This window comes from Arthrobacter phoenicis, from assembly GCF_047238215.1.
GTDB lineage: Bacteria > Actinomycetota > Actinomycetes > Actinomycetales > Micrococcaceae > Arthrobacter.
Genome location: NZ_JBDFMK010000001.1, coordinates 3,572,505 through 3,628,574, shown reverse-complemented (window position 1 = coordinate 3,628,574; position 56,070 = coordinate 3,572,505). Strand labels below are relative to the sequence as shown.

The following is a 56,070-nucleotide window of genomic DNA, read 5'->3' as shown; positions in this document are numbered from 1 at the left end:
CCCCGGGCGTCTTCAACAGCGCCTACTTCGAACACACCCTGCTGGCCGGCCTGATGGGCGTCGAACTGGTGGAGGGCCGCGACCTGATCTGCCGCGGCAACCGCGTCTACATGCGCACCACCGCCGGTGAGCAGCGTGTGGACGTCATCTACAAGCGCATCGACGACGAGTTCCTCGACCCGCTGCAGTTCCGCTCCGACTCCATGCTCGGCTGCCCCGGCCTGGTCAACGCCGCCCGCGCCGGCGGCGTCACTATCGCCAACGCCGTGGGCAACGGCGTCGCCGACGACAAGCTGGTCTACAGCTACGTCCCGGACCTGATCCGTTACTACCTCAACGAGGAACCGGTGATCGCGAACGTGGACACCTTCCGTCTGGAGGAGAAGGAAGCCCGCGAACACGTCCTCGACCGGCTGGATGAACTGGTGGTCAAGCCCGTGGACGGCTCAGGCGGCAAGGGCCTGGTGATCGGGCCCGACGCCTCCCGCGAGGAGCTGGACGCCCTGCGCAAGCGGATCATCAGCGACCCTCGCGGCTGGATCGCGCAGCCCGTGCTGCAGCTCTCCACCGTCCCCACCCTCAGCGGCGACAAGTTCGGCCCCCGGCACGTGGACCTGCGCCCCTTCGCGGTCAACGACGGCGACGACGTCTGGGTGCTCCCCGGCGGCCTGACCCGGGTGGCGCTGAAGGAAGGCTCACTGATTGTGAACTCCAGCCAGGGCGGCGGCTCCAAGGACACCTGGGTGCTGGCCGATTCGGCGCAGGTTCCCGTGGAAGTCATCCCGAAGCCGGCCATCGCCATCCGTGAACGGGTCTCCGTCTGGCCGGTCGAGAGCAACTGGCGCGACAGACAGAAAGAGCAGCAACAGCAGCAGATGTCCGAGCCGCAGGAGGTAGCCGCGAATGCTTAGCCGTATTGCCGAGTCCCTGTTCTGGATCGGCCGTTACGTCGAACGGGCCGACGGCACCGCCCGCATCCTGGACGTCCACCTCGAACGGCTGAACCACCTGCCGATGGAGGAGCAGCGCAGCGTCGCGCAGGAACTGCTCGCCGTCATGGGGGCGCGGCCGCAGTCCGAGGAGTTCGGCCTGGACGAGCTGCTGCACGCCCTGGCCTACGACAAGCACAGCGCCACCTCGATCGCCGGGTCCCTCGGCGCGGCCCGGGAGAACGCCCGGCGCGCCCGCGAGACCGTGTCCTCCGGGCTCTGGGAGAGCCTGAACACCACGTACTACGGGCTGAACCAGCACCGCAAGGACGTCGTGGGCACCTACCGGTTCTGCAACTGGGTGCTGGAGCGCACCGCCATGGTCAGCGGCCTGGCCGACACCACCGTCAGCCACGACGAGAGCTGGCTCTTCCTGGTCCTTGGCCGCTCGCTGGAACGCGCCGACATGACCGCGCGCATGCTCTCCACCCGCGACGTGCTCTCCGCCGGGATGTCCTGGGTGAACATGCTCCGCTGCGCCGGCGCCTACGAATCGTTCCTCCGGACCCGCCGTGCCGCCTTCGGCGACCAGCACGCAGCCGAGTTCCTGCTACTGGACCGGCTGTTCCCGCGCTCGATTGTGTACGCGCTGCGCGACGCGGACGACTGCCTGGCCAAGCTGGACCCCTCGGCCCAGCGCGTGGGCTTCATCAACGACGCCCGCCGGATCGTGGGCCAGGCCCGCACCTTCCTGGAGTTCCACCGGACCGATGACCTGATGTCCGAGCTGCCCGAGCACATGGAGCGCGTGCAGAAGGCCGTTTCACAGGCCTCGGACGCCATTTCCCGTAAGTACTTCAATCAGGCAGACGAACTGGCCTGGGTGGGAGAAGTTTCATGACCCGGCTGAGCATCACGCACCGGACCGCGTACAAGTACAACAAGCGCGTCACCCTCTCCTACAACGAGGCCCGGATGACGCCCCTGACGGACCCGCAGCAGGTGGTCCTGGAGTCCTCCATGAAGGTCTCACCCTCGCAGGCGGCGCTCAGCAGCTACCGGGACTACTGGGGCACCAGGGTCACGGCGTTCGACATGCAGATGCCGCACGAGCACCTTGAGGTCCTCTCCACCACCACCGTGGAAGTGCACCGGGTGGAGCGGATCCCTTCCGAGGCCGACATCGTGGGCTGGGACGTGCTCACCGCACCGGAGACGCTGGACCAGTTCAGCGATTGGATCCCGCAGTCGCAGCTGACCGGTCCCGGCGCCGAGGTCCTGGACATCGTCCCCGGCGTCGTCGCCGGCCGTAACCCGCACGAGGCGGCCATGGCCGTATTCGAGTGGATGCGCGGGGAAATGACCTACATGAAGGGCTCCACCGGCGTCACCACCAACGCTGAGCAGGCCTGGAACCAGCGCCAGGGCGTCTGCCAGGACCTGGCACACCTGGCCATCGGCTCGCTGCGCAGCTGCGGCATCCCCGCCCGCTACGTCTCGGGGTACCTGCACCCGCGCTCGACGGCGTCCATCGGCGAGACCGTTGCCGGCCAGTCGCATGCGTGGCTGGAGTGGTGGGACGGCGAGTGGCGCAGCTGGGACCCGACGAACCACAAGCCGGCCGGCGACTTCCACGTCACCGTGGCCCGCGGCCGGGACTACCGGGACGTGCCTCCGCTGAAGGGCATCCTCTCCGGCGGCGGCGGTTCGTCGCTGTCCGTGACGGTGGAGATCACCCGCCTGGCCTGAGCCGGCGTCCGGCTGCTGTGGTGGTCTCCTCGGCCTCCGGCTACTCCATGCCGGAGCGGGTGGCGTCGTCCAGCGGCGTCCACCAGGTCAGCGGTGGCACGATCTTGAAGCGGCGGCCGGTGACGGAGTCCGGGGTGATCCGGACGAAGTGCTCCTTCTTGCCGGCCTGCCACGGGAAGAGCAGCAGGCCCACGGTGTCCAGCACTTCCTCCTGGTTCTTCACCGGGGCCGCCTGGCCCTTGACCACCACGCTCCACGCGACCCCGGAGTCCGCGTCGACGCCGTCGGCCTCCACCGCCACCGGTGTGTCGCCCGTGGCGGCCTGAAGCTTCGTGCCGTCCGCGGTGCGGAACACCAGCGTGCCGTGGTCCACCTTGTAGTTGATTGGAAAGATGTCGGGGTGGTCATCCACCCAAACCGCCATCCGGCCGACGCTGACGCTGCGCAGCAGCCGCCAGCACTCGTGGTTGTCCAGGTTCTCGACGGCGTGCGGTCCTGAGGTGGTGTCTTTCTTGTCCACGGTGTGCCCTGTCTGCTGCGGGTCAGTGCTCATGGCGGCGAGCTTATGCCAGAACGCCCGCCGCAATCTAGGGACCAACGTCCCGGCGGAGTAACGATCGCCCTTCGGCTCTGGCCCCCGGCTCCCGAGGGTGGGAGTATTCTGACAGCAAACCATCAGCGCGGATGGTGGAGTCAGATTTTTGGCACAGTTTTTTGGGGGCACAATGCAGTCTCTCGACAAGGGACCGGACCCTTTAGCGTCCGGAAATGCCAAGGCCGAAGACGTACTCAGGGATCTCGTCACCCGGGGCGGGGAACTCATGCAGTCCAGGGAACGCATGGCCGGACTGCTGGAAGCGGTCGTGGCCCTCGCAGAGGACCTGAGCCTCGACGCCGTGCTGGAGAGGCTGGTGCAGTCGGCCTGCACCCTGTTGCACGCCCGCTACGGCGCCCTCGGCGTGATGGGCGAGGACAACACACTGAATCATTTCGTCACCGTCGGCATCGACGAAGCGGCCGCGGCCCGGATCGGCCGCCAACCCACCGGCCACGGCGTCATGGGCCTGCTGGTCAGCGACCCGAAGCCGCTGCGGCTCCATAACCTCGGCGCGCATCCAGTGGCAACGGGATTCCCGGCCAACCATCCGCCGATGAGCACCTTTCTGGGCGTGCCGATCCGGGTCCGGGACAGGGTGTTCGGCAACCTCTATCTGACCGAGAAGGCCGGTGGCGAGGACTTCAGCGACGAGGACGAAGCGCTGGCGGTGGCGCTGGCTGCAGCGGCCGCCGTCGCGATCGAGAACGCCAAGCTTTACGACGACGCCCGCCGCCGGGCGCGCTGGCTGGAAGCATCGATGGACGTCACGGGCACGATGCTCGCCGGCGACGGCGACCACCTCGAATCTGATCTCGACCCAATCGTCGAACGGGCCCGGCTCGAGTCCGGATCCCGGCTCGCGCTGATCGTCGCCCCGACGGAGACAGCCGCGGGTCACGTCGTCGTCGGCGCGGCGGGGGAGCAGGCCGCAGAGTTCACCGGTGCACCGCTTCTGCTGGACCACCCGGAACTGCAGGAGGTTCTGTCCGGCGGCGATCCGGTTCTCTTTCCCTCCGCCTCAGCGGTCCTGGAACTGTGCGATGACCACAGCACCGGACCGCTGCTGGCCGTGGGCCTGAGCGCCCGCGGCGCCCATCACGGCCTGCTGCTGCTCGCCCGGGAGACCGACGCCGCCCCGTACGACCGGACCGACCGGGAGATGGGGGCCGTCTTCGGCTCGCACGTGGCGCTGGCCCTGGAACTGGCCCGGGTGCACCGGCTCCGTGAGGAACTGCTGGTCTTCACCGACCGCGACCGGATCGCCCGCGACCTGCACGACCTCGTCATCCAGCGGCTCTTCGCCGCCGGCCTCAGCGTCCAGAGCCTGGCCCGGTTCACCAAGGACGACCTCGCCACGGAACGGATCCGGAACATCACCGGCGAGCTCGACGAGGCCATCCGCAGCCTCCGGGACACCATCTACTCGCTCCGGCACAGCCAGACCGACTCCGACCCGCTCAGCGGCCGGATCCGCCGCGTGGCCAGGAGCTCGGCGAAGTCGCTGCCGTTCACGCCGCGGCTGACGCTCACGGGGCCCATCGACACCGTCCCGGCGGAGAAGGCCGACAACGTGGTGGCCGTGGTGTCCGAGGGGCTGAGCAACGCCATCCGCCACTCGGGCGCGGACGCAATCTCCGTCTCGGTGGCGGTCATGAAGGGCCGGGTCACGGTGGTGGTGACGGACAACGGGTCGGGTTTCACCAACGCGGCGGCCCGCAACGGCCTGGCCAACTTGGAGGACAGGGCACGGATGCTCGACGGCGAGTGCGTGATCGTGTCCGCCCCGGACGCGGGCACCAGCGTGGAGTGGTCCGTCCCGCTCTCGAGCGGCTCAGGCGCCGTTGGCGTGCTGCGCGGCCGGGCTGGCGATGAAGACCGCGGCCTGGGTCCGCCGCTCGAAGCCGAGCTTGGCCAGCAGTGAGGAGACGTAGTTCTTCACCGTCTTCTCGGCGAGGAACATCTCGGCGGCGATCTGCCGGTTGGTCAGTCCCTCGCCAACGAGCTCTAGCACGCGGCGTTCCTGCGGTGTCAGCGCGGCGGTCCGCGGATCGACTTCCTCCGGTTCCACCAGGCTCTCCATGACGCCCTCGGCCACGCCCTTTTCGTAGAGCGACTCGCCGGCCGCGGCACGCCGGAGCGCCCCGATCAGGTCAGTCCCGCCGATCTCCTTGAGGATGTAGCCGGAGGCACCGGCGAGGACGGCGCCGCGCAGTGCCTGGTCGTCGTCGAAGCTCGTGAGGATGATGCAGCTCAGCGAGGGATCGATGGAGCGGACGTCGCGGCAGACCTCGATCCCGGTTCCGTCCGGCAGCCGGGCGTCCAGGACGCAGACGTCCGGGTGCAAGGCCGGGATGCGTCGGGTGGCCTCCACGGCGGAGCCGGAACTTCCGACGACGTGGAATCCCTCGCCCTCGAGGAGTTCCTGCAATCCGCGGCGGACCAGCTCGTGGTCGTCGAGGATGAAGACCCGGATCACCGCCGCGGTGCCCTCTGGTGCGGTGAGACCGGCATCTGCCCAGGCAATCATGTGTTTCCCATCCGGCCGCCGTCCGAAGCCGCCCGGGAGCCTGACGGACCCCGGCGCCCGGCCGGCGCCCTGTTCACGCGTCCTGCCGGCAGTGGACTGCGGCGGACTGACGATCCAACCTTCATGCAACTGTGGCTCCCCCCGAAACCACGGCGGCGGCGGTGCGCCCGGAACCGTGTCCCCGGGCGGGCTCTGCCGACGGGATCTCCGTTGGTAAACCGCTGCCACGGCCATTCTCATCCCCGGCGGTTACCGACGTAAAGGGCCGTTCGCCCCACGGCGCGGCGCACGGGGCAAAGGTGACCTTTGGCCCTAGCCGGGCTACGCCGTCGCCGTAGTGTTTGAAGCCATGCCCCACCGGCGCGACGGGTTCGGGCAGGGCTAAATGGCAACGCAGACGGGCAAGCGAAGGGAACACAGATGAACGAGGCGCAGGGCATCCGCAGCATCCTGGTGGGCGTCGACGGTTCGGACGCCTCGGTGGAGGCCCTCCGGCAGGCTCGGGTCCTGGCCGATCCCTTCCACGCCCGTGTTACCGCCCTGGCCTGCTGGGACTTCCCGCCGGTCTACGACGGGTATGTGGCGATGGGCATCAACGACTTCGACGTCCGGGCCGGGGAGATCCTGCAGGAGGCGCTGACCACGGCTTTCGGTGACACGCTCCCGGAGAACGTCGAATCCCGGCTGGTGCAGGGCAACCCGCGGCGGGTTCTCATTGACGAGTCCCGCAACGCGGACCTGATGGTGCTGGGCCGGCGCGGCCACGGCGGCTTCGGCGGACTGCTGCTCGGCTCGGTCAGTTCTGCCCTTGTGGCGCACGCGCACTGCCCGGTCCTCGTGGTGCATACGCCGGAGAAGCGGCACTAGGCTGAAGCGCTAATGGGGCACCCGCGGCGGCGCTGCCGGAACGCGCTACTCGAAGGAGGCGCGCCGCGGGTCCGCCAGCCGGGTCTTCCAGACGTCGGGCTGGGTGACCTTGAACCGGCGGCCGGTCAGCGCCTTGGGTGGCACCCGCACGTAGTAGCTCTTCTCGCCCGGCTGCCAGGGTTCCAGCAGCAGGGCATCCACCGCGTCCTTCTCGGCCTGGTCCTCGACCAGTTCTGCCTCGCCGCGGGCCATGACGCTCCAGGCCGTTTCCTCGTGCGCGTCATACCCGTCGATTTCAAACGCCACCGGCTTCGCGGTGATCGCACCCCAGAGCTTCGTGCCGCCGGCGGTGCGGAAAACGATCGAGCGGCGGTTTAGGACAAAGTTCACCGGGAAGACCTCCGGATGGCCGTCCACGATCAGCGCGACCCGGCCCACCACCTCGCTGTCGAGGAGGGCCCAGCACTGGTCCATGGACAGGTTGAAATCCGGCGGAGGCGTCGTCGTAGTCACAGGTCCACGGTACGGAGGCGCCCCCGCGCGGATTAGGGCCATTAGGCCCGTGGCGTCACCAGGGGCTGGGCTTGTAGTCCTTCAGGAACACGCCGTACTGGTCCTCGCCCGCCTCGCCCATGACGATCGGATCGTAGACCCGCGCGGCGCCGTCTACGAGGTCCAGCGGGGCGTGGAAACCTTCCTCCATCAGCCGGACCTTGGTGTAATGCGGGCGTTCGTCAGTGATCCAGCCGGTGTCGACGGCGGTCATCAGGATCCCGTCGGTCTCCAGCATCTCCTTGGCACTGGTGCGCGTCATCATGTTCAGCGCAGCCTTGGCCATGTTGGTGTGCGGGTGGCCGGGACCTTTGTAGGCCCGGGAGAACTGGCCCTCCATGGCGCTGACGTTCACGATGTACTTACGCCGGGCGTCCGAGCGACGCATCGCCGGCCGTAGCCGGCTGACCAGCAGGAACGGCGCGGTGACGTTGCACAGCTGGACCTCGAGCATCTCCAGCGGGTCCACCTCATCCACCACCTGGGTCCAGCTGTTGATGGTGGCCAGGTCCGGCACCAGGCCACCGGCGTCGATCGCGGTGCCCGAGGCGATGCGCTCCAGCGACGCCGAGCCGGTGGAGAGCGCCAGCGAGGTGAGGGCGTCCCCGGCCAGCACGGGGTGGTCCAGCACGGAGGAGGCCAGGGCCAGGGGGTGCTTGTCGTGGGCGTGGCCGAAGGTGACCAGCTCGGGTCCGCCGTTCGCGGCCTGCAGCTCGGCCGGCAGCGGCTCATCCTCGGCGTCGACCAGGGGCTTGTAGGCGTTGCCGGAGCGGCGCACGGTCTGGGCGGCGTTGTTGACGATGATGTCCAGCGGGCCGGCGGCGTCCAAGGAGTCGGTCAGGGCCATCACCTGGGAGGGGTCGCGCAGGTCGATGCCCACGATCCGCAGCCGGTGCAGCCAGTCGGCGCTGTCCTCCATGGCGGCGAACCGGCGGGCGGCGTCCTTGGGGAACCGGGTGGTGATGGTGGTGTGGGCGCCGTCGCGGAGCAGCCGGAGGGCGATGTACATGCCGATCTTTGCCCGGCCGCCGGTCAACAGGGCTCGGCGTCCTGTCAGGTCGGTGCGGGCGTCGCGCTTGCTGTGGCTGAAGAGTGCGCACTCCGGGCAGAGCTGGTGGTAGAAGGCGTCCACCTGGGTGTAGTGCTGCTTGCAGATGTAGCAGGGGCGGGACCGGATCAGGTGGCCGGCAACCTCTCCGGTGGCAGACGTGGCCAGCTTATTGCCGCGGGTCTCGTCGTCGATCCGGTCCGGGGCGGCGGTGGCGGTCTGGGCGATCACTGCCCGGTCCGCCTCGGCGATCAGGTCCCGTTTGGTGGTCCGCCGGTGCCGTTTGACCGCCTTGAACATCTTGCCGGTGGCACGCCGGACGGCGACGTAGTCCGGGTGCTCGTCGTCGTAGGCGTGAATGGTGTTCAGCACCTTGAGGCAGGCGGCGATCTCTTCGGGGCTGAGGTCGGCCACCGGCACGGCCTCAGCAGGGGTGTCGCTGGCCGGTTCGGAGGGCAGGTCGGGGGAGCTCATTGTGCCAATTTTACCGGCAGCGCAGGGCTCCTTCCGACGCCCCCCTTCGGTTACGGGGCCTGGGTGTGCGGCGCGGCGGGGGTTTCGACGCCGACGGCGGCGGCGTGCACCTCGCCCACCTTCTCCATCGACTCCCTGCCGGCCGGCCAGTTCTCGGTGGCCGTCCGGACGGCGTCCGGCACCTGGTAAAGGTTCGCTGCGGAGAGGGCTCGTTCGGCCTCGCCCGGCTCGGGGACCTCCTGGCCCTTGGCGAGGACGGTGATGCCGGAGTCCGTGACCTTGAAGCCGCGGGCACGGTCCAGTTCCGGGTCCAGGCCGATCGCCGCGCCGGCGGGGATCCGGACGTTCTTGTCCACGATTGCGCGCTTCACGACGGCACCCGGGCCCACCTGCACCTTGTCCATCAGGACCGAGTCGAGGACCCGGCTGGCGGTGCTGACGTAGACGTCGTTGGAGAGTACGGAGCCCTCCACGATGCCGCCGGAGATGACGACGCCGCTGGCGACGATGGAATCCAGGGCGGTGCCGACGGTCTTGCCCTCGCCGCGGACGAACTTCGCCGGCGGGGAGATGCTCTGCCGCGTGTAGATCGGCCACTCGGAGTTGTAGAGGTTGAACACGGGGACGGGGGAGATCAGGTCCATGTGCGCGTCATAGAACGAGTCGATGGTACCGACGTCACGCCAGTAGGTGCGGTCCCGTTCGGTGGAGCCCGGGATGTCGTTGGTGGTGAAGTCGTAGACGCCGGCCTCGCCCTTGTCCACGAAGTAGGGAATGATGTCCCCGCCCATGTCGTGCTTGGTGTCCAGCCGTTCCGCGTCGACGTGCAGGGCATCCACGAGGGCATCGGCGTCGAAGACGTAGTTGCCCATCGAGGCGAGGAACTGGCTGGGGTCGGCTGCGAGGCCCGGGGTGGAGGAGGGCTTCTCGACGAACGCGGCGATCTTCTGGTGGTCGTTCTGGTCCACCTCGATCACCCCGAACTGGTCCGCCATGTGCAGCGGCTGGCGGACCGCGGCCACGGTGGCCTTGGCGCCGCTGGCGACGTGCTGGGCCACCATCTGGGCGAAGTCCATGCGGTAGACGTGATCGGCGCCGACCACGACGACGATGTCCGGGTTGGCGTCGTGGATCAGGTTCAGGGACTGGTAGATGGCGTTGGCGCTGCCGAGGAACCAGCTCTTACCCACGCGCTGCTGGGCGGGGACGGAAGCGATGTAATTGCCGAGCTGGGTGGACATCCGCCAGGTTTCGGAAATATGACGGTCCAGGCTGTGGGATTTATATTGCGTGAGCACCACAATCTGCAAATAGCGGGAATTCACGAGGTTCGAAAGAGCGAAATCAATGAGCCGGTAACTGCCGGCGAAGGGGACGGCTGGCTTGGCCCTGTCCGCCGTCAACGGCATCAGTCGATTCCCCTCGCCGCCTGCAAGGACAATGGCCAAGACTTTTTTCTGCTGCGGCATGGTGATCGCTCCTGAACGCCTTCGTAACTCCCCAAAACAGCCCGGTGTGCCCGGACCTCTTCACACTAGAACAGATCAGCCCGAACGACTACCTTGGTGAATGTGCGAATAGACATAGTGACCAAGGAATTCCCGCCCGAAATCTACGGAGGCGCCGGCGTCCATGTGGCCGAACTGAGCCGCGTCCTGGCCAGCCACGTGGACCTGCAGGTGCGGGCCTTCGGCGCCCCCCGCGACCCCGACTACCACGGTGCCACCGTGACCTCCTATCCCGTCCCGGAGGACCTGGCCGGCGCCAACGCCGCCGTACAGACCCTCGGCGTCGACCTCCGGATTGTTCCCGATGTCGCCGGGGCGGACCTTGTGCACTCGCACACCTGGTACGCGAACATGGCGGGCCACATCGCCGCCCTGCTGCACGGCATCCCGCACGTGCTCAGCGCCCACAGCCTGGAACCGCTGCGGCCGTGGAAGGCCGAGCAACTCGGCGGCGGCTACGCCGTGTCCTCCTGGGTGGAGAAGACCGCCTACGAGTCCGCCGCCGCGATCATCGCCGTCTCCGAGGGCATGCGGCAGGACATCCTGCGCAGCTACCCGGACGTGGACCCCGCCAAGGTGCGGGTGGTGCACAACGGCATTGACGTCAGCCTGTGGAACCGCGACGAGAACGACGACGCCATCCGCGCCCTCGGCATCGACCCGGCCCGGCCCAGCGTGGTCTTCGTCGGCCGCAACACCCGGCAGAAGGGCGTCCCGTACCTGCTGCGGGCAGCCGCTGAACTCCCGGCAGACGTGCAGCTGGTGCTCTGCCTCGGCGCCGCGGACACGCCGGAACTGGCAGCCGAGACCGCGCGCCTCATCGAGGACCTGCAGGCCCGGCGCAGCGGCGTGGTGCTGATCGAGCGGATGCTGCCGCGGCACGAGCTCATCCAGGTCCTCAGCCACGCCACCGCGTTCGCCTGCCCCTCGATCTACGAGCCGCTCGGCATCGTCAACCTTGAGGCGATGGCCTGCGGAGCCGCCGTGGTGGCCAGTGCCACCGGTGGCATCCCCGAGGTGGTGCAGCACGGCGAGACCGGACTGCTCGTGGACCTCGAACAGGTCACCGACGGCACCGGCACCCCGCTGGATCCGGAGAAGTTCGTGCGCGAATTTGCCGCAGCCCTCACCGAGGTCGTGTCCGATCCGGAGCGTGCCCGCGCCATGGGCCAGGCCGGTCGGCGCCGGGCCGAGGAGCACTTCTCCTGGGAGTCGATCACGGAGACCACCCTCGAGGTCTACCGCTCGGTCCTGCCCCAGTAGCCCTCCGGCAGGAGTCCGGCCGGCAGTAATCCGGTAAATCGGCACGGCAGATTAACGACGGCGGCGCCGTCCCCATCCCCTGGGGGCGGCGCCGCCGTCGTTCTATCAGACGCAGGTGCGGTCTTAGCGCTTGGCCTTGGCCTTACCCGCCGCCTTGGCCGCCTTCTGCTCCCGTGCCTCGCGGGCAAGGAGGGTTTTCTCATCCACCGGAGCCTGGCCGCTGGCGCGCTGCTGCCGGAAGTACTCGCGCGCCTCGTCCTGCCGGGTCTTCTCGGCGCCGGTGGCGATCGCGGCCCGGAGGTGCTCGGGGCCGAAGCCGAAGGCATCCACCAGGTCCAGGGCGTGCGGGCGGATCTTCACCAGCAGGCGGTTGATGTACTCACCCACGGTGCGGGCGCGCTGCATCGAGAGGCGGCCGTTCATCAGGTACCAGGAGAGGTGCTTCTCGATCAGGGAGAGACCGAACAGGTCCCGCAGCCAGGTCAGAACGGTCTTGGTGCCGGGGTCGGTGACCCGGTGCAGGGCCTCGGTGAAGGCCTCCCACTGCAGCAGCTCGGCGTGCGCCAGGGCCGCCTCGATGAGTTCGTCCTGGTGGCTGTTGAACAGGGCGGCCGCCTTCTCCTGCGGCAGCTTGTTCGCCCCGCGCAGCGCGGACCCGACCTCGGCCACCATGGCCTGGACGCGTTCGGTGAGCAGCGCCCGCTGGTTGGCCTCGTCCTTGATGGCGGTGGCCGCCTTCTGGACCGAGCCGGTGTCCGCCACGAACTGGGCTACGCCGCGCAGGCCGGTGCGGTGGATCGCCGCGCCGCCGGCCTGGCCGACGACGTAGCGGGCCAGCACGCCGAAGTCGGCGCCGCGGAACTCCTTGGCGTAATCGGCCAGCAGCCGCTTGGCCACGAGCTGGAGCAGGACGGTGTTGTCGCCCTCGAAAGTGGCGTAGACGTCAAGGTCCGCATGCAGCGAGGCGAAGCGGTTCTCGATCAGGAAGCCGGCGCCGCCGCAGGCCTCGCGGCATTCCTGGATGGTGTCCAGGGCGTGCCAGGTGCTCAGCGGCTTCAGGGCCGCGGCCAGGGTTTCCAGGTCCTGGCGGTCCTCGTCCGTGTCGGCGCGGCCGGAGAAGACGTCGTCGAACTTCTCCAGCAGCTGCTCGCTGGCGAAGCCGGCCGCGTAGGTGGTGGCGAGGCGGGTGAACAGGCGGCGCTGGTGCCGCTGGTAGTCCAGCAGCACCTCCTCGTCGGTGTGCGAGGAGGCGTTGAACTGGCGGCGTTCGGTGGCGTACTGGATGGCGGTCTTGAGTGCCAGCTTGGACGCGGTCACGGCGGCGCCGTCCAGGGACACACGGCCCTGCACCAGGGTGCCCAGCATGGTGAAGAAACGCCGGCCCGGGCTGCCGATCGGCGAGGTGTAGGTGCCGTCGGCGTCGACGTTGCCGTAGCGGTTGAGCAGGTTGGTGCGGGGGACCCGGACCTGGGTGAAGTGCAGCCGGCCGTTGTCGATGCCGTTGAGGCCGCCCTTGACGCCGTCGTCCTCGCCGCCAACGCCGGGCAGGAACTCCTTGGTGTCCGGGTCGCGCAGCTCCACGTAGAAGGCGTGCACGCCGTGGTTGACGCCCCGGGTCACCAGTTGGGCGAACACGACGGCGGCCAGGCCGTCGTTGGCGGCGTTGCCGATGTAGTCCTTCCAGGCTGCGCGGAACGGCGTGTGCAGGACGAATTCCTCGGTGGCCGGGTCATAGGTGGCGGTGGTGGCGATGCTGGCGACGTCGGAGCCGTGGCCGGTCTCGGTCATGGCGAAGCAGCCGGGGATCTCCAGGCTCATGATGCCCGGGAGCCACTTCCTGTGGTGTTCCTCTGTGCCGAGATGGTTGACCGCGGAGCCGAACAGGCCCCACTGGACGCCGGCCTTGATCTGCAGCGACGGGTCGGCCACCACGAGTTCCTGGAAGCCGGCGATGTTGGCGCCATGTTCGTCCGCGCCGCCGAGTTCCTTGGGGAAGGCCCGGTGCACGGCGCCGTTGTCCACCAGGATGCCGAGCTGACCGAAGACGCGCTTGCGGTGCTCGGTGTGGGTCAGGCCCTCGATCTTGTGCAGTTCCTCGCGGCCGGCCAGTTCGCGGGCCTGACGGCGGACGTCGGCCCATTTGCCCAGCAGCTGCTCGCCGAGTGCGGCGACGTCGACGGCGGGGGCCGCGTCCCGGGAGGCACCCGACGCGGGACTGCCGGTGCCCTGCGGGCTGCCGGTGGCCTGGGTGGCGGGGCGGGTGGAGCTGGTGGTGGCCGCGGTGCGGTCGGCTAGTTCAGTCATGTCGATTCCTTCGTTGGCACTGACATCGTTCAGGTGGTGCGGTTCCGGCGCGGGGCCGGGGTGGATCGGGGGCTGGCGCTGGTGCTAGTGGTCCGGTTCAGGGGGAGGGCAGGTCGGAAAGTTCGGGGGCGATGCCGAAGCAGAGCCAGTCGGTGATCTGCCGCGCCATCGCCTCCTGCCCGGGTTTGGCGGGGGAGGCGGGGCTGGCCAGCCACTGTTCGCCGGCGTTGCGGACCAGGCCGATCGCGGCGTTGGGCCAGTAGCCGATCACGGCCTCCTTGCCCGGGGCCGCGCGCAGCTGCTGGCGCATGGGGGCGGCGATCATCTCGCTGATGGCATCGAAGAAGTGGCCCAGCGCGCCGGCGGCAGCGGGCCCGTTCTGGCTTTCGGGTTCGCCGGGCGCGGACCGGGTCACGAATGTGTAGACGTTGGGGCTGGTCTCGGCCATTTGCAGGTAGGCCGACACCATGGCGTAGAGGCCCTCCCGCGGGGTCTGGGCGGCCTGGGCTGCCTCGCCGATCCGGCGCTGCATCTGGTTCAGGACCACCTCGCCGACGGCCTGCTGCAGGCCGGCCTTGTCCCCGAAGTAGCGGTAGAAGACCGACTTGGAGGTCCCCGCGGCGGCGGCGATGTCCTCCATCGAGGCCTCGCTGCCCAGGGCATGCACGGCGCGACGGGCCGACTTGATCAGTTCGCGGCGGCGTTCCTCGCGGTGCGACTGCCAGCGGGAGGCGCGCCCGTCGACGGCGGCGCCGGGCGTGCCGGAGGACGTGCCGGGCGCGGCTGGGTCAGCTTCCAGGGTGTTCACGATACCCAGCGTATCAGGTACGCTGGGTATCAGTAACCGTTCAGATCCCTAGGAGACAGCCCATGCCTGAAAACGGAACGCCCGCACCCGGCCCCCAGGACTCCGCGGCGCGCCCGGCGGCGCCGGCGCAGCAGCTGCGCAAGGCCGTCGTCGTCGGCGGCAACCGCATCCCGTTCGCCCGCACCGGCGGCGCCTACGCAAAGTCCTCCAACCAGGACATGCTGACCGCGGCGCTGGACGGGCTTATCGCCCGCTTCGGTCTGCAGGACGAACGGATCGGCGAGGTGGCCGCCGGCGCCGTCCTGAAGCACTCGCGCGACTTCAACCTCACCCGCGAGGCCGTGCTGGGTTCGGCCCTCTCCGCCGAGACCCCCGCCTACGACCTGCAACAGGCCTGCGCCACCGGACTGGAGACCGTCCTGGGCCTGGCCAACAAGATCAAGCTCGGCCAGATCGACTCCGCCATCGCCGGCGGCGTCGACTCCGCCTCCGACGCACCGATCGCCGTCAGCGAGGGCCTGCGGGAAATCCTGCTGGACCTCAACCGCGCCAAGACCCTGCCGCAGCGGCTCCAGATCCTCAGCCGCATCCGGCCCAAGGACCTGGCCCCCGACGCGCCCAACACGGGCGAGCCGCGCACCGGCCTGTCCATGGGCGAACACCAGGCGCTGACCACCGCGCAGTGGAAGATCACACGCGAGGCACAGGACGAACTGGCCTACAACAGCCACCGCAACCTCGCCGCGGCCTACGATGACGGGTTCTTCGACGAGCTCATCACCCCGTACCGCGGCCTGAGCAAGGACTCCAACCTGCGCGCGGACACCACCTTGGAGAAGCTCGCCACGCTTAAGCCGGTCTTCGGCAAGAACCTCGGCGCTGAGGCCACCATGACTGCCGGCAACTCCACCCCGCTGACCGACGGTGCCGCCACGGTGCTGCTCGCTTCCGAGGAATGGGCCGACGCCCACGACCTGCCCAAGCTCGCCACCGTCCTCGACGGTGAGGCGGCCGCCGTCGACTTCGTCCACGGCAAGGACGGCCTGCTGATGGCCCCCGTCTTCGCCGTGCCGCGCCTGCTGGCCCGCCACGGACTGACCTTCGACGACATCGACTTCTTCGAAATCCACGAGGCCTTCGCCGGCACCGTGCTCAGCACGCTCGCGGCCTGGGAAGACGAGGAATTCTGCCGGACCCGGCTGGGACTCGACGGCGCGCTGGGCACCGTGGACCGGGCCAAGCTCAACGTCAAGGGCTCCTCGCTGGCGGCCGGCCACCCGTTCGCCGCCACCGGCGGACGGATCGTCGCCTCGCTGGCGACCATGCTGCACCGCAAGGGCACCGTGGGCGGCCGCCCCGCCCGCGGCCTGATCTCCGTCTGCGCCGCCGGCGGCCAGGGCGTCGTCGCCATTCTGGAAGCACACTAGGGGGAACCGGATGACTGACAAATACACCCAGTTCGTGAGCCGCGGCCTCGGCCGTGACATCGCGAAGAAACTCGGCCTGCCGCAGCCGGTGGAACTCCGCCGCTATCGGCCCGGCCAGCCGCTGATCGAGGGACCCATCCTGGTCCAGGGCGCCGGTACCGGTGCGGACGAGCTCGCCGCGGCGCTGCTGGCGTGGGACCTCGACGTCCGCCGCCACGCCGTGCCCCGGGAGAAGCTCGGCGCCATGATCCTGGTCCTCGACGAGGCCGCCCGGCCCGAGGACCTGGAACGGCCCGTCCTAACCGCCGCCGCCTCGCTGCGGGACCTCGCCGCCGGCGGCCGCGTCGTTACGGTCTCCCGTTCCGCCGCCGAAGCCCCTGATCCGGCCGCCGCGGCGGCCCGGCAGGGAGTCGACGGCCTGCTCCGGTCCCTCGCCAAGGAACTGCGCGCCGGGGCCACTGGCAACGGCATCGTCCTGGCCGACGGCGCCCGGACCACCAGCCCCGGTACGCTCGGCGCCCTGCGGTTCTTCCTCTCCGGCCGCTCAGCGTTCGTGGACGGCCAGTTCCTCACCGTCACCTCTGACGCCGGCGAACTGCCCGCGGACCCGGAGAAGCCGCTGGCCGGCAAGGTCGCCGCGGTCACCGGCGCCGCGAGAGGCATCGGCGCTGCGATCGCCCGCACCCTGCACCGCGACGGCGCCACCGTGATCGTGATCGACATCCCCGCCGCCGGGGACCATCTCGCGGCCGTCGCCAACGAGGTGCACGGCACCGCCCTGCAGCTGGACATCACCCGCAAGGATGCCGGCCAGCGGATCATCGACCACGCCGTGCAGCGCCACGGCCGGCTCGACATCGTGGTCCACAATGCCGGCATCACCCGCGACAAGCTGCTGGCCAACATGGACCAGTCCCGCTGGAGCTCGGTGATCGGGGTCAACATCGCCGCGCAGCTGCGCATCAACGAGGCCCTGCTCGCCTCCGAGCACTTCCGGACCTCGCCGCGGATCGTTTCCGTGGCCTCCACCAGCGGCATCGCCGGAAACCGCGGGCAGACCAACTACGCCGCCTCCAAGGGCGGCGTGATGGGCATGGTCCGCGCCACCGCACCGCTGCTCGCCGAGCACGGCGGTTCGATCAACGCCGTCGCCCCCGGCTTCATCGAAACCGAGATGACCGCCAAGATCCCCTTTGCCACCCGCGAGGTGGCGCGCCGCCTGAACTCCCTGCAGCAGGGCGGCCGGCCCGGCGACGTGGCCGAGGCCATCGCGTTCCTGGCCAGCGACGCCGCCGGCGGGATCTCCGGGGAGGTGCTGCGGGTCTGCGGCCAGAACCTGGTGGGAGCATGAGCCCGGCCCCTGTCCTGCTAACGGAGATGCCCTCGCTGTCCAAGCTGTACGTCAACGCTGCCGCCTCCGCGGCGCGTCGTCGGCTGCTCGGGGCCCATGGCGGCACCGCGCTGCCGGCCGAAAGCCACGAGGTCCGCGGGGTGCGTGCCGGCGTCGACAACCTCACCGCTTACCAGCACCTGATCGGCGAGACGGCCAGCGACGTCCTGCCGGCCGGCTTCATCCACGCCCTGGCGTTCCCGCTGGCGATGTCCGTGATGAACCGGGACGACTTCCCGCTCCCGCTCTTGGGCATGATCCACCTCGAGAACACGGTGGAGCAGTCCGCGCCGGTGCTGTTCACCGAGCCGCTGGACATCCGGGCCTGGGCGGAGAACCTGCGAGGCCACCGCGCCGGCACCCAGCTGGACCTGGTGGCCGAGGTCCGCGGGGCGGGCGAGGACGGCAACGCCGCGGACACCGTCCGGTGGCGGGGCGTCTCCACCTACCTCGCCAAGGGTGTGTTCCTGCCGGGCATCGACAAACCTTCCACGGCCCCGGCGCCGGCTGCGTTCACCGCGCCGGACCCGACGGCGCTCTGGCAGCTGGGCGTGGATACCGGGCGGGCCTACGCCGCGGTTTCGGGTGACTTCAACCCGATCCACCTGAGCGTGCTCAGCGCCAAGGCTCTGGGCATGCGCCGCTCGATCGCGCACGGGATGTACCTGGCGTCCCGCGCGCTGGCCGACGTCGGCGCCGCCAAGGGCGACGCCTTCCGCTGGGACGTCCGCTTCGAGGCCCCAGTGTTCCTGCCGGCCCGCGTGGCACTGGACATCAGCACCACGCAGGCGGAGGAGGGGACCTGGCAGGGCTCGGAGTACGTGGCGTGGAGCCCGCGCTCCGGCCGGAAGCACTTCAGCGGTTCCGTCACGCCCCTGGCGTGAGTGGCCTGATGGGCTGGGCCTGAGGGTTCATCAACGACGACGGCGGCCGTCCCCGAGGTGGGGGCGGCCGCCGTCGTTCGTTAATTAATCCCGGTCCGGGCTCTCTGTCCCAAGCCTTCAGTCCCGGGCGGCGGACTTCACAACCCTGAGCATGCGGTGCAGGCTCAGTAGGACGGACTCGACGGCGTTCGGGGCCCCAGGGGTGTGGTCCCCGTCGGAGACCTGTCGCGTCAGCGCGTCGACGGCCCTGTCCGCCTCGGCAATGCGCTCGGCCTGCCGTTCGGTGTCCTCCTCCTCGGTGGACCGGAGGACGTCGCCGACGCGGGCCATGGCGGCGGCGAGCGGCACTTCCTGACCGGACGGGATCACGAACGGGTGGTCGGTTGCCCAGATGACGTCGGAGAGCACCTGGGTGACGTCCTGGATGTGGAAGGTCAGCCGTTCGAGGTCGCGCAGGTCCCGGTAGTCCGCATCCACGTCGCGGGGGTGCAAACGCCGTCGCGGGTTGGCCCGCCGGCTCGCGTCCGCCTTCTGCACCGCGGCACGGACGGAGCGGGTGTGCGCGGCGAGCGCGTCGGAGCGTCGGGACCAGTCCTCGTGTTCGGGCGGCCAGTTCTCCTCCAGGGCCGTCGCCATGTCCCACAGCTGCCGGGCCAAGGCCAGCCGCAGTTCGGCGAGGCTGAGGGCGGCGGCCTTGAAGTGCAGGGGCGGGAAAACCAGCAGGTTCACCACGATCCCCACGGTCACGCCGACCCCCATCTGGAACAGGTAGCCGAAGGAGAAGCTGTCCGGGTTGTGGCCGCCCACCAGCAGCACCAGCAGCGCCGCCGTCGGAATCCAGTCGCTGCCGGACCCGATCTTGGGCAGGCCGGCCAGAATCACGCCCAGGCCCATCACCAGGGCCACGGTGAACGGGCTTGGCTGGCCGAGGCTGAAAAGCATGAAGGCCAGGCCAATGCCGATCGCCAGGCCCACGAGGGTCTGTGCCCCCTGGCGCATCGAACCTGACACGTTCTCATACATGGCCACGAGGGCGCCCAGTGGAGCGTAATACGGGTAGTCAGCGGCGGAGCCGGGCATGAACGGTGCGATAGCGAAGGCGATGCCCGCGGCCAGCGCAGCCTTGATGGCGAGCTGAAGCCGCGGCCACAGCAGGGCCGCGGACACGCTGGCCCGCACCGCGCGAAGCGCCTTGTCGAACCGGGAGGGGTGGCTTGCGCCGTCGGAATTCTCGTCACTAGCCATCCGGCCCACCCTAGGGTCCGGGGCGGCCTGCGACAACTGGACTAACCTCCGGGCGCGGCCGGCCCGCCTGCCTTCGCGGTAAGTCCCAGCTGTGTAACTCAGCCTGCGCCTCAGCTGTCGGCGGCGGCGCAGGCTTGCCGGACGGCCGTGGACAACCGCTGCGCCCGGCCGTTGGTGCGGCCCTCCTCGGCGCGGTGCGGAACATAGCCGAAGCCGATCCCGTAGGCCGGGTCCGCGTAGCCGAGGGCGGCGTTGGCACCCTCGTGCCCGAAGGCGAGGGCACTGCCGAAGTCGCGGTCCGGCTGCGGCTTCATGAAGACGACGGCGAACGCGTTGCTTTGGGCCGAGCAGCGGTCCAGTCCCCACACCTGTTCCTCTGCCATGACGCCGACCGTGGCGGGGGTGAGGAAGGCCTGGCCGCCGTCGACGCCGGTGAGCGCCGCGGCGTAGAGGCGGGCCAGCCCGTCCGCCGACCCCACACCGCCGGCGCTGCTCATGCCGCCGGCGCGGATGGTGCGGTGGTTGGGAAGCTCCATGATGGTACTGACTGGAGCGTTGCTGGTGATCCCGTCCAGGCTGAAAGGGTCTGCCGGCGGCTCATCGTCATAGGGGACGTCCACGTAGCGGGTCTCCTGGTCCCCGGGAAGGCCCAGGAAGAAGTCCACGCCGTGGGGCCGCCGGATCCGTTCGTCGAAGAGTTCCTGCAGGCTGCTCCCCGTCACGCGGCGGCAGAGTTCCTCCATCAGGATCCCGATGGTGAGGGCGTGGTACCCGAAGGCGGTCCCGGGACGCCAGAGCGGCACCTCGGCGGCGAGCCGGCGCCCGCCCTCCGCCGTCGCGAAGTCAGCCAGCGGCAGGCCGCCGCGGATTCCCGGGACCCCGGCCTGGTGCGAGAGGGCCTGCCGGACGGTGAGCGTGTCCTTGCCGTGCGCCCCGAATTCCGGCCAGTAGCTGACCATCGGTGCGTCCAGGTCCAGCACGCCGTCCTGGACCAGCAGTGCTATGACCAGGGCGCCCGCACCCTTGGAGCACGAGTACGTGCCGGTGATGCTGTCCGTGGCCAGTCCCGGCCCGCCGCTCAGCCCGAGGACCCGGGTTCCGTGCCGGTAGACGGCCAGTTGGGCGCTGTAGGCGGGGTCTTCGGCCAGGAACGTGTCGAAGAGCTCCCGGACGGCCGCGAACTCCGGTGCGGCGTGGCCGGTGGAAGCGGAGGAGCCGGGTGAAAGGTAACCGGGATGCTGTTCGGTCACGGTCACGGTCAGGCCGCGCCGTGGCCCGGGGCGACCTCTTCGCCGGCCTTGACGGGTCCCGGCGGCGTGCCGTTGCCGAAGGGGCGGCCGCCCAGTGCCGCCCGGCCGTGCGGAGTCAGCCAGACGGAGGTGTCGGGTCCCTTCGGCACGATCCCGGTGGGGTTAATGTCCTCGTGGACGATGTAGTAGTGCTGCTTGATCTGGACGAAGTCCGTGGTGTCGCCGAACCCGGGGGTCTGGAAGAGGTCGCGGGCGTAGCCCAACAGGGCCGGCATCTCGCTGAGCTTCTGCCGGTTGCACTTGAAGTGGCCGTGGTAGACGGCGTCGAAACGGGCCAATGTGGTGAAGAGCCGAACGTCCGCCTCGGTGATGGTGTCTCCCACCAGGTAGCGCTGGCCCGTGAGGCGTTCCTCCAGCCAGTCCAGCGCCGTCCAGAGCCGGTCGTAGGCGGCATCGTAGGCCTCCTGCGAGCCGGCGAACCCGCAGCGGTAGACGCCGTTATTGACCTCGGTGAAGACGCGCTTGTTCACGGCGTCGATCTCCTCCCGAAGGGCTTCCGGGTAGAGGTCCGGAGCTCCGTCGCGGTGGAACTCGGTCCACTCGGTGGAGAAGTCCAGGGTGATCTGCGGGAAGTTGTTCGTCACCACTCCGCCGCTCGGAATATCCACGATCGCGGGGACGGTGATACCCCGCGGGTAGTCCGGGAAGCGGCGGAAGTAGGCGTCCTGGATCCGCTCAATGCCGAGCACCGGGTCCTTGCCGTCCGGGTCCAGGTCGAAGGTCCAGGAGCGGGAGTCGTGGGTGGGTCCGGGCTGGCCCAGGGAGATGACGTCCTCAAGCCCCAGGAGGCGGCGGACGATGACCGTGCGGTTGGCCCAGGGGCACGCCCGGGCGGCGATCAGCCGGTAGCGGCCCGCCTCCACCGGCCAGCCCGGTTCGCCGTTGGCGCCGGGGGCACCGTCACGGGTAATCCGGTCCTCGATGTAGTTGGTGTCCCGGGTGAACTCTGCCCCTCCGGTGACATAGGCGCCCTTCGTGCTGAAGGTCTGGTCCGTCGTCGTCTCTTCGCTCATGCCCCCAGCCTAAGCCCGGGTGGACCGCGTTCCGGCAGCCTAGCCGGGCAGCGCCGCCAGCACCGGACCCATGGGCTGCCAGGCGGCCCACCACGCCGCCGCAACGACCACCGCGAACAGCACCAGCCACACGGGCGCAGGAATGCGGGTGGCCCGCGCCAGCAGGTAAGCGTCCGACGTTGAAAGCCGGCTGCGGTGCCGGGTATGGACGGCGGCAAGCTTGCCGAGGTCGCGGACGGCGGCGACCAGGAGGGCCAGCCCCAGCCCGATCATCACGTGGCCAATGAAGGCCGGGGGTACGAAGAGCACCAGCAGCACCGCGGCCAGGACGGCCACCGCGGTGATCAGGATGCCGATCCCGTTGCGGAGGAAGAGGAAGGAGGCGATCAGGATCAGGGTCCCCACCGACATCGCGGCCGGCCCCCAGCCGGTGAACCCGCAGCACACCATGGCGGCGCCCACCACGGCGGGGACGGGGTAGCCCCAGAACGTGGACCACACGGCGGCGAGCGGACGGCGGCTGTAGCTGGTGGTGGTGCCGGAGTGATCCAGGCATAGCCGGATGCCGCCGAGCCGCTGCCCGGTCATCAGCGCGGCGAACGCGTGGCCGAGTTCGTGGGTGACGGTCGCCAGCAGGCCGAAGTAACGCCAGCTGGCCCGGGGGATGGACACGGCGACGGCGACGCCGATCACCAGCCACAGTTCGGTGGCGGTCACGACGGGGGAGGGGGCGTGGCCGAACCCGGCGATGATGCGGTCCCACCAGGTCCCGGCGGCGTCGGCTGCCGTGAGGTTCAGCAAGGGGGCGGCAGCGGCGGCTGTCGGATGCATGAAGGGGCTAGGCCTTTCCGGAGGAATGGGTGATGCAGTACGGAGTCCACGGCCGGGCCTCGAGCCGGCCCTCGGCGATGGGTCCGCCGCAGACGTCGCAGATGCCGTAGCGGCCCTCGTCCATCCGCAGCAGCGCCGTCTCGATCTGGGCGAGGCTGTCGCGGCTCTGCGCCATGAGGGCCGAGGCCTGGGAGAGTTCGAAGGCGATGGTCGAGCCCTCGGGGTCGTGCTCGTCGTCGACGTTGGCGTCCTGCCGCGCCGCATTCACGGAGCTGATGTCCCGGCGCAGCGCGGGGAGCAAGGCCAGTTTCCGGTCCCGCTCCTCGGTCAGGAGGCGCCGGAAGTGTTCGAGGTCAACCATAGGCAGTAACGCTAGCGCGGCGGCCCGGGAACAACCCAAACACGGGCCCAACGGTCCTGTCCTCCGCGCGGGCCCCGGACCTACAGTGGGCCCACCGTCCCGGAACGTCCTACGGGAGAGGGAGATGCCATGACCACCGACGACGACGCGGCCCTCGCCGCCGTCACCGCCCACCACGCAGGGATGCACCGGCGCCTGGAGAAGCTCACAGCGGCGCTCATCCATGCGGTGGCTGCCGGCGACACGGTAGGGGAGCACGAGGCACATGCCGTCCTGGTCGAATGGTGTGAGGACGAACTCGTCCCGCACGCGCTCGCAGAAGAGGACGCACTGTACGCGGGGGCGGGTGCGCTGCCGGAGGGCAAGTTGCTGGTCGACGGGATGCTCGCGGAGCATCAGGTTATCGTCGGCCTGCTGGAGGAGTTGAGGGCCGCCCACGACGTGGCGGCCGCCGTCGTCGCCGGTGCCCTGCAGCGCGTCTTCACGCTGCACCTGGACAAGGAAAACCGGCTCCTGCTGCCGCTGATCGCGGCCGCTCCGGGCCTCAGCCTGGCCCGCAGCGTGGCGGGCCTGCACGAGCTGCTGGGCGAGGCTCACGGGTCCACCTGAACCGCCCGCCGGAGGGTCCGCCAGCGTGTCGTTGCGCGCGGTGCCACCGGGGTGATAATTTCTCTTGCCGCCGCAATTGTGCACATAAAAACGGCCTTCGACACCACCCTCCCCGTCGCTTCACGGCGCACGAGAAAGGCCGCAATGGCGCTGCTCATCCCCGACACTCTGCCGAGCCTGGAAACAGTCACCGGCAGGTTCGTCCTCGCACCGTTTACCGCGCTGGACATCGAGCCCCTGGCCCGGCTCCTCGGCCAGGAGGTGATCTGGTCACAGGGCTTCAGCGACAGCGAGGCCCGGCCTGTGGGGGAGGCCGAACTGACCGCCTTCGTGGAACGCCGGTTCTCCGGACTGCAGATCTTCTCGGTGTACAAGAAGCTGCCCGAAGGCCAGTCGCGGTTCGTCGGCACCACGGGTATCACCTCCTACGACGGCGGCACCGAGTGCGTGAAGATCGGCCGGACCGTGCTGGACCCGCAGCTGTGGGGCGCCAAGGTCAACCACGAGGTCAAGATCACGCTGCTGGACTGGCTGTTCTCCTGCGGTGCGGGGCGGATCGAGTGCGACGTCGACGCCCGCAACCAGCGTTCCCTCTCCTCCCTGGTGCGCTTCGGCTTCACGGCCGAGGGCACCCGGCGCCGGTCCTCCCGCAACCTTGCGGGGCTGTGGCGCGACTTCGTCATCCTGTCGCTGCTGACCGAGGAGTGGCCCGGCCTTCGGCCCCGCGTGCTGGCCGCGCTGTCCGGGCAGGACGCGGCGGGGCTGCTGGGGGTCTAGGTGTACTGTCCCGGCAGGTTGGTGACACGGGATTGATGTGAAGCAATAAGAGGACCTCCGGGTGTTGTGTGGTGCTTGTCGAGAGCGAACACAAACCAGGAGGTCCTCGTGTCCCACCGTAACGCGTTTCTGGCCCATGCGGGGCGTCTGCAGCTGGCCCGGTGCATCGTGGTTGATGGGTGGCCGTTGCGGCGGGCCGCGGAGCGGTTCAATGTCTCTGTCCCGACGGCGGCGCGCTGGTCCCGACGGTACCGGGAGCTGGGCGAAGAGGGCCTGGAGGACCGCAGGAGCCGGCCGCTGACCTGCCCGCACCGGACCCCGGTCCGCACCGAGCGGCGTGTGCTCGGGTTGCGGGTGAGCCGGCGGTGGGGTCCGGCCCGGATCGCGTACTGCCTGCATCTGAACGTCTCCACGGTCCACCGCATCCTGACCCGGTACCTGTGCCCGCCGCTGCGGTTCACTGACCCTGCCACGGGGATCCGGGTCCGCGGCCGTGAGCGTGCCCGCCGGTATGAATACCCCCGGCCCGGGGAGATGATCCACGTGGATATTAAGAAACTGGGCCGTATCCCCAACGGCGGCGGGCACCGCGTCCACGGGCGGGTTCAGGGCGAGGCGAACTCCCGGGCCAGGAACCTCGCCGATGGCCGGCGCAAGGACCGGGGCCAGGTCCGGGGTTACACCTTCCTGCACCACGCCCTGGATGACCACTCCCGGTTTGTGTACTCCGAGATCCTGCCCGATGAAACCAAGGAAACCGCCTCGGCATTCATGCGCAACGCCATCGCCGCGTTCGCCGACCGCGGCGTCAAGATCCAGCGGGTACTCACGGACAACGGTTCCTGCTACCGATCCCGGGCGTTTGCCGCTGTCCTGGCAGAAACAGGCATCAGCCACAAACGCACCCGCCCCTACAGGCCGCAAACCAACGGCAAGGTCGAACGCTTCAACCGCATCCTCCAAGAGGAATGGGCCTACGCGAAGACCTACACCTCAGAAACCGAACGGCAAGCCTGCTACCCGGACTTCCTCGAGTACTACAATCACCGCAGGCCCCACACCGCACTCAAGGGCGCCTCGCCCAACACCCGCGTCACTAACCAACCGGGTTAGTACATCTAGGGGTCGTGGGCGGGACGCCGGAGCTGGCAGGACGTCGAGGTGCTCTCGGACCGGCCCTGCGTAGTGGTCGTCCCGCACCGGCCAGGACTGCAGCGATGATAAGTCGGAAGCCTTCGCCAGGTCGCGCTTGATGGCGTCGGCGCCGGCGAGCTGGCCGCGGATCTTCACGGACACCTCGGGGGTGTGTCTTTAGTCTGTGCTCGAGGACGGTTCGGGCCATTTCCAGCGGCCGTCGGGTTCGATGCTGTAGGTCATCTGGCCGAAGAGCATGTCGCTGGTGCCGGCCGTGTTTCCGCCGTGGTCCGCGTACAGTGCCCTGACTTTCGCGCCGCGGCACTTCAGGTACCGCACGCTCAGCCACAGCGCCGCGATCAGGCACAGAAAGGGGATCCCGGTGAGTGCCCATTGGCGGACGCCGGCCCAGTAGAGGATCAGGAACGGGACCACCGCTCCGGCGGCCGTCTGGATAATCAGTCCGATGATCATGGAGAACCGGAGGTCCCAGTCGGCCGGACGGTTGTGGATGTCGTAGAGCTTGTCCTCAGGTGAAGTCACGGTGTCTTTCCTATCAGGAACTGGCGACTCCCGCCCGCCGCGGGTCATACCGCCGCAGCCCAGGACCGGAATATCCGGCGCTGGAAGAGTTCGTCGGGGACGTTGTCGGTGACGTCGGCGTGTTCGGTGCTGCTGGCCATGGTGTTCCCCCCGTGGATCGGTGCCGTGCAGGTCGCTCCTGCTAAACCTAATGTGTGCGGAGGGATACGGGCTGCTCTCCGCCGCGTGGGCGAAGTCCGAGTTCGCGTGGACGGGAATAGAAAAAGCCCCTGGAATCCTTGGATTCCGGGGGCTTTCCCTTTGTGCGCGGAGGGGGACTTGAACCCCCACCCCCTTTCGAGGACTAGCACCTCAAGCTAGCGCGTCTGCCATTCCGCCACCCGCGCAGGTGGTATTTCCGGGAAGATTTCCGCCTCTCAGCGTTTTGCTTTTCTCGGAAGCAGCGAGAAAGACTCTAGCACGCAGATTCGGAAACAAATAATCGGGGCTTGTGGGTAGGCTGAACGGAGCACTGAGCCACTGCCACGAGGAGCGAGATGACGAACATTCGGCCCGAAGATGAAGTCGTCCGGATCTGCCAGGAGCTGATCCGGATCGACACCTCGAACTACGGTGATGGATCCGGTCCGGGGGAGCGGGCCGCGGCCGAATACACCGCCGGTCTCATCTCCGAGGTAGGGCTGGAAGCCGAGATCTTCGAGTCCGCCCCGGGCCGGGCCAATGTTGTCACCCGCATGGCCGGCGAGGATCCCTCCGCGCCCGCCCTTGTGGTGCACGGCCACCTCGACGTCGTGCCGGCCCAGCGCGAGCAGTGGTCCGTGGACCCGTTCGGTGCCGAGCTCAAGGACGGCCTGATCTGGGGCCGCGGCGCCGTGGACATGAAGGACATGGACGCCATGATCCTCTCGGTCCTGCGTGACTTCGCCCGCACCGGCCGCAAACCCAAGCGCGACATCATCTTCGCGTTCTTCGCCGACGAGGAGGCCGGCGGCGCGTACGGCGCCCGCTACGCCGTCGACAACCGCCCCGAACTCTTCGAGGGCGCCACCGAGGCCATCTCGGAGGTGGGCGGCTTCTCCGCCACCATCGGCGGGCAGCGCACCTACCTGCTGCAGACCGCCGAGAAGGGCATCTCCTGGCTGCGCCTCGTGGCCCACGGCCGCGCGGGCCACGGCTCGCAGATCAACACGGACAACGCCGTGACCCGGTTGGCCGCCGCCGTCACCCGGATCGGCGAATACCGCTGGCCGATTGAGCTGACGCCCACCACCCGCCAGTTCCTCGACGGCGTCACGGAGCTCACCGGCGTCGAATTCGATCCCGACGATCCGGACAAGATCCTCCAGGAACTCGGCACCGTGGCCCGCTTCGTCGGCGCGACGCTGCAGAACACGACCAACCCCACCCTGCTCAAGGGCGGTTACAAGCACAACGTCATCCCCGAGTCCGCGGAGGCCCTGGTGGACTGCCGCACGCTGCCCGGCCAGCAGGACCAGGTCCTCGAGATCGTCCGCGAACTCGCGGGCACCGGCGTCGACGTCAGCTACGTCCACAGCGACGTCTCCCTGGAGGTCCCGTTCGCCGGGAACCTGGTGGACTCCATGATCGATGCGCTGCACTCCGAGGACCCGGGCGCGAAGGTGCTGCCGTACACGCTCTCCGGCGGCACGGACAACAAGTCGCTGAGCCGGCTAGGCATCACCGGCTACGGCTTCGCACCGCTGATGCTGCCCGACGAGCTGGACTTCACCGGCATGTTCCACGGCGTCGACGAGCGCGTACCGGCCGATTCACTAAAGTTCGGCGCGCGGGTGCTGAACACGCTGCTGACCAACTACTAGACGGCACCGCCGTTCCCGACAGAAGGCCCCTCCACGCCGTGACACCCGAAGAAATCCTCCCCGACGCGCTGCTGGACAAGATCCGCGCCCGGGCGGCCGGCTACGACCGCGACAACGCCTTCTTCACCGAAGACCTGCAGGACCTGGCCGACGCCGGGTACCTGAAGATCTTCGTGCCGGCGTCCGATGGCGGGCTGGGACTCGGGCTGTCGGGTGCGGCGCAACTGCAGCGGCGGCTCGCGACGGCGGCGCCCGCCACCGCGCTGGCGATCAATATGCACCTGGTGTGGACCGGCGTCGCCCACGTCCTGGCCGCCCGCGGGGATTCCTCCCTGGACTTCATCCTGAAGGAGGCGGCGCAGGGGGAGATTTTCGCGTTCGGGAACTCGGAGGCCGGCAACGACTCCGTGCTCTTCGACTCCCGCACCGAGGCCGCCCCGCAGCCCGGCGGCGGTTACGCCTTCACCGGGCGGAAGATCTTCACCAGCCTCTCACCGGCCTGGACCCGGCTGGGCATCTTCGGCAAGAACGCCTCGGCCCGGGACGGCGAGGGCGAACTGGTGCACGGTTTCATCCACCGCGATACCCCCGGCTACCGGATCCTCTCTGACTGGGACACGCTGGGAATGCGCGCTAGCCAGTCCAACACCACGCTGCTCGAGGGTGCCGTGGTGCCGCCGGAGCGGATCTTCCGGAAACTGCCGGTCGGACCCAACGCGGACCCGCTCATCTTCGCCATTTTCGCCTGCTTTGAGACGCTCCTAGCGGCCGTGTACACCGGCCTGGGGGAGCGCGCGCTGCAGCTGGGCGTGGAGGCGGTCAAGCGGCGCACCTCCTACAAGAACGGCGGCCGCAGCTACGCCCAGGACCCGGACATCCGTTGGAAGGTCGCGGACGCGGCGATGGCCATGGACGCCCTCTACCCCTACCTCGCCACGGTGGCGGCCGACGTCGATGCCCTCGCCGACCACGGCGGACAGTGGTTCCCCAAGCTGGTGGGCGTCAAGGTGCGCGCCACGGAGACCGCCCGCACAGTGGTGGACCTGGCGATCCGCGTTTCGGGCGGGTCCAGCTACTTCCGCGGCTCGGAGCTGGAACGGCTCTACCGGGACGTACTGGCGGGGATGTTCCACCCGTCCGACGACGAGTCGGCGCACAACACGGTGGCCAACTCGTGGCTGGGGCCGATGGAGGGGTAGCGGGTTCTTTGGGGCCGCTTAGAGGTCTTTGGGGCCGCTTAGAGGTCTTTGGGGGTCTTAGACGGTCCGCTGGACCTGGATGACCTTGCGGCGGAGCCAGAAGCGCCGGCTCCCGCCAACGTAGAGGACGCTGCGTTCCAATTCCCACTTGCCGTATTCGGAGTGGGCGGCCAGCAGGCGGCGCGCCTCGGGCAGGGAATCCTCAGGGCTGACCGTCAGTACGAGGTATTCGTACTGACGTGCATAGTCCCGTTCCCGACGGACCGAGCTGTTCAGAAAATGTTCCCTCATCGCTCTCCATTTTCGTCTTTTTCGGGCTAACGTGAAGTCATGAGCATCGATCCGCGTGTCGCGCTTCAGTCACTCACTTCCGCTTTGGAGGAGCATCTGGCCGCCGCAGCGTCGAAGCGTAGCGACGGTGATCCGGCGGTAGAGGCGGCTTTCTTTGCCGTTGCCGATGCTTTTGAAGTCTACGACGACTCCCTGTACGAAGCGTACGGCGAAGTCACGCCGTTGGAGGTCCTCGATGAGGACGATGACGAAGACGACGACGACGAGCGTGAGTCCGTCGACGACGAGGAAGACCTCGAGCTCCTCCAGGACTAGGGGAGACCCCTAACTCCACGGCTGGGTTTCCCGCCCAGCCCGCCGCGTCAGCGGTCAATAATGTCAGACCCCCTTGGCATCGTTAATGCATGGGAACTCCCTTCGCGGTTTCGCTTCTTCCGGCTTACCGGCCGGTCAATGACGGGCGCGGCGGTATTGCGTTGGGGGATATCGCCGCCTCGCTGCGGGACGTTTGTGCGTCCGCTGTTGACGACGCCGGGCTCCTGGGTTTCGCCGAGGCGGCGGCTTTCGCCGGGGACGTGGAGGAGCTCGCCCGGTCGGTGGAGTTCCTGCAGGTCGTGGCGGTGGGCGCGGTCGACCGGACCCGCACCCAAGCCGCGGCAGCAGACTCAGCCGATGCTTCTGAGCGGTCAAAGTCGGGGCCGGTGGGGGACGGGTACCGGCGGACCACGGACTTCCTGCGGGACCGCTTACGGATCAGCACCCCCGAAGCCCACCGGCGACTATGCCTGGCCGGGGAACTGCTGCCCCGTGTCGGGCTGACCGGCCAGCGAATTCCAGCCGTTCACGAGGAACTGGCCGCGGCATTCGCGGAAGGGGAGGTCCCGTCCCGGTCTGCGACCATCATCACGCAAGCACTCGACCGGGTACGGCTCCTCGCCGACACCGCCACACTGACCCGGATGGAAGAAACCCTCACCACTGTCGCTGCGGTTCACGACCCGGACTTCTTCACCCGGGTCGCCCGCCGCTGGGTCGACGGCCTCGACCAGGACGGCGCCGAGCCCACCGAAGAACTCCTCCGCCAGTTACAGGGCGCGTTCATCCGCCGACCCAGGCATGGTCTCCAGCACCTGGAAATCTTCGCGACCACCGACCAGTTCGAACACCTCCTCACGGTCATGAACACCGCCACCAACCCCCGCACCGGAACCAATAGCGGTACGGGGACGCCGGCCGGAGGCGGGGACGCTTTCGCCGCCGAACCCGGTGTGCCCGACGAGCGGCTGGATCTCCGGACCCGGCCCCAACGGCTGCTCGACGGCCTGGTCGCCGGCTCCAAAATCTCCCTCGCCGGCGGCGGCCTGCCCGCCGCCGGAGGTCTCCGACCCCAGGTCATGGTCACTATCGACTACCGCGACCTCCTCACCCGCCTCACGGCGAGTTCTGGACCTGCCTCTAAGAGCCTGACAGCGTCCGCGCCCCTCGGACTGACCGGGACCGCGTCGGGGTCGCTAGCCTTCGCCGGACCCGTCACCGCCGCCACCATCCGCAAGATCGCGTGCGACGCGGACATCATTCCCGTCCTCCTCGGCACCGAGGGCCGGGTCCTGGACATCGGCCGGACCAGCAGAATCTTCCCGCCCCACATCCGCAAAGCCATCACCGCCCGCGACAAGGGCTGCACCTTCCCCGGCTGCACCATCCCGGCGCCCTGGTGCGAAGCCCACCACATCGACTACTGGTCCCGCGGCGGCCCGACCAGCACAGACAACGGTGTCCTCTTGTGCTCGCACCACCATCACCTGATCCACAAAGAACAATGGACCACCCAAACCCGAACCGGGACTCCCTGGTACATCCCGCCACCCCACCTCGACCCCCACCAAAAACCCCGACAAAACCACTACTTCAGACAATGAAGGCAGCGATCGGAAGGTATGGAAGCGCCGCCCAACGTGGAGAAAACGGGAAGTGCGGGCTGAGAGTTGCCTACAAATCGTGCGAGACGAAAAGGCACGTGCCCAGGGCCGGCACATGACGGATGATCAGTAGCGGGCCAGCATCGTGAGAGGTCGCTTGCCCTCGGCCATAGGACGGGCCAGGGTTGGTAGCCATAGAGCGGTGGCGATCCAAGATCGACTCTCTGCAGTGCCCGCCGCAGTGGATCAGCGACGGACGGAGAGGAGCCTAACCTGGCCCTATGCCGGGCTGGAGACGTCCTCGAGCGCCACCGCGATCTCCGGCGGCAGGGGTGCGAGCGTGGCGTCGAGGATTTCCTTCAACTGCACCGGGGTGCGCGCGCCCACTACCGCCGTCGCCACGCCATGCTGGGACAACAGCCAGCTCAGGGACACGTCCAGGATGCTGCGGCCCAGACCCTTCGCCGCCATGGCAACCGCCTCGACCACGCTGGAGGCGCTTCCCTCGAGGTACGGCTCGACATAGGCGGCCAGCTTCGACTGGGCGGCGCGGGAGTCGGCCGGGATGTGGCCGCGGTACTTGCCGGTCAGCACGCCGCGTCCCAGGGGAGCCCACGCCATCAGGCCCAGGCCGGCGTCCTCCACCGCGGGAATCAGTTCGGCCTCGGCCTTGCGCTGCAGCAGCGAATACTCGGCCTGGCTGGCCACCAGCGGGAACCCGGCCACCGCCGCAGCCTTGGCGGTCTGCCAGCCGGAGAAGTTGGAGACGCCCGCGTAGCGAACCCGGCCGGAGCGGACCGCGTACTCCAGGGCCGCCAGGGTCTCGTCCAGCGGCACGTTGGGATCCCAGGCCTGGGCGAACCAGAGGTCCACATAGTCGGTGCCCAGCCGGGCGAGGGAGGCGTCGAGGCTGGAGAGGAGGGCGTTGCGCGAGGTGTCCACGCTGTGGCGGGCGCCCGACGTCGTCAGCCCCGCCTTGGTGGAGATGACCACCTCGCTGCGCGCCACGACGTCGTTGAGCATGCTGCCGAGCATCGCCTCGGCCCGGCCGCCGGCGTAGGAAGCCGCGGTGTCGATCAGGGTGCCGCCGCCGTCGACAAAGGTATGGAGCAGGGCAGCGGCATCCTGCTCATCGGTCTCACCGGCCCAGGACATGGTGCCAAGGGACAGGGACGAGACACGCAACCCACTGTTGCCGACATAACGCTGCTGCATGCCTGCAAGCTTACGGTGCTTCGGCCGGCCGTACCGGTAGGGTCTATAAACGTGAACTGGATAGAAGCGGCCTTTCTGGGCCTTGTGCAGGGACTGACTGAGTTCCTCCCGATTTCCTCAAGCGCCCACCTTCGGATCGTCGGGGAGTTCCTCCCGGACGCCTCGGACCCCGGGGCCGCCTTTACCGCCATCACGCAGCTGGGCACCGAGACCGCCGTGATCGTCTACTTCTGGCGCGACATCGTCCGGATCGTGAAGGCGTGGTTCGGCTCGCTCACCGGCAAGGTCTCCCGCCAGGACCCCGACGCGCGGATGGGCTGGCTGGTCATCCTCGGCAGCCTCCCCATCATCGTCCTCGGCCTGCTCTTCCAGGACCAGATCGAATCCGTGCTGCGCAGCCTCTGGATCGTCGCCACCATGCTGATCGTCTTCGGCATGATCCTTGCGGTGGCCGACGCCACCGGCCGGCAGGAGCGCGACCTCAGCCGGCTCACCTACAAGCACGGCATCCTCTACGGCTTCGCCCAGGCCCTCGCGCTCATCCCGGGCGTGTCCCGCTCCGGCGGCACCATCACCGCGGGCCTTTTCATGGGCTACACCCGTGAGGCCGCCGCCCGCTACTCCTTCCTCCTGGCCATCCCCGCCGTCTTCGGCAGCGGCCTCTACCAGCTCTACAAGGTGCTCACCAAGGAAGGCCTCAGCGGCCCCTACGGCCTCCCCGAAACGGGCCTGGCCACCGTGATCGCCTTCGTGGTGGGCTACGTCATCATCGGCTGGTTCCTCAAGTACGTTTCCACCCGCAGCTACCGGCTCTTCGTCTGGTACCGCATCCTCCTGGGCCTGGCGCTGTACCTACTGCTCGGTTTCAATGTCATCAGCGCCTAGCACTAGGCTTGGTCTGTGAAATCCTGGACCTCCCGCCCCGTTCCTCAGCTGCCGGGCACCATGCCCGCCGTGCGTCTCTTCGACACCGCCCAGGGCGGCCCCGTAACCCTCGACGCGGCGGGGGAGCAGTCCATGTACGTCTGCGGCATCACGCCCTACGACGCCACCCACATGGGGCACGCTGCCAGCTACGTCGCCTTTGACCTGCTCAACCGGGCATGGCGCGACGGCGGTCAGAAGGTCGCCTATGTCCAGAACGTCACCGACGTCGACGACCCCCTGCTGGAGCGGGCGACGGCGACCGGCGTCGACTGGCGCGACCTCGCCGCCAGCCAGATCGAGCTCTTCCAGACGGACATGGAAGCCCTCAACGTTCTCGCCCCGGATGACTACATCGGCGCGGTCGAGGCCATCCCGCTGATCGTCCCCGCCATCGAATCCCTGCTTGAGCGCGGCCTGGCCTACTGGGTTGCCGGCACGGACGGTGAGCCCGACGGCGACGTCTACTACGACGTCGAAGCCGCGGGCAAGCACTCGGCCGAGAACCACGACGCCTGGACCCTCGGCTGCGTGTCACACCTCTCCGACGCGGAGATGCTCGAACTCTTCGCCGAGCGTGGCGGCGACCCGGGCCGCGCCGGCAAGCGGCAGGCCTTGGACCCGCTGCTCTGGCGCGTGGCCCGCGACGGTGAGCCCCGCTGGGCCGGTGGCGAACTGGGGGAGGGCCGCCCCGGCTGGCACATCGAGTGCACGGTCATCGCGCAGAAGTACCTGCCCGCACCGTTCACCGTTCAGGGCGGCGGCTCGGACCTGGTCTTCCCGCACCACGAAATGGGTGCCGGCCATGCCTACTCCCTGACCGGGACACCGCTGGCGAAGCACTTCGCGCACGCCGGAATGGTGGGCCTCGACGGCGAGAAGATGAGCAAGTCCAAGGGCAACTTGGTGCTCGTCTCAAAGCTCCGTGCCGCCGGCGAGGAACCGGCCGCCATCCGCCTGGCGATCCTGGCCCACCATTACCGCAGCGACTGGTCCTGGACGGCCGAAGGCTTCGAGGAAGCCAAAGGCCGCCTCGACTCGTGGCGCAAGGCCCTCGTGTCCGCACCCGCCGGATCCGCCAAGGCCCTGATCGAACAGATGCGCGCCGCGCTCTCGGACGACCTCAACGCCCCTGAGGCACTCGCCGCCGTCGACGCCTGGGCCGGTGCCGCCCTGGCCGCCGGTGACACCCCGGCCTCGGCCACCGACGCAGCCCTCGTATCCGACGCCGTCAACGCCCTGCTCGGTATCGAGCTCTAGGCAACCACCAACGCAAAAGCGCCGGCGACCCTCTGGCAGGGTCGCCGGCGCTTTGCAGGTTAAGGAGTTCCTACGGCTTGTCCTTGCCCCGGCGCTTCAGGTACCGCTCGAACTCCCGGGCGATGGATTCGCCGCTGGCCTCCGGCAGGTCGGCCGTGTCCTTGGCCTCCTCCAGCTGCCGGACGTAGGCCGCGATCTCGGGATCCTCGGTGGCCAGCTCGTCCACGCCGCGTTCCCACGCGTCCGCGTCCTCCACCAGCTCCTGCGTGTCCAGCGGAAGCTGCAGCAGCTCCTCGATCCGGTGCAGCAGCGCCAGCTGGGCCTTCGGCGAGGGCGCCTGCGCCACGTAGTGCGGCACGGCGGCCCAGAGCGAGATGGTCGGCAGCCCGGCCAGCAGCGCGACCTCGGACAGGACGCCGACAATCCCCACCGGGCCCTCGTACTGCGAGGCCTCCAGGTCCATCCGTTCGCGCAGGGCGGCGTCGTCGGTCGAGGCGCTGACCGGGATGGGGCGGCTGTGCGGCACATCCGCCAGGAGCGCCCCCACCAGGATGACGTAGTCGACGTTCAGCGCCTCGGCGTGGACCAGGAGTTCGGCGGTGTAGGCGCGCCACTTATAGGACGGCTCGGTTCCCTGGACGAAGATGACGTCCACGTTCGAGCCCGGCACGCTGGCCTTGAAGATCCGGGTGGAGGGCCACTTGATCTTGCGGTCGCCGGAGGCGGTCCGTCGGATGACCGGGCGGGTGAACTGGAAATCGTAGTACTCGTCCGCGTCGATGGTGCCGACCTTTTTGCCACCCCAGAGCTTGTTCAGGTAGCGCAGGGCGTCGCTCGCGGCCTCGCCGGCGTCGTTCCAGCCCTCGAACGCGGCCAGCATCACCGTGATCCGCTGGCCCTCCGGAACGGGCTGCAGCAACCGTTCCGGCTCAGGCAGGGCGTCCGTTTCCGGGGTGTCCGAGTCGAAGCTATTCATGAGTTCACCCTACGTCCAAGTTCCGGACGAATGCAGTCAGGCCGGCCTTCTGAGTCCGGCGTCTTCGCCCTCGGCGTAGCGGCCCGCGCCAGGGAGCGGCCGGCACACCGGCACTGAATCGGCCCCTGACACTGCACCGTAGACTGGAAGGCATGCGATCGCCAGCCTCCACACCCCTGCTCAAAGCCGCTCTCTGGGACATGGACGGCACCATCGTGGACACCGAGCAGTACTGGATCGCCGCCGAGCACGCGCTGGTCGAGGAACACGGAGGGCAGTGGTCGCACGAAAAGGCGATGCAACTGGTGGGCCAGTCCCTGGTGTTCTCCGCCGGCCTCCTGCAGGACGCGGGCGTACAGCTGGAAATCCGCGAGATCATCGACACGCTCACCGGCCATGTGGTCAGCCTGGTTCGCGAGGAAGTGCCGTGGCGTCCCGGAGCCCGCGAACTGCTCGACGAACTGCACACCGCCGGCATCCGCTGCGCCCTCGTGACGATGTCCGAGGCGCCGCTCGCCCGTGAAATCGTGGCCAGCCTGCCCAAGCCCTACTTCGAGTTCCTTGTCACCGGAGACACCGTCACCCAGGGCAAGCCCCACCCGGAGGCCTACCTCAAGGCCGTGGAACTGCTGCAGGAGGCCGACCCGGAGCTGGGACTGCACCACTGCGTAGCTCTCGAGGACTCCGCCCCGGGCGTCGCCGCCGCAGTCGCCTCCGGCGTCACCACGGTGGCCATCCCGCACATCGTTCCGCTGCCGGAGGATCCCCGCCGCGCCACCTGGGACACCCTGGCCGGCCGCACTGTCGCGGACCTCCAGGAACTCGTAACCCTGCGCCACGAAACCACCCCCGCCCCCGCCCCGGCCTTCAGCGGCGGTGGCCGCAATGACTGAACCGTCCGGACCCCCGGCAGGCAGGCAGCGCACCGATAAGCCGGCCGAGGACAAGCCGTTCTCCCTGCGCGGCGGCATTCCGCTTGGCCGGATCGCGGGCATCCCCGTCATTCTGGCCTACTCGTGGTTCGCGATCGCCGCGTTTACCGTGATCGCCTACGGCCCGGTGCTGGCGCACAACAACCCCCGGCTGGGCGCAACCGCCTACCTCGTGGCGTTCGCCTACGCCGTGCTGCTGCTGATCTCGGTGCTGATCCATGAGCTGGCGCACGCCCTCACCGCCCGGATGTACCGCTGGCCCACCAGCAAGATCGTCCTCAACCTCTGGGGCGGCCACACCCAGTTCGAGGAGTTCACCGCCTCGCCCGGGAAGTCCGTGCTGGTGGCCATGGCCGGCCCCGTCGCGAATCTGGTTCTGGCCGGCGCCGGCTGGCTGGTGGTCTCCGGCGGCCAGCTGACCGGCGTCGCGGACACCCTGGCGAATATCTTCGTCTGGGCCAACCTCCTGATCGGCATCTTCAACGTTCTGCCCGGCCTTCCGCTCGACGGCGGCCGCCTGGTGGAATCCGCCGTATGGAAGGCCACCGGCAGTCACGAGAAGGGAACCATCGCCGCCGGCTGGGCCGGCCGAATCATCGTGGCGGCCCTGGTCATCTGGTTCGTGGCGTTGCCCCTGCTTAGCGGCAACCGGCCGGACACCTCCCTGCTGCTGATCACCCTCCTCGTGGGCAGCTTCCTCTGGCTCGGCGCCACCGCCTCCATCCAGCAGGCCCGCTACCGCAGCCGGCTTCCGCTCGTGGCCGCCGCCGCACTGGCCGAACCTGCCATCGGCCTCCCCGCCGCGGCCAGCGTCGCCGAAGTGCTGCGGTTCTCGCCCGGCGGCAGCCCCGCCGTCGTCCTCTACGGCCCGGACGGGCGTCCCTCCGCCGTCGTCGACCCCGCTTCCGCCGCGCAGGTACCCGCCGGTCTCGCCGACACGACGCCGGCGACGGCGGTGGCTTACCCGCTCACCGCCGGCGCCTACGTCAAGGGGACGGACCGGGGCGCGGAACTCCTAACGTACCTCGCGCAGCTGGAGGGCTCGGACTACGCGGTAATCGACGACGACGGGCGCGTCACCGGCCTGTTGCGCCAGCTGACCGTCCTGAACACCCTCACCGGCAAACAGCGCGGCTGACCGTCGCCGGACCGCCGGAAACCCCCACCCCCGCCGGAAACCGGTAGAGTTACCTGCCGGCCGTGAATCTCCGGCCAACCCACGGGCCGCCGCCGAATCCGCGGCCACCCAGCGTCACAGGAGCGAGGAACATCCCATGAGCAGCGACACCGCCGCCAACGCCACCCCTCACGGGGACGTCCCCCCGCTGACCCCGGCCGGCGCCAACCGCCGCCGCGGCCCGTTCCGGGTGGGCGAGCGGGTGCAGCTGACGGACGAACGCGGCCGGATGAACACCATCAGCCTCGAGACCGGCGGCGCGTTCCACACCCACCGCGGCTTCCTCAACCACGACGAGATCATCGGCAAGCCGGACGGCTCCGTGGTGGTCAACAACGTCGGCCAGCAGTACCAGACCCTCCGGCCGCTCCTCTCTGACTTCGTCCTCTCCATGCCGCGCGGCGCGGCGGTCGTCTACCCCAAGGACGCCGCCCAGATCGTCACCATGGCGGATATCTTCCCCGGTGCCCGCGTCGTCGAGGCCGGCGTCGGCTCCGGCGCCCTGTCCATCTCGCTGCTCCGCGCGGTGGGCGACAACGGCTACCTGCACTCCTTTGAACGGCGCGAAGAGTTCGCCGACATCGCCCGCGGCAACGTCGAAACGATCTTCGGCGGCCCGCACCCGGCCTGGCAGATCACCCTGGGCGACTTCCAGGAACAGGTCGTCAAGACCGAGGAACCCGGCTCCGTGGACCGCGTCGTACTGGACATGCTGGCGCCCTGGGAGTGCCTCGACGCCGTCGCGACCGTCCTGGCGCCCGGCGGCGTCTGGATCAACTACGTTGCCACCGTGACGCAGCTGTCCCGCACCGCCGAGGCCATCCGCGCCGACGGCCGCTTCACCGAACCCGACGCCTGGGAATCCATGGTCCGCGGCTGGCACCTCGAGGGCCTGGCCGTCCGCCCGGACCACCGCATGGTGGCCCACACCGGCTTCCTGCTGGTCACCCGCCGCCTCGCCGACGGCGTCACCGGCATCTCCGTCAAGCGCCGCCCGTCCAAGACCGAGTTCGACGCCGAAGACGTCAACGCCTGGACCCCCGGCGCGGTGGGGGAGCGGGCCGTGTCGGACAAGAAGCTACGGCGCGCGGCCCGTGACGCGATCGCCGGCACCAACGTGGTGGACGGCCCCGAGGTCACGAACTAGTCCGTATTTCGGAAGTCTTCCCCGGCGTCGGCCCTCTTCGCGTTATGGTCTTAATAGCTGTACTGAAGGGGCTGATGCACGATGGAGACTCCGAACACCGACCAGGGCCGCACGCCCGATGAGCAGTTCCCCGCCGCCGCAGGGCAGCAGGGGAACACCGGGGACGCAGCGCGAACCGCCGCCGAGGCCACCGTTGCCGAGCGGCAAATCAACATCCTCCGCGACAAGCTGCGCCACATCGACCGGCAGCTTGCCGCCGCCACGCAGAACAACGCCAAGCTCGTGGGGATGCTGGAGACCGCCAAGGCCGAGATCCTTCGGCTGAAGAACGCCCTCGACCAGGAGGGCCAGCCGCCCTACAGCTTCGGCACCATCCTGCAGCTGAACCCGAAACGGCACGTGCCCAACGGCGGCGGCCAGGCCACCACCGAGGAATCGGTGGACATCTTCAATGCCGGCCGCAAGATGCGCGTGGGCATCAGCCCGCTGGTAAACATCAGCCAGCTGGCGGTCGGCCAGGAGGTGCTCCTGAACGAGGCGCTCCTGGTGGTGGCCGGCCTCGGCTACGAACGCGCCGGCGAGTTGGTCACCCTGAAGGAACTCCTCGGCTCCGATCGCGCTCTGGTGGTGGGCCGCGCCGACGAGGAACGCGTCGTCCGGCTCTCCGGCTCGCTGCTGACCCAGAAACTCCGCGTGGGCGACGCGCTCTCGGTCGACACCCGCACCGGCTACGCCCTGGAGAAGGTCCCGCGGTCCGAGGTGGAGAACCTGGTCCTCGAGGAAGTCCCGGACATCACCTACCAGGACATCGGCGGCCTGGGCCCGCAGATCGAGCAGATCCGCGACGCCGTCGAGCTGCCGTTCCTGCACCCGGACCTGTACCGCGAGCACGGGCTCAAGGCTCCCAAGGGCATCCTGCTCTACGGCCCTCCCGGCTGCGGCAAGACCCTGATCGCCAAGGCCGTGGCCAACTCCCTGGCCGCCCGCGCCGCGGAACGCGCCGGCAAGAGCGACATGAAGAGCTACTTCCTCAATATCAAGGGCCCGGAGCTGCTGGACAAGTACGTGGGCGAGACCGAACGGCACATCCGGCTGATCTTCGCCCGCGCCCGGGAGAAGGCGTCCGACGGCAGCCCCGTCGTCGTCTTCTTCGATGAGATGGACTCGCTGTTCCGCACCCGCGGCACCGGCATCTCCTCAGACGTCGAAACGACGATCGTGCCGCAGCTGCTGAGCGAGATTGACGGCGTGGAGCGCCTGGACAACGTGATCGTGATCGGCGCGTCGAACCGCGAGGACATGATCGACCCGGCCATCCTGCGCCCCGGCCGGCTGGACGTGAAGGTAAAGATCCAGCGGCCCGACGCCGAGGCCGCCGCGGACATCTTCAACAAATACATCACCACGGATCTGCCATTCCACGAGTCCGACATCGCCGAGCACCACGGCGACGTCCAGGCCACCGTGGACGCCATGATCCAGCGCACCGTCGAGGCGATGTACTCCACCGAAAAGTCCAACGAATACCTCGAGGTTACCTACGCCAACGGCGACACCGAGATGCTCTACTTCAAGGACTTCAACTCCGGCGCCGTCGTCCAGAACGTGGTGGACCGGGCCAAGAAGTCCGCCATCAAGGACCTGCTCACCACCGGCCAGAAGGGCCTGCGGATCGACCACCTGCTGCACGCCGTGGTGGACGAATTCCGCGAGCACGAGGACATGCCCAACACCACCAACCCGGATGACTGGGCCCGGATCTCCGGCAAGAAGGGCGAACGCATCACGTATATCCGCACCATCGTCCAAGGCAAGGCCGGCCAGGAACCCGGCAAGACAATCGAGACGATGCCCACCACAGGCCAGTACCTGTGACGGCTGGCCCCGCCGCCGGAACCGGCGCCCTGCCCGCCGGCGGCGTGATGCGGGTGATGGGATCAGAAACCGAATACGGGATCCACGCCCCGTCCGCGCCGGGGGCGAACGCCACCATGATGTCCGCCCGGGTGATCCAGGCCTACGCCCAGGTCACCCGCCAGCGGGCCGCCGGCGGAGCGGAAACCCGCTGGGACTACACCGACGAGGAGCCGCTGCACGACGCCCGCGGCTGGACGGTGGAGCGGGCCGCGGCGGATCCCGAGCAGCTGACCGACCGGCCGCCGGTGCTTGATGCCGAGTCGGTGGCGCTGGCCTACGGCCGCGGCGAGCTGGAGCGCGACGGCGAGGACGAGTCCGGCTCGCTGCTGATGAACATGGTCCTGGGCAACGGGGCCCGGCTTTACGTCGACCATGCCCACCCGGAGTATTCCAGCCCCGAGGTCACCAACCCGCACGACGCCGTCGTCTGGGACGCCGCCGGTGACCTGGTGGCCCTGGCCGCCGTGCGCCGGCTGGCCGCCGACCCGGAACTGCCGCCGATCAACCTCTACAAGAACAACACGGACAACAAGTCCGTCTCCTACGGTTCACACGAGAACTACCTGATGCCGCGCTCCGTGCCGTTCGGCGACATCGTCCGCGGCCTGACGCCGTTCTTCATCACCCGACAGGTCATGTGCGGTGCCGGCCGCGTGGGTCTCGGCCAGGACAGCTCCCGCGCCGGCTACCAGATGAGCCAGCGCGCCGACTTCTTCGAGACCGAGGTGGGGCTGGAAACCACCATCCGCCGGCCGATCATCAACACCCGCGACGAACCGCACGCCACGGCGGACAAGTACCGCCGGCTGCACGTCATCATCGGCGACGCCAACTTGAGCGAGGCCGCCAACTACCTCAAGTTCGGCACCACCGCGGCGGTCCTCAGCCTGATCGAAGCGGGCCTGGCCCCGCGGATCGAGGTCCACGACCCGGTGGCGGCGCTGCAGTCCGTCAGCCACGACACGGCCCTGACCGCCACGCTTCGGCTCAAGGACGGCCGCCGCGTCACCGCCCTGGACATCCAGTGGATGTACCACGAGGCCGCGTCCAAGCTCGCCCAGGAGACCGGGGTGGGCGACGCCGTCGACGGCGACGGGCACACCCGCGCGCTGCTGGACCGGTGGGCTGCGACGCTGACCGCGCTCGACGGCGACCGGGCGGCGGCCGCGTCCTCCGTGGAATGGCTGGCCAAGCTGTCCCTGCTGGAGGGCTACCGGCAGCGGGACGGGCTGGACTGGTCCGATGCCCGGCTGGGCCTGGTGGACCTGCAGTGGGCGGACATCCGCCCCGAGAAGGGCCTCTACCACCGGCTCCTCGCCCGCGGCCGGATGCAACGGGTTGCCACGGAGGCGGAGATCCAGCGCGCCGTCGGCGAGCCGCCGTCGGACACCCGGGCCTTTTTCCGAGGCCGCTGCGTCAGCCGTTTCGGGCACGACCTGGTCGGTGCCAGCTGGGATTCGGTGATCTTCGACCTCCCCGGCCGGGGCAAGCTGCAGCGCGTCCCCACCCGCGAACCGCTGCGCGGAACCGAGGCCCTGACCGGCGCTTTGTTCGACCGGCACCAGGACGCCGGGGCGTTCCTGGCCGAGCTGCTGGGCCAGGCGCCGGCCTCCTGACGCCAAAGCCCCCGCAGGGTCCGGCAGCGTGGCAATATGGCTTACAGGAAGTCCCGCGCCGAGCGGGACGGACAGCGAAGGAGAAGATCATGGCAGGCCAGGAGCAGATGCAGCCGCAGTCCCGCGACACCGAGGTCGAGGAGGACGTCGCCCCGCCGCCCGCCGCGCCCGAGGCCCAGGCATCTGAGGCGACCCAGGGCGTGGATGACCTGCTCGACGAAATCGACGGCGTGCTGGAATCCAATGCCGAGGAGTTCGTCCGCGCATTCGTGCAAAAGGGCGGCCAGTAGCCAGCCCCGGGCCGCGGACGGGCCGCGGCAGCCATTGATTCACTACGTGGAGGGAGTGCACCAATGCTGGACAATTCAGCCGACCAGGTGATGGCGGGGGCGTCGTCCTCATTCGCCGAGCACCTGCAACGCTCGCGGCCCGAACTGCTGCCCTACAACGCACTCTCTGCGGGGTCCGGCGCCCCGGCGGGACTGACCGCCGGCCACCTTCCCGGCAACGGCTCGGCCCTGGCCGGCGTGCCACACGCCACCACGATCGTCGCCCTGACCTACGCCGGGGGAGTCCTGATGGCGGGGGACCGGCGCGCAACGATGGGCAACATGATCGCCAGCCGGCACATCGAAAAGGTCTTCCCCGCCGACCGCTACTCTGTGCTGGGCATCGCCGGGACCGCCGGCATCGCCATCGACATCACGCGGCTCTTCCAGGTCGAGCTCGAACACTACGAGAAGATCGAAGGCACCCAGCTGAGCCTGGACGGCAAGGCCAACCGCCTCGGCGCCATGGTCCGCGGCAACCTCCCGATGGCCATGCAGGGCCTGGCCGTGGTCCCGCTGTTCGCCGGCTTCGACCGCACGGCGGGCATCGGCCGGCTGTTCTCCTACGACGTGACCGGCGGCCGCTACGAGGAGCAGGAGCACCACGCCGTCGGCTCCGGCTCCGTCTTCGCCCGCGGCGCGCTGAAGAAACTGTGGCGGCCGGGGCTCAGCGGCGCCGACGCCGTCCAGGTGTCCGTCGAGGCCCTCTACGACGCCGCCGACGACGACTCCGCCACCGGCGGGCCCGACCCCGTACGGCAGCTTTGGCCCGTGGTCTACACCGTCGACCGGGCCGGCGCGGTCCGGGTCCCCGAAGCGCAGCTGGCCGCCGTGGCCGGCGGCATCATCGACGCCCGCACGGCCGCACAGAGGGAGGCCTGAGATGACCCAGCAGTTCTACGTCTCCCCGGAACAACTCATGAAGGACCGGGCCGACTTCGCCCGGAAGGGTATTTCCCGGGGCCGGTCCGTGGTGGTGGTCAGCTGCCGGGACGGCATCGCCCTGGTGGCGGAGAACCCCTCCCCGTCGCTGCACAAGATCGGCGAGATCTACGACAAGATCGCCTTCGCCGCGGTCGGCAAGTACAACGAGTTCGAGAGCCTCCGGCAGGCGGGGGTGCGCTACGCCGACGTCCGCGGCTACTCCTACGACCGTGAGGACGTCACCGCGCGCGGCCTGGCCAGTGTCTACGCCCAGAGCCTGGGGGCCGTGTTCACCGCGGAGCAGAAGCCTTTCGAGGTGGAGCTGGCCGTCGCCGAGGTGGGACCCGTCCAGGAGGCGGACCACCTCTACAGGCTTACCTTCGACGGTTCGATCGCCGATGAACAGGGCTTCATCGTGATGGGCGGACAGGCCGACAAGGTTTCCGAGGCCGTGGCCGACGGCTGGCGCGGGGACCTCGACTTCGGCGGGGCCATCCGGCTCGCGCTGGCCGGCCTCGTGGCGGACCGGGACGCGGACGCGCTGCCGGTCACCGCCGTCGAGGTGGCCGTCCTGGACCGCGGCTCGGAAACCGCGCGCGGCACCCGGCGGGCCTTCCGCCGGCTCGACGACGCCGAACTTGCCGCGCTGCTGGCGGAGGGAAACTAACATGGACAAGAGAATTTTCGGCATCGAAACCGAATTCGGGATCTCCTATTCGAGCCCGGAGTCCCGGCCGCTCGCCCCGGAGGAAGTGGCCCGCTACCTGTTCCGCAAGGTGGTCAGCTGGGGACGCTCCTCCAATGTGTTCCTCACCAACGGCTCACGGCTATACCTGGACGTTGGATCGCACCCGGAGTACGCCACCGCCGAGTGCGATGACCTGGTGCAGCTGATCGCCCACGACCGCGCCGGCGAGCTGATCCTGGATGACCTCGTGGCCGAGGCGCAGGAGCGGCTCGCCGCCGAGGGTTTCAACGGCACCGTCTACCTGTTCAAGAACAACACCGACTCGGCCGGAAACTCCTACGGCAGCCACGAGAATTACCTCATCCCGCGCCGCGGCGAGTTCTCCCGGCTGGCCGAGATCCTGATCCCGTTCCTGGTCACCCGCCAACTGATTGCGGGTGCCGGCAAGATCCTGAAGACCCCGCACGGCGCCACCTACGCGTTCTCCCAGCGCGCGGACCACATCTGGGAGGGCGTCTCTTCGGCCACCACCAGGTCCCGGCCGATCATCAACACCCGGGATGAGCCGCACGCCGACGCCGAGTTCTACCGGCGCCTGCACGTGATCGTGGGCGACTCGAACATGTCCGAGACCACCACGCTCCTCAAGGTCGGCACGGTGGACCTGATCCTGCGGATGATCGAGGCCGGGGTAATCATGCGCGACATGCGGATGGAGAACCCGATTCGGAGCATCCGCGAGATTTCCCACGACCTGACCGGCCGGGCCCTGGTCCGTCTGGCCAACGGGCGGCAGCTCACCGCCCTGGAGATCCAGCGCGAATACCTCAACAAGGTCACCGAGTTCGTGGCGGACAAGGGCGCGCACAACGCCCACGTCCCGCTGATCCTGGACCTCTGGGAGCGGACGCTGGACGCGATCGAGAGCGGGGACACAAGCGCCATCGACACCGAGGTGGACTGGGCCATCAAGAAGAAGCTGATGGACAGCTACCGGACCCGGCACGGTCTGGAACTGGACGCCCCCAGGATCGCGCAGCTGGACCTGACCTACCATGACATCTCGCGCAGCCGCGGGCTGTTCTACCTGCTCCAGTCCCGCGGCGCAGCCCGGCGACTGGTGGACGACACCGCGGTCAAGGACGCAGTCGACGCCCCGCCGCAGACCACCCGTGCCAAGCTCCGCGGCGACTTCGTCCGGCGGGCCCAGGAACTGGGCCGGGACTACACGGTCGACTGGGTCCACCTCAAGCTCAACGACCGCGCCCACCAGACCATCCTCTGCAAGGATCCGTTCCGCAGCGTGGACGACCGGGTGGATGCCCTGCTGGACTCTATGGGCTGATACCCAGCTTTCCGCGTTACTCTGGAGAAGGTGCCGTTTCCCGGCAACCGCTTGCCTTGCCGCCGGCATGAGCCCGGCATGGCGTCCATCCTGCCCCGACGAAAGTTCTTACGTGCGCCGACTACTAGCAATTCTTCTTCCCGGACTGCTGCTGCTCACCGCCTGCGGTGGCGGCGACAAGGCGGCCCCGGAGCCCACCAGCCAGTCCGCCGGCGAGACCGCGAAGCTGGACTCGCTGAAACTGACCGACAACGGTGACAAGAAGGCCCCCGGCGTCGACTTCACCAAGCCGCTGGAGGTCAAGGACCCCACCATCAAGGTGGTCACCGAAGGCAACGGCGACAAGGTTAAGGCCAACCAGGTCGCAGACATCTCGATCGTCGCGTTCAACGGCAAGGACGGCTCCACTGTTGAGGACACCTTCCCGAAGGACCCGGAGAAGCTCGAACTCAACGACGACCTGAAGTCCGGCAGCGCCGTCATCTACAACGCGTTCGTCGGCGCCAAGGTCGGCTCCCAGCTGGCCCTCGCCGTCCCCGGCCAGGCCGGCGCCGAGGGTGCCCCCGCGCAGCCCTCGCAGCTGATCGTCATCAAGATCCTCGCCGCCAAGGACGCCCCGAAGGTCCTCGACAAGCCCGAAGGCGACGCCGTGACGCCGCCGGCCGGCCTGCCGACCGTAAAGGATAACGACAAGGGTGTTCCGGTCATCTCCGTCAACGGCGTAGCGGCACCGACCGCGCTCGTCTCCCAGGACCTGATCAAGGGCAAGGGACAGGCCATCAAGGAGACCGACACCATCACGGTGAACTACGTCGGAGCGACCCTCGCCGACGGCAAGGTCTTCGACTCCAGCTTCGACAGCGGCAAGAAGGCCTCCTTCCCGCTCAACGGCGTGATCAAGGGCTGGACCCAGGGCCTGGCCGGCAAGACCGTCGGCTCCCGCGTCCTCCTGGTCGTTCCCAAGGCCCTCGCCTACCCCGACGCCACTGCCGCCAGCGGCCAGCCGGTCGGCGACCTCGTGTTCGTCGTCGACATCCTCGGCGTCAAGTAACCCTTCCGCATTCCGCACCACACCCAAGCACCCCCGAAGGAGCACACATGTCATTTGGACAGCGCAACCTCGACCGCCAGAAGCCCGAGATCGACTTCCCGGAAGGCGATGTCCCCACCGAGCTGGTCATCAAGGACCTGATCGAGGGCGACGGCGCCGAGGCCAAGGCCGGCGACACCGTGTCCACCCACTACGTGGGCGTGGCCTGGTCCACCGGTGAAGAATTCGACGCCTCCTGGGGCCGCGGCGCACCGCTGGACTTCCGGGTCGGCGTCGGCCAGGTCATCCAGGGCTGGGACCAGGGCCTCCTGGGCATGAAGGTCGGCGGCCGCCGCCGGCTCGAGATCCCCTCCGAACTGGCCTACGGCTCCCGTGGCGCCGGCGGAGCGATCGGCCCCAACGAGGCCCTGATCTTCGTGGTCGACCTCGTGGCCGTCCGCTAAGGGCGTACCACCCCCGCCGGGCCCTAAGTCCGGCACCTTCCGCGGCGGCGCGGCACCCAGGAGGAAACAACTTCCCCGGGTGCCGCGCTTCCGCCGTTTAATGCCGCGGAACTTTAGTAGCCTTGCGGGGTGTCCGCCTCACGTACCGAACGTCTCCTGAACCTGCTGATCGCGCTGCTGAACACCACCTACGGCCTGCGCCGCGGAGAGCTGCGCCGCAAGGTCTACCACGACACCACCAGCTCCGAGGCCGCCTTCGGGCGGATGTTCGAACGGGACAAGGACGAACTCCGCCGCTTCGGCTTCGAGGTGGAGACCGTCATGGACAAGGGCTGGGGCTCTGACGACCCGGCCACCACCCGCTACCGGATCGGCAAGGAATCCAACCGACTGCCGGACGTGAGCCTCACCCCGGAGGAATCCGCGGTCCTCATGCTGGCGGCCCAGCTGTGGGAGCAGGCAGCGCTGGGCTCCGCCGCCCGCAACGCCGTCCGCAAGCTCCAGGCCGCCGGCGGCCTGGCCGACGCCGAGCTCCCCGCCGGCGTCCAGCCCCGGATCCGCCCCGCCGGGCAGGGCTTCGAAGACCTGGTCACCGCCGTCCACGCCCAGCACCCGGTGGCGTTCGCCTACCGCGCAAGCAGCACCGGCCGCGAGGAACAGCGCACCGTGGAACCCTGGGGCCTTGGCAGCCGCTTCGGCCAGTGGTACCTGATCGGCTACGACCGTAGCCGCAAGGACAAGCGGTTCTTCCGGCTCTCCCGGTTCACCTCCGCCGTCACGGTCCTGGAGCAGGAAACCTTCACTCCGCCTCCGGCCTTCAACGTCCGCGACCAGCTCGCGGCCCTGCCCGAACTGCCCGTCCGGCACGCCGCCGTCGACGTCGCCGCGGGCTCCCTGCCGGGGCTGCGGCGGCACGCGGCGGACCCCGGCGCAGTGGACACGGCGACCGGAGCGGACGGTGGAGCGGACGACGGCGGAGCGGCCCAGCGCGAGGGCTACGACCGGCTGCTGGTGCCGTACCGGGACGAGGAGACGTTGGCCGCCGAGCTCGCTGCGTACGGGGCGAAGGCCGTCGTCGCCGGCCCGGCCCCGCTGCGGGACGCGGTGCTGCGCCGGCTGGAAGCCGCGGCGGAGTTTGCGGCCGCCCCGGTGCCCGCCGTCGACTTCGCCCCCGCCGGACCGCAGGCAGGGAAGCGCACCCGCAAACGCACCTCCGAAGACCAGCTCAAGCGCATGCTCCAGCTGATCCCGTTCCTGGTGCACAACCAGGGACTGCACATCAGCGAAGTGGCCGACCGCTTTGGCGTCACCCGGAAGGTGCTCGAGGAGGACCTGCAAATCCTGATCTGCTCCGGCCTCCCGGAGGGCTACCCGGACGACCTGCTGGACATCCGCTGGGACGACGACCACGTCTTCATCATCCAGGACCTGGACCTCACCCGGCCCGTCCGCTTCACCGTCGATGAGGCCTGCGCGCTGCTCACCGGCCTGGAGGCGCTCAACGGGCTGCCGGGCATCGCGGAGGGCGGAGCCCTGGAGTCCGTGACCCTCAAGCTCATGGCCGCCGCCGGCGAGGAGGGCCTCAAGGCCGCCGCCCTCTCCGGTCCCGAGGTCACCCCGCAGGACTCGGCGGCGCTGGAGACCGCACGGGAGGCCATCCGCTCCGGCTCCCAGCTGCACCTGCAGTACCTCGCCCCGCAACGGGACGCCGTCTCCGAACGTGACATCGACCCGCTGCGCCTCTACTCCCTGGACAGCACCTGGTACCTCGAGGCCTACTGCCACTCGGCACGGGCGGTCCGGAACTTCCGCCTCGACCGGATCCAGGACCTGCGCCCCAACGGACGCCCGGTGACCGCCGCCGGAGCGCCCGCCGACGGTTTCCCGGTGAAGCTCTTCACCCCGAACGACGACGACGCCGTTGTGGTCCTCGAACTGACACCGCGCGGCGCTGGCCTGGCGGACGAATACTACGCCGAACGCACCGCCCCGCTGCCCAGGGGCAACCTCCTGGCCGAGGTGCGCTTCGGCAGCACCGACTGGGTGCCGATGCTGATGGCCCGCCACGGCGGCGACGCCCGCGTGGTGGCCCCTTCGGGGCTCGCCGCCGACGCCGCCCGCTGGCTGGCCGCCGCGCTGGAATCGTACGGCGCGGCCGGACACCCCCCGGCTCCGGCGCACCAGCGGCGGCAGCGCGGCTAGACTGAACAGCATGCCTTGGTGGTCCTGGATCCTGCTCTGGACGGCGCTGATTGCGTTGTCGCTGCTCTTCATCGGTGTGCTCGGCGTGCGGTTGTTCCGGCAGTTCATGGCCACCCTCAAGGATCTCGGTGAAGCGGGGGACCGGCTCGCGGCCTTCGGGGCGGCGCCGTCCACTCCCGGTTCAGCCGTTGTTCATGTGGACGGCCTAGGCTCGGACGGCGGAACGGCCGACGACGGCGCCCCGGGTCCTGTGACGGCTCCGGGCGCGGCGGTTTTTGCCGCTCCCGCGCTGATGCGTCAGAATTACCATGCATCCAAAGCGGCACGGCAGGAAGCCCGGCGCATTCGCCGGATCCGGCGAAAAACGGAACGTGGCCAGCCGCAGGCACTGCGGGACCTCGATATCCGTTAGTCATTAGGATGTACCTAAACGAAAGGACCACCCAGCATGAGGCTTGAAGGCTGGCATCTCATCATCATCATCGTCCTGGCACTGGTGCTGTTCGCAGCGCCGAAGCTGCCGGGGATGGCCCGCAGCCTGGGTCAGTCGATGCGGATTTTCAAGTCCGAGGTCCGCGAAATGAAAAAGGACGGCAAGCCCGAGGCCGAGGTTGACCCGGACGCCGTCGAGGGCCGCGTGGTCAACCACCCCCGGACCGCAGGCCCCGAAGGCCACCCCGGCGGCGGGACCGACGTTCCCCCGTCCACGCGCGCCTAGAACCACATGGCAGTGACCATGAACCGTCGGTCGAACCCCGAGGGCCGGATGGCCCTGATCGATCACTTCAAAGAGCTGCGCAACCGGCTCTTTAAGTCGGCGATCGCCGTTGTGCTGGGCACGGTCGTCGGCTTCCTGGTTTACCAGCCCATCCTCGCGGCCCTGATCAAACCGATCCGGGACCTCAACGAGCACGAGGGCCGGCAGGCGTCGCTGAACTTCGACGGCGTCGCCAGCTCCTTCGACCTGATGATCCAGGTCTCCGTGTTCCTCGGCCTTCTGGTGGCCAGCCCGGTCTGGATCTACCAGCTCTGGGCCTTCATCGTGCCCGGGCTGCACAAAAAGGAACGCCGCTTGGCGCTCTCCTTCGTGGCCGCGGCCGTCCCGCTCTTCGTCGGCGGCGTGCTGCTGGCCTGGCTGGTGCTGCCGAATGCGGTCCGGGTTCTCACCGAGTTCACCCCCTCCGGCGGCTCCAACTTCATCAGCGCCCAGGTCTACCTGTCCTTCGTGCTGCGCCTGCTCCTGGCCTTCGGCATCGCGTTCCTGCTGCCGGTGGTGCTGTTTGGACTCAACCTGGCCGGACTGGTCAAGGGCCGCCAGCTGCTCAAGAGCTGGCGCATCACCGTCTTCCTGGTCTGCCTGTTCGCGGCGATGGCCGCCCCCGGCGCGGACGCGACCAGCATGTTCTACCTGGCCGTGCCGATGCTGGTGCTGTTCTTCACCGCGATCGGGTTGTGCCTGCTCAACGACCGGCGCCGCGAGAAGAAGGCGGCGAAGATCGACGCCGAGACCGAGGCCACGGCCGACCGCGCCACCCCCAGCTCCGAACTGGAGAATCTCTAGGCCGGAGCGCATTAGGCTGGAAGCATGTCGTTGAACCCTGAGCCCGAGTCGCCCTCCGAGCGCTACCGGGCCAGCGTCGAACGGGCCGCCGAGGCCAGGACCTACCTGGGTGGTTTCACCCGTTCGCTCGCCTTTGACCTTGACCCGTTCCAGCGCGAGGCCTGCCTGTCCCTGCAGGCCGGCCGCGGGGTGCTGGTGGCCGCGCCCACCGGCGCCGGCAAGACCATCGTCGGCGAGTTCGCCATTTACCTGGCCCTGCAGCGCGGCCTCAAGGCGTTCTACACCACGCCCATCAAGGCCCTCAGCAACCAGAAGTACACCGAGCTGGCCGGCAAGTACGGCGCCGACAACGTCGGCCTGCTGACCGGTGACACCAGCATCAACGGCGAGGCCCCCGTGGTGGTGATGACCACCGAGGTGCTGCGCAACATGCTCTACGCCGGCTCCGAGACCCTGGACGACCTGGGCTTCGTGGTGATGGACGAGGTGCACTACCTCGCCGACCGGTTCCGCGGTGCGGTCTGGGAGGAAGTGATCATCCACCTCCCCAGCGAGGTCCAGGTGGCCTCGCTCAGCGCCACCGTATCCAACGCCGAGGAATTCGGCGCCTGGCTGGACACCGTCCGCGGCCAGACCGACGTCATCGTCTCCGAACACCGGCCCATCCCGCTCTGGCAGCACGTCATGGTGGGCCGGAAGATCGTTGACCTCTTTGCCGGCGACACCACCTTCGACGAGGTCGCCGCCGCCGGGCCGTCTGATGCGGACGACGTCGCCGCGGGCGACGGGGTCACCGTTGCCGGCACCCTCGAGGGTGGCACGACAGACGACGGCGGCAGCCGCCCCGCGGCGCCCGCCAAGCGCCGGGCCATCACCGAAAAGGCCGGCTTCGAGGTCAACCCGGAACTGCTCTCGATGGCCAAGGCCGAGAGCCAGATGAACTTCCGCGGACGGTTCGGCCACGGCGGCCGCAGCCAGCGCCGGCACCGGAACCAGCGCGACGAGGCGCCCCAGTCCGCGCAGCGCAGCCCGGTCCGGAAGGCCAGCCGCCCGCAGGTGATCGCCAGCCTGGACCGGATGGATCTGCTCCCCGCCATCACCTTCATCTTCTCCCGGGCCGGCTGCGACGCCGCGGTTGCCCAGTGCGTTTCGGCCGGGCTCTGGCTGACCACGGAGAAGGAACAGGCGATCATCGCCAGCCGCGTGGATGAGGCCGCCCAGGACATTCCCTCCGACGACCTGGACGTCCTGGGCTTCTGGAGCTGGCGGGACGGGCTGCTTCGCGGCCTGGCCGCCCACCACGCCGGCATGCTGCCCACCTTCAAGGAGGTAGTGGAGAAGCTCTTCGTCGACGGCCTGGTCAAGGCCGTGTTCGCCACCGAGACGCTGGCCCTGGGTGTGAACATGCCCGCCCGCTGCGTCGTGCTTGAAAAGCTCGACAAGTTCAACGGTGAGGCGCACGTGAACATCACGGCGGGGGAGTACACCCAGCTCACCGGCCGCGCCGGACGCCGCGGCATCGACGTCGAGGGCCACGCGGTCGTGCTCTGGCAGCCCGGCACCGACCCGGCGGCGGTCGCAGGCCTCGCCTCCCGCCGCACCTACCCGCTCAACTCGAGCTTCCGGCCCACCTACAACATGTCGATCAACCTCGTGGCCCAATTCGGCAGGGCCCGGGCACGCGAGATCCTCGAATCCTCGTTCGCGCAGTTCCAGGCCGACCGGTCCGTAGTGGGCCTGGCCAAGCAGGTCCGCAGCCGGGAGGAGTCGCTGGCCGGCTTCCACAAGGCCATGACCTGCCACCTGGGCGACTTCACCGAATACATCCGGATCCGCAGGGCCCTCTCCGAGGCCGAAAAGTCGGCGTCGCAGAACTCCTCGCGGGCCCGCAAATCCGTCACCGAGGACTCCCTGAGCCGGCTGCTGCCCGGCGACGTCGTCGACGTGCCCTCCGGCCGCACGCCCGGTCTCGCCGTCGTCCTCAGCTCCGACCACCAGTCGCGCGAACCGCGACCGGCCGTCATGACCATGGAGCACCAGTTGCGCCGGATCGGCCTGCACGACCTCGAGGGCCCCATCAGCCCCCTGACCCGGGTGCGGATCCCGAAGTCGTTCAACGCCAAGGTGCCCAAGTCCCGCCGGGACCTGGCCTCCTCCGTGCACAACGCGCTGCGGGAGAACAGGCCGCCGGCGCCGCCGAATCGCAACGAGGACTTCGGCCGCGCCGCCGCGGCGCCCAATCTGGAGCGGAAGATCACCGAGCTGCGGCGGGAACTGCGTGCCCACCCCTGCCACGGCTGCAGCGAACGCGAGGACCACGCCCGCTGGTCCGAGCGCTGGTGGAAGCTCCGGCAGGAGACCGACGGCCTGGTCCGCCAGATCCAGGGCCGGACCAACACCATCGCCAAGACCTTCGACAGGGTCTGCGGTGTCCTCTCCGCGTACGGCTACCTGGAAACAGGGGAGTCCGGAACGGTCTCGATCAGCCCTGACGGGCAGCGGCTGCGCCGGATCTACGGCGAGAAGGACCTGCTGATTTCCCAGTCGCTGCGCCTCGGAGCGTTCAGTGACCTGGATGCCGCCGAGATCGCGGCCCTCGCCAGCGTGCTGGTTTACCAGGCGAAACGCGAGGACCGCGGCCTGCGGCCCAAGATGCCGAGCGTTTCGCTGGAGTCCGCGGTCGACATTGTGGTCCGGGAATGGTCCGCGCTGGAGGACGTCGAGGAGGCGAACAAGCTGCCCCTGACCGGGGAACCGGAGCTGGGGCTGGTCTGGCCGGTCTTCAAGTGGGCCAAGGGCCGGCACCTTCAGGAGGTGCTCAGCGGCACGGACCTGGCCGCCGGCGACTTCGTCCGCTGGGTCAAGCAAATCATCGACCTGCTGGACCAGCTGGCCAAGATCCCCGGGCTTGAACCCAGGGTGTCGCGGCTCTGCTCCGATGCCATCAGCCTGGTCAAGCGCGGCGTCGTCGCCTACTCGGCCGTCGCCTAACGCCGGTCAGCTCCCTGGCCCCCACCAGATTCACGGCGGTTCCGGCCGCCCACCGCAGTCACGCCGCCGGAGTGCCCGGCGGCCCGCAGTAAGGAGTTCATTGTCCATGACCGCTTCACCCTCCGAGTCCCGGCCCGCCACCACCGAGCGTAAGGTCACGCTGTACCGCAACGGCTCGGTCTATACCGCGGCCGACCCCTTCGCGACGGCGATGCTGGTGGACGGGGACACGGTGGCGTGGGTGGGGTCTGAGCAGGCCGCCACCTCCATCGCGGACGACTCGATGACCATCGTCGACCTGCAGGGCGCGCTGCTGGCCCCGGGCTTCGTCGATTCCCACGTGCACCTGACCGAGACCGGCATCGCGCTCGAATCCCTGCAGCTGGGCCAGGTGCGCTCCGGCGCCGAGCTGCTCGACGCCGTCGCCCGCCACGCCGCCGCGGCATCCGGCAGCAGCACGGGAGCCGGGTCCGACGGCGGGACGATCCTGGGCCACGGCTGGGACGAGTCCCAGTGGTCCGATCCGACCCTGCCCGGCCGCGAGGAACTTGAGCGCGCCGCCGGCGGCCGCCCGGTCTACCTGTCCCGGGTTGATGTCCACTCCGCGCTGGTCTCCGCGTCCCTTGCCACCGCCGCCGGGCTGCCCGGACTCGACGGCTTCGGCGCCGACGGCCAGGTCAAGCGGGCCGCGCACACGGCCGCCCGCCGCGCCGCCCGGGATCTCCCGGCCGCCGCGCTGCGCGGCTACCAGCAGGCGGCGCTGGCCCGGGCAGCCGCCAACGGTTACGTGGCCCTGGCCGAGATGGGCGCCCCGCATATCGGCGGCGTCGAGGACCTGCGGATCGCCGCAGGCTGGAACGACGCCGGCCGTCCCGGCCCCGCCACGGCCGAGGTGCTGCCGTACTGGGGCCAGCTGGCCGGCTCGGAGGCCGAGGCCAGGTCCATCCTGGCGGACCTGGGCGTCTCCGTCCTCGGCCTGGCCGGTGACCTGAACATGGATGGCTCCATCGGCTCCCGGACCGCGGCGCTGCGCGAGGACTACGCGGATGCACCGGGGGAGCGGGGCACCCGGTACCTCTCGGTCGATGAGGCCGCCGCCCACATCGCCGCTTGCTCGCAGCTGGGCCTGCAGGCCGGCTTCCACGTGATCGGCGACGCCGGCCTGGACGCCGCCCTCGAGGCGCTGGACCAGGCCGCGTCCGAGGTGGGCGAGCAGCGCGTGCGCGCCGCCGGCCATCGCCTGGAACACGTCGAACTGGCCGACGCCGCCGCGATCGAGCGCCTGGCCAAGTACTCGGTGACGGTCAGCGCCCAGCCGGTCTTCGACGCCCTGTGGGGCGGCCCGGACAGCCTCTACGCGCGGCGCCTCGGCGGCCGGCAGCAGGGCATGAACCCCTTCGGGTCCTTCTACTCCGCCGGCGTGCCGGTGTGCTTCGGCAGCGACAGCCCCGTCACCCCGCTGAGCCCCTGGTCCAGCGTCCGGGCCTGCCTGGAACACCACGACGAGGGCGAACGCATCTCCGCGCGGGCAGCCTTCCTGGGACACACCCGCGCCGGCTGGCGCGCGGCCCGCTACCGGAACCCGATGGCGGGCCAGCTGGTCCCCGGCGCCCCGGCCAGCTTCGCGGTCTGGGAGGTCGAGGAACTCATGGTCCAGGTGGCCGACGGCCGGGTGCAGTCCTGGAGCACCGACCCGCGCGCCCGCACGCCGCTGCTCCCGGCACTGGACACCGGCAGCGACCCGGTCTGCCTGCAGACCGTCCGCGACGGCGTTGAACTCTACGCGAGCGGTTCGCTGGGCCGCTGACCCGCCGCCGGCGCGGCCCGAACGGCCCGCCGGCGCCCGGACTCCCTGTCTATAATGGGAAGCTGTGCCCGTCGTCGGCTCCCGCCGACCATCCCGGCCTGCCGACCGCTCCCTCCAAGGAAAGGCCCCGCTGTGCGTGTCCTCACGATCATCCCGACTTACAA

At 69.2% G+C, this 56,070-nt stretch carries 52 protein-coding genes and 1 tRNA gene (2 of these 53 running past the window's edge); 36 read left to right on the top strand and 17 right to left on the bottom strand.

Going from position 1 to position 56,070, the window contains the following annotated elements; genetic code table 11:
* The 3 genes in view from ABC337_RS17205 to ABC337_RS17195 are tightly spaced (each overlapping or abutting the next) and all read left to right on the top strand, a layout consistent with a single transcriptional unit that may run on beyond the window.
* On the top strand, nt 1-911 hold the 3' portion of the coding sequence (locus tag ABC337_RS17205) for a circularly permuted type 2 ATP-grasp protein (protein WP_412882937.1). 685 nt of this gene lie to the left of the window's left edge; only the last 911 of its 1,596 coding nucleotides appear in the window; its start codon lies off the left edge, out of view; the stop codon is at nt 909-911.
* On the top strand, nt 904-1,830 hold the full coding sequence (locus ABC337_RS17200) for an alpha-E domain-containing protein (protein ID WP_056739454.1): 927 nt from the start codon (nt 904-906) through the stop codon (nt 1,828-1,830). Before ABC337_RS17205 ends, ABC337_RS17200 begins: the two co-directional genes overlap by 8 nt.
* Nucleotides 1,827-2,678 carry a transglutaminase family protein gene (locus ABC337_RS17195; RefSeq protein ID WP_412882938.1) on the top strand — a complete coding sequence of 284 codons (852 nt, stop codon included), beginning with the start codon at nt 1,827-1,829 and terminating at the stop codon, nt 2,676-2,678. Before ABC337_RS17200 ends, ABC337_RS17195 begins: the two co-directional genes overlap by 4 nt.
* A gap of 40 nt (nt 2,679-2,718) precedes the next feature.
* Here ABC337_RS17195 and ABC337_RS17190 read toward each other — a convergent pair whose 3' ends face one another.
* Nucleotides 2,719-3,231, bottom strand: coding sequence for a pyridoxamine 5'-phosphate oxidase family protein (locus ABC337_RS17190; RefSeq protein WP_412882939.1), 513 nt, complete (start codon nt 3,229-3,231; stop codon nt 2,719-2,721).
* A 172-nt stretch (nt 3,232-3,403) separates the two neighbouring features.
* Here ABC337_RS17190 and ABC337_RS17185 point away from each other — a divergent pair, with 172 nt between their 5' ends.
* Nucleotides 3,404-5,197: a sensor histidine kinase gene (locus ABC337_RS17185; RefSeq protein WP_412882940.1), complete on the top strand. Its 1,794-nt coding sequence runs from the start codon at nt 3,404-3,406 to the stop codon at nt 5,195-5,197.
* Here ABC337_RS17185 and ABC337_RS17180 read toward each other — a convergent pair.
* On the bottom strand, nt 5,108-5,803 hold the full coding sequence (locus tag ABC337_RS17180; RefSeq protein WP_412882941.1) for a response regulator: 696 nt from the start codon (nt 5,801-5,803) through the stop codon (nt 5,108-5,110). The two genes, ABC337_RS17185 and ABC337_RS17180, sit on opposite strands and share 90 nt — an antisense overlap.
* Nucleotides 5,804-6,223: 420 nt before the next feature.
* On the opposite strand from ABC337_RS17180, the gene ABC337_RS17175 reads away from it, so the two are divergent.
* The gene (locus ABC337_RS17175; RefSeq protein WP_412882942.1) at nt 6,224-6,670 is read left to right on the top strand and encodes a universal stress protein; all 447 of its coding nucleotides are present in this window, start codon (nt 6,224-6,226) and stop codon (nt 6,668-6,670) included.
* A 45-nt stretch (nt 6,671-6,715) separates the two neighbouring features.
* Here the strand turns inward: ABC337_RS17175 and ABC337_RS17170 are convergent, their stop codons facing one another.
* From ABC337_RS17170 to glgC, 3 genes are all read right to left on the bottom strand, one after another.
* Nucleotides 6,716-7,144: a pyridoxamine 5'-phosphate oxidase family protein gene (locus tag ABC337_RS17170; RefSeq protein WP_412883263.1), complete on the bottom strand. Its 429-nt coding sequence runs from the start codon at nt 7,142-7,144 to the stop codon at nt 6,716-6,718.
* A 94-nt stretch (nt 7,145-7,238) separates the two neighbouring features.
* Nucleotides 7,239-8,744: an SDR family NAD(P)-dependent oxidoreductase gene (locus ABC337_RS17165; RefSeq protein WP_412882943.1), complete on the bottom strand. Its 1,506-nt coding sequence runs from the start codon at nt 8,742-8,744 to the stop codon at nt 7,239-7,241.
* A gap of 50 nt (nt 8,745-8,794) precedes the next feature.
* Nucleotides 8,795-10,213 carry a glucose-1-phosphate adenylyltransferase gene (gene glgC / locus ABC337_RS17160; RefSeq protein WP_412882944.1) on the bottom strand — a complete coding sequence of 473 codons (1,419 nt, stop codon included), beginning with the start codon at nt 10,211-10,213 and terminating at the stop codon, nt 8,795-8,797.
* Nucleotides 10,214-10,315: 102 nt separating this feature from the next.
* Here glgC and glgA point away from each other — a divergent pair, with 102 nt between their 5' ends.
* The gene (gene glgA / locus ABC337_RS17155) at nt 10,316-11,515 is read left to right on the top strand and encodes a glycogen synthase (protein ID WP_412882945.1); all 1,200 of its coding nucleotides are present in this window, start codon (nt 10,316-10,318) and stop codon (nt 11,513-11,515) included.
* A 123-nt stretch (nt 11,516-11,638) separates the two neighbouring features.
* Here the strand turns inward: glgA and ABC337_RS17150 are convergent, their stop codons facing one another.
* Together ABC337_RS17150 and ABC337_RS17145 are read right to left on the bottom strand one after the other, a co-directional pair.
* Entirely contained in the window at nt 11,639-13,819 is a 2,181-nt protein-coding gene (locus tag ABC337_RS17150; RefSeq protein WP_412882946.1) for an acyl-CoA dehydrogenase family protein, read from the bottom strand.
* 97 nt (nt 13,820-13,916) lie between these two features.
* The gene (locus ABC337_RS17145; protein WP_459562709.1) at nt 13,917-14,618 is read right to left on the bottom strand and encodes a TetR/AcrR family transcriptional regulator; all 702 of its coding nucleotides are present in this window, start codon (nt 14,616-14,618) and stop codon (nt 13,917-13,919) included.
* A gap of 71 nt (nt 14,619-14,689) precedes the next feature.
* On the opposite strand from ABC337_RS17145, the gene ABC337_RS17140 reads away from it, so the two are divergent.
* From ABC337_RS17140 to ABC337_RS17130, 3 genes are read left to right on the top strand one after another with little or no spacing between them, the layout of a single operon-like run.
* Nucleotides 14,690-16,054: an acetyl-CoA C-acetyltransferase gene (locus ABC337_RS17140; RefSeq protein ID WP_412882948.1), complete on the top strand. Its 1,365-nt coding sequence runs from the start codon at nt 14,690-14,692 to the stop codon at nt 16,052-16,054.
* 10 nt (nt 16,055-16,064) lie between these two features.
* Nucleotides 16,065-17,405, top strand: a complete 1,341-nt coding sequence (locus ABC337_RS17135; protein ID WP_412893296.1) for a 3-oxoacyl-ACP reductase — start codon at nt 16,065-16,067, stop codon at nt 17,403-17,405.
* Entirely contained in the window at nt 17,402-18,328 is a 927-nt protein-coding gene (locus tag ABC337_RS17130) for a MaoC family dehydratase (RefSeq protein WP_412882950.1), read from the top strand. The genes ABC337_RS17135 and ABC337_RS17130 overlap by 4 nt, the downstream gene beginning before the upstream one ends.
* Before the next feature lie 117 nt (nt 18,329-18,445).
* Here ABC337_RS17130 and ABC337_RS17125 read toward each other — a convergent pair whose 3' ends face one another.
* The 5 genes from ABC337_RS17125 to ABC337_RS17105 all read right to left on the bottom strand — a co-directional run bounded on the left by ABC337_RS17125 (nt 18,446) and on the right by ABC337_RS17105 (nt 23,088).
* Complete coding sequence (locus ABC337_RS17125) at nt 18,446-19,573, bottom strand: FUSC family protein (protein WP_412882951.1); 1,128 nt, start codon at nt 19,571-19,573, stop codon at nt 18,446-18,448.
* Nucleotides 19,574-19,683: 110 nt separating this feature from the next.
* Complete coding sequence (locus ABC337_RS17120) at nt 19,684-20,823, bottom strand: serine hydrolase domain-containing protein (RefSeq protein WP_412882952.1); 1,140 nt, start codon at nt 20,821-20,823, stop codon at nt 19,684-19,686.
* A gap of 8 nt (nt 20,824-20,831) precedes the next feature.
* Nucleotides 20,832-21,896, bottom strand: a complete 1,065-nt coding sequence (locus ABC337_RS17115) for a glutathione S-transferase family protein (RefSeq protein WP_412882953.1) — start codon at nt 21,894-21,896, stop codon at nt 20,832-20,834.
* A 39-nt stretch (nt 21,897-21,935) separates the two neighbouring features.
* Complete coding sequence (locus ABC337_RS17110) at nt 21,936-22,727, bottom strand: M50 family metallopeptidase (protein ID WP_412882954.1); 792 nt, start codon at nt 22,725-22,727, stop codon at nt 21,936-21,938.
* A 7-nt stretch (nt 22,728-22,734) separates the two neighbouring features.
* Entirely contained in the window at nt 22,735-23,088 is a 354-nt protein-coding gene (locus ABC337_RS17105) for a TraR/DksA family transcriptional regulator (protein ID WP_412882955.1), read from the bottom strand.
* Between the two features lie 129 nt (nt 23,089-23,217).
* Between ABC337_RS17105 and ABC337_RS17100 the strand changes: the two genes are divergently transcribed.
* From ABC337_RS17100 to ABC337_RS17090, 3 genes are all read left to right on the top strand, one after another.
* Nucleotides 23,218-23,697, top strand: coding sequence for a hemerythrin domain-containing protein (locus ABC337_RS17100; RefSeq protein ID WP_412882956.1), 480 nt, complete (start codon nt 23,218-23,220; stop codon nt 23,695-23,697).
* 144 nt (nt 23,698-23,841) lie between these two features.
* On the top strand, nt 23,842-24,474 hold the full coding sequence (locus tag ABC337_RS17095; protein ID WP_412882957.1) for a GNAT family N-acetyltransferase: 633 nt from the start codon (nt 23,842-23,844) through the stop codon (nt 24,472-24,474).
* A gap of 108 nt (nt 24,475-24,582) precedes the next feature.
* Nucleotides 24,583-25,587 carry an IS481 family transposase gene (locus ABC337_RS17090; protein WP_412882958.1) on the top strand — a complete coding sequence of 335 codons (1,005 nt, stop codon included), beginning with the start codon at nt 24,583-24,585 and terminating at the stop codon, nt 25,585-25,587.
* A 198-nt stretch (nt 25,588-25,785) separates the two neighbouring features.
* Here ABC337_RS17090 and ABC337_RS17085 read toward each other — a convergent pair whose 3' ends face one another.
* A complete protein-coding gene (locus ABC337_RS17085) occupies nt 25,786-26,151 on the bottom strand; it encodes a hypothetical protein (RefSeq protein ID WP_412882959.1) in 366 nt (121 codons plus the stop codon).
* Between the two features lie 303 nt (nt 26,152-26,454).
* Nucleotides 26,455-26,537 (bottom strand) — tRNA-Leu (locus ABC337_RS17080).
* Between the two features lie 150 nt (nt 26,538-26,687).
* Between ABC337_RS17080 and ABC337_RS17075 the strand changes: the two genes are divergently transcribed.
* Entirely contained in the window at nt 26,688-27,992 is a 1,305-nt protein-coding gene (locus ABC337_RS17075; protein WP_412893295.1) for a M20/M25/M40 family metallo-hydrolase, read from the top strand.
* A gap of 38 nt (nt 27,993-28,030) precedes the next feature.
* Nucleotides 28,031-29,191, top strand: coding sequence for an acyl-CoA dehydrogenase family protein (locus tag ABC337_RS17070; protein WP_412882961.1), 1,161 nt, complete (start codon nt 28,031-28,033; stop codon nt 29,189-29,191).
* A gap of 57 nt (nt 29,192-29,248) precedes the next feature.
* Here the strand turns inward: ABC337_RS17070 and ABC337_RS17065 are convergent, their stop codons facing one another.
* Nucleotides 29,249-29,482: a DUF5703 family protein gene (locus ABC337_RS17065; protein WP_290257854.1), complete on the bottom strand. Its 234-nt coding sequence runs from the start codon at nt 29,480-29,482 to the stop codon at nt 29,249-29,251.
* Nucleotides 29,483-29,521: 39 nt separating this feature from the next.
* On the opposite strand from ABC337_RS17065, the gene ABC337_RS17060 reads away from it, so the two are divergent.
* Together ABC337_RS17060 and ABC337_RS17055 are read left to right on the top strand one after the other, a co-directional pair.
* Nucleotides 29,522-29,797 (top strand): hypothetical protein, encoded by a 276-nt coding sequence (locus ABC337_RS17060; protein ID WP_412882962.1) that lies wholly within the window; start codon nt 29,522-29,524, stop codon nt 29,795-29,797.
* A gap of 89 nt (nt 29,798-29,886) precedes the next feature.
* Nucleotides 29,887-31,401 (top strand): HNH endonuclease signature motif containing protein, encoded by a 1,515-nt coding sequence (locus ABC337_RS17055; RefSeq protein ID WP_412882963.1) that lies wholly within the window; start codon nt 29,887-29,889, stop codon nt 31,399-31,401.
* A 279-nt stretch (nt 31,402-31,680) separates the two neighbouring features.
* Here the strand turns inward: ABC337_RS17055 and ABC337_RS17050 are convergent, their stop codons facing one another.
* Nucleotides 31,681-32,616, bottom strand: a complete 936-nt coding sequence (locus tag ABC337_RS17050) for an aldo/keto reductase (protein ID WP_412882964.1) — start codon at nt 32,614-32,616, stop codon at nt 31,681-31,683.
* 51 nt (nt 32,617-32,667) lie between these two features.
* Between ABC337_RS17050 and ABC337_RS17045 the strand changes: the two genes are divergently transcribed.
* Together ABC337_RS17045 and mshC are read left to right on the top strand one after the other, a co-directional pair.
* Entirely contained in the window at nt 32,668-33,501 is an 834-nt protein-coding gene (locus tag ABC337_RS17045; RefSeq protein ID WP_290257850.1) for an undecaprenyl-diphosphate phosphatase, read from the top strand.
* Nucleotides 33,502-33,516: 15 nt separating this feature from the next.
* Nucleotides 33,517-34,800, top strand: coding sequence for a cysteine--1-D-myo-inosityl 2-amino-2-deoxy-alpha-D-glucopyranoside ligase (mshC, locus tag ABC337_RS17040; protein ID WP_412882965.1), 1,284 nt, complete (start codon nt 33,517-33,519; stop codon nt 34,798-34,800).
* 70 nt (nt 34,801-34,870) lie between these two features.
* Here mshC and ABC337_RS17035 read toward each other — a convergent pair whose 3' ends face one another.
* Nucleotides 34,871-35,776 (bottom strand): PAC2 family protein, encoded by a 906-nt coding sequence (locus ABC337_RS17035; RefSeq protein WP_412882966.1) that lies wholly within the window; start codon nt 35,774-35,776, stop codon nt 34,871-34,873.
* A 152-nt stretch (nt 35,777-35,928) separates the two neighbouring features.
* On the opposite strand from ABC337_RS17035, the gene ABC337_RS17030 reads away from it, so the two are divergent.
* The 18 genes from ABC337_RS17030 to ABC337_RS16945 all read left to right on the top strand — a co-directional run.
* Nucleotides 35,929-36,669: an HAD family hydrolase gene (locus ABC337_RS17030; RefSeq protein WP_412882967.1), complete on the top strand. Its 741-nt coding sequence runs from the start codon at nt 35,929-35,931 to the stop codon at nt 36,667-36,669.
* Nucleotides 36,662-37,846 carry a site-2 protease family protein gene (locus tag ABC337_RS17025; RefSeq protein WP_412882968.1) on the top strand — a complete coding sequence of 395 codons (1,185 nt, stop codon included), beginning with the start codon at nt 36,662-36,664 and terminating at the stop codon, nt 37,844-37,846. Before ABC337_RS17030 ends, ABC337_RS17025 begins: the two co-directional genes overlap by 8 nt.
* 136 nt (nt 37,847-37,982) lie before the next feature.
* Complete coding sequence (locus ABC337_RS17020; protein ID WP_290257845.1) at nt 37,983-39,032, top strand: tRNA (adenine-N1)-methyltransferase; 1,050 nt, start codon at nt 37,983-37,985, stop codon at nt 39,030-39,032.
* An 81-nt stretch (nt 39,033-39,113) separates the two neighbouring features.
* Nucleotides 39,114-40,907: a proteasome ATPase gene (gene arc / locus ABC337_RS17015; protein WP_412882969.1), complete on the top strand. Its 1,794-nt coding sequence runs from the start codon at nt 39,114-39,116 to the stop codon at nt 40,905-40,907.
* 47 nt (nt 40,908-40,954) lie between these two features.
* Complete coding sequence (gene dop / locus ABC337_RS17010) at nt 40,955-42,565, top strand: depupylase/deamidase Dop (protein WP_412883264.1); 1,611 nt, start codon at nt 40,955-40,957, stop codon at nt 42,563-42,565.
* A gap of 89 nt (nt 42,566-42,654) precedes the next feature.
* Entirely contained in the window at nt 42,655-42,855 is a 201-nt protein-coding gene (locus tag ABC337_RS17005; protein ID WP_290257843.1) for a ubiquitin-like protein Pup, read from the top strand.
* A gap of 63 nt (nt 42,856-42,918) precedes the next feature.
* The gene (gene prcB, locus ABC337_RS17000; protein WP_412882970.1) at nt 42,919-43,776 is read left to right on the top strand and encodes a proteasome subunit beta; all 858 of its coding nucleotides are present in this window, start codon (nt 42,919-42,921) and stop codon (nt 43,774-43,776) included.
* A gap of 1 nt (nt 43,777) precedes the next feature.
* Complete coding sequence (gene prcA / locus ABC337_RS16995) at nt 43,778-44,485, top strand: proteasome subunit alpha (protein WP_290257841.1); 708 nt, start codon at nt 43,778-43,780, stop codon at nt 44,483-44,485.
* Between the two features lies 1 nt (nt 44,486).
* Nucleotides 44,487-45,851 (top strand): Pup--protein ligase, encoded by a 1,365-nt coding sequence (gene pafA / locus ABC337_RS16990; protein ID WP_400159034.1) that lies wholly within the window; start codon nt 44,487-44,489, stop codon nt 45,849-45,851.
* Nucleotides 45,852-45,963: 112 nt separating this feature from the next.
* Entirely contained in the window at nt 45,964-46,902 is a 939-nt protein-coding gene (locus ABC337_RS16985) for an FKBP-type peptidyl-prolyl cis-trans isomerase (RefSeq protein ID WP_412882971.1), read from the top strand.
* Nucleotides 46,903-46,949: 47 nt separating this feature from the next.
* Entirely contained in the window at nt 46,950-47,345 is a 396-nt protein-coding gene (locus ABC337_RS16980; protein ID WP_290257838.1) for an FKBP-type peptidyl-prolyl cis-trans isomerase, read from the top strand.
* 129 nt (nt 47,346-47,474) lie between these two features.
* Nucleotides 47,475-49,547 (top strand): helix-turn-helix transcriptional regulator, encoded by a 2,073-nt coding sequence (locus ABC337_RS16975; RefSeq protein ID WP_412882972.1) that lies wholly within the window; start codon nt 47,475-47,477, stop codon nt 49,545-49,547.
* Between the two features lie 10 nt (nt 49,548-49,557).
* Entirely contained in the window at nt 49,558-49,959 is a 402-nt protein-coding gene (locus ABC337_RS16970) for a hypothetical protein (RefSeq protein ID WP_290257836.1), read from the top strand.
* A gap of 36 nt (nt 49,960-49,995) precedes the next feature.
* A complete protein-coding gene (gene tatA / locus ABC337_RS16965; protein WP_290257835.1) occupies nt 49,996-50,265 on the top strand; it encodes a Sec-independent protein translocase subunit TatA in 270 nt (89 codons plus the stop codon).
* 48 nt (nt 50,266-50,313) lie between these two features.
* The gene (gene tatC, locus ABC337_RS16960) at nt 50,314-51,108 is read left to right on the top strand and encodes a twin-arginine translocase subunit TatC (protein WP_364135829.1); all 795 of its coding nucleotides are present in this window, start codon (nt 50,314-50,316) and stop codon (nt 51,106-51,108) included.
* 24 nt (nt 51,109-51,132) lie between these two features.
* The gene (locus ABC337_RS16955) at nt 51,133-54,099 is read left to right on the top strand and encodes a DEAD/DEAH box helicase (RefSeq protein WP_412882973.1); all 2,967 of its coding nucleotides are present in this window, start codon (nt 51,133-51,135) and stop codon (nt 54,097-54,099) included.
* 106 nt (nt 54,100-54,205) lie between these two features.
* Nucleotides 54,206-55,906, top strand: coding sequence for an amidohydrolase (locus tag ABC337_RS16950; protein ID WP_412882974.1), 1,701 nt, complete (start codon nt 54,206-54,208; stop codon nt 55,904-55,906).
* Nucleotides 55,907-56,038: 132 nt separating this feature from the next.
* A protein-coding gene (locus tag ABC337_RS16945) for a polyprenol monophosphomannose synthase (RefSeq protein ID WP_412882975.1) crosses the window boundary here: on the top strand, nt 56,039-56,070 show its start. Its footprint extends 706 nt past the window's final position; 32 of the gene's 738 nt are visible here — the first part of the coding sequence; its start codon is at nt 56,039-56,041; its stop codon lies beyond the right edge, outside the window.

What these genes read in the sequence shown, in the direction of transcription:
- ABC337_RS17105 (WP_412882955.1), bottom strand. Translation starts at nt 23,088, where the DNA reads ATGGTTGACCTCGAACACTTCCGGCGCCTCCTGACCGAGGAGCGGGAC.
- ABC337_RS17180 (WP_412882941.1), bottom strand. Translation starts at nt 5,803, where the DNA reads ATGATTGCCTGGGCAGATGCCGGTCTCACCGCACCAGAGGGCACCGCG.
- ABC337_RS17135 (WP_412893296.1), top strand. Translation starts at nt 16,065, where the DNA reads ATGACTGACAAATACACCCAGTTCGTGAGCCGCGGCCTCGGCCGTGAC.
- ABC337_RS17035 (WP_412882966.1), bottom strand. Translation starts at nt 35,776, where the DNA reads ATGAATAGCTTCGACTCGGACACCCCGGAAACGGACGCCCTGCCTGAG.
- ABC337_RS17060 (WP_412882962.1), top strand. Translation starts at nt 29,522, where the DNA reads ATGAGCATCGATCCGCGTGTCGCGCTTCAGTCACTCACTTCCGCTTTG.
- ABC337_RS17110 (WP_412882954.1), bottom strand. Translation starts at nt 22,727, where the DNA reads ATGCATCCGACAGCCGCCGCTGCCGCCCCCTTGCTGAACCTCACGGCA.
- tatA (WP_290257835.1), top strand. Translation starts at nt 49,996, where the DNA reads ATGAGGCTTGAAGGCTGGCATCTCATCATCATCATCGTCCTGGCACTG.
- ABC337_RS17095 (WP_412882957.1), top strand. Translation starts at nt 23,842, where the DNA reads ATGGCGCTGCTCATCCCCGACACTCTGCCGAGCCTGGAAACAGTCACC.
- tatC (WP_364135829.1), top strand. Translation starts at nt 50,314, where the DNA reads ATGGCCCTGATCGATCACTTCAAAGAGCTGCGCAACCGGCTCTTTAAG.
- ABC337_RS17125 (WP_412882951.1), bottom strand. Translation starts at nt 19,573, where the DNA reads ATGGCTAGTGACGAGAATTCCGACGGCGCAAGCCACCCCTCCCGGTTC.
- arc (WP_412882969.1), top strand. Translation starts at nt 39,114, where the DNA reads ATGGAGACTCCGAACACCGACCAGGGCCGCACGCCCGATGAGCAGTTC.
- ABC337_RS16950 (WP_412882974.1), top strand. Translation starts at nt 54,206, where the DNA reads ATGACCGCTTCACCCTCCGAGTCCCGGCCCGCCACCACCGAGCGTAAG.
- pafA (WP_400159034.1), top strand. Translation starts at nt 44,487, where the DNA reads ATGGACAAGAGAATTTTCGGCATCGAAACCGAATTCGGGATCTCCTAT.
- ABC337_RS17100 (WP_412882956.1), top strand. Translation starts at nt 23,218, where the DNA reads ATGACCACCGACGACGACGCGGCCCTCGCCGCCGTCACCGCCCACCAC.
- ABC337_RS17130 (WP_412882950.1), top strand. Translation starts at nt 17,402, where the DNA reads ATGAGCCCGGCCCCTGTCCTGCTAACGGAGATGCCCTCGCTGTCCAAG.
- glgC (WP_412882944.1), bottom strand. Translation starts at nt 10,213, where the DNA reads ATGCCGCAGCAGAAAAAAGTCTTGGCCATTGTCCTTGCAGGCGGCGAG.
- ABC337_RS16980 (WP_290257838.1), top strand. Translation starts at nt 46,950, where the DNA reads ATGTCATTTGGACAGCGCAACCTCGACCGCCAGAAGCCCGAGATCGAC.
- ABC337_RS17115 (WP_412882953.1), bottom strand. Translation starts at nt 21,896, where the DNA reads ATGAGCGAAGAGACGACGACGGACCAGACCTTCAGCACGAAGGGCGCC.
- ABC337_RS17170 (WP_412883263.1), bottom strand. Translation starts at nt 7,144, where the DNA reads ATGGACCAGTGCTGGGCCCTCCTCGACAGCGAGGTGGTGGGCCGGGTC.
- ABC337_RS17025 (WP_412882968.1), top strand. Translation starts at nt 36,662, where the DNA reads ATGACTGAACCGTCCGGACCCCCGGCAGGCAGGCAGCGCACCGATAAG.
- ABC337_RS17030 (WP_412882967.1), top strand. Translation starts at nt 35,929, where the DNA reads ATGCGATCGCCAGCCTCCACACCCCTGCTCAAAGCCGCTCTCTGGGAC.
- prcA (WP_290257841.1), top strand. Translation starts at nt 43,778, where the DNA reads ATGACCCAGCAGTTCTACGTCTCCCCGGAACAACTCATGAAGGACCGG.
- ABC337_RS16970 (WP_290257836.1), top strand. Translation starts at nt 49,558, where the DNA reads ATGCCTTGGTGGTCCTGGATCCTGCTCTGGACGGCGCTGATTGCGTTG.
- ABC337_RS17075 (WP_412893295.1), top strand. Translation starts at nt 26,688, where the DNA reads ATGACGAACATTCGGCCCGAAGATGAAGTCGTCCGGATCTGCCAGGAG.
- ABC337_RS17005 (WP_290257843.1), top strand. Translation starts at nt 42,655, where the DNA reads ATGGCAGGCCAGGAGCAGATGCAGCCGCAGTCCCGCGACACCGAGGTC.
- dop (WP_412883264.1), top strand. Translation starts at nt 40,955, where the DNA reads ATGCGGGTGATGGGATCAGAAACCGAATACGGGATCCACGCCCCGTCC.
- ABC337_RS17050 (WP_412882964.1), bottom strand. Translation starts at nt 32,616, where the DNA reads ATGCAGCAGCGTTATGTCGGCAACAGTGGGTTGCGTGTCTCGTCCCTG.
- ABC337_RS17065 (WP_290257854.1), bottom strand. Translation starts at nt 29,482, where the DNA reads ATGAGGGAACATTTTCTGAACAGCTCGGTCCGTCGGGAACGGGACTAT.
- ABC337_RS16955 (WP_412882973.1), top strand. Translation starts at nt 51,133, where the DNA reads ATGTCGTTGAACCCTGAGCCCGAGTCGCCCTCCGAGCGCTACCGGGCC.
- ABC337_RS17190 (WP_412882939.1), bottom strand. Translation starts at nt 3,231, where the DNA reads ATGAGCACTGACCCGCAGCAGACAGGGCACACCGTGGACAAGAAAGAC.
- ABC337_RS17185 (WP_412882940.1), top strand. Translation starts at nt 3,404, where the DNA reads ATGCAGTCTCTCGACAAGGGACCGGACCCTTTAGCGTCCGGAAATGCC.
- ABC337_RS17175 (WP_412882942.1), top strand. Translation starts at nt 6,224, where the DNA reads ATGAACGAGGCGCAGGGCATCCGCAGCATCCTGGTGGGCGTCGACGGT.
- ABC337_RS17020 (WP_290257845.1), top strand. Translation starts at nt 37,983, where the DNA reads ATGAGCAGCGACACCGCCGCCAACGCCACCCCTCACGGGGACGTCCCC.
- ABC337_RS17150 (WP_412882946.1), bottom strand. Translation starts at nt 13,819, where the DNA reads ATGACTGAACTAGCCGACCGCACCGCGGCCACCACCAGCTCCACCCGC.
- prcB (WP_412882970.1), top strand. Translation starts at nt 42,919, where the DNA reads ATGCTGGACAATTCAGCCGACCAGGTGATGGCGGGGGCGTCGTCCTCA.
- ABC337_RS17055 (WP_412882963.1), top strand. Translation starts at nt 29,887, where the DNA reads ATGGGAACTCCCTTCGCGGTTTCGCTTCTTCCGGCTTACCGGCCGGTC.
- ABC337_RS17200 (WP_056739454.1), top strand. Translation starts at nt 904, where the DNA reads ATGCTTAGCCGTATTGCCGAGTCCCTGTTCTGGATCGGCCGTTACGTC.
- ABC337_RS17195 (WP_412882938.1), top strand. Translation starts at nt 1,827, where the DNA reads ATGACCCGGCTGAGCATCACGCACCGGACCGCGTACAAGTACAACAAG.
- ABC337_RS17165 (WP_412882943.1), bottom strand. Translation starts at nt 8,744, where the DNA reads ATGAGCTCCCCCGACCTGCCCTCCGAACCGGCCAGCGACACCCCTGCT.
- ABC337_RS17140 (WP_412882948.1), top strand. Translation starts at nt 14,690, where the DNA reads ATGCCTGAAAACGGAACGCCCGCACCCGGCCCCCAGGACTCCGCGGCG.